The organism is Aureisphaera sp. (genome assembly GCF_059726885.1).
The window spans coordinates 960,246-1,017,916 of sequence record NZ_AP041051.1 but is presented as its reverse complement, the minus strand read 5'-3'; the positions used below and the strand labels follow the sequence as shown (position 1 = coordinate 1,017,916).

General features: G+C 41.3%; 43 protein-coding genes (2 of these 43 cut by a window edge). 31 read left to right on the top strand and 12 right to left on the bottom strand.

The window, feature by feature from the left end; translation table 11 throughout:
* The 4 genes in view from AC6JAD_RS04695 to AC6JAD_RS04680 are tightly spaced (at most 3 nt apart) and all read left to right on the top strand, a layout consistent with a single transcriptional unit that may run on beyond the window.
* Positions 1 to 752, top strand: the 3' portion of a protein-coding gene (locus AC6JAD_RS04695; RefSeq protein WP_461302296.1) for an exodeoxyribonuclease III. 13 nt of this gene lie to the left of the window's left edge; the window shows 752 of its 765 coding nt (coding positions 14-765); its start codon lies beyond the left edge, outside the window; it ends in the stop codon at positions 750 to 752.
* A gap of 2 nt (positions 753 to 754) precedes the next feature.
* Positions 755 to 1,126 (top strand): DUF2255 family protein, encoded by a 372-nt coding sequence (locus AC6JAD_RS04690; protein ID WP_461302297.1) that lies wholly within the window; start codon positions 755 to 757, stop codon positions 1,124 to 1,126.
* A 3-nt stretch (positions 1,127 to 1,129) separates the two neighbouring features.
* Positions 1,130 to 1,663, top strand: coding sequence for a hypothetical protein (locus AC6JAD_RS04685; RefSeq protein ID WP_461302298.1), 534 nt, complete (start codon positions 1,130 to 1,132; stop codon positions 1,661 to 1,663).
* Positions 1,660 to 2,616: an OmpA family protein gene (locus tag AC6JAD_RS04680; protein WP_461302299.1), complete on the top strand. Its 957-nt coding sequence runs from the start codon at positions 1,660 to 1,662 to the stop codon at positions 2,614 to 2,616. The genes AC6JAD_RS04685 and AC6JAD_RS04680 overlap by 4 nt, the downstream gene beginning before the upstream one ends.
* Here AC6JAD_RS04680 and AC6JAD_RS04675 read toward each other — a convergent pair.
* Positions 2,611 to 3,345: a tetratricopeptide repeat protein gene (locus AC6JAD_RS04675; protein ID WP_461302300.1), complete on the bottom strand. Its 735-nt coding sequence runs from the start codon at positions 3,343 to 3,345 to the stop codon at positions 2,611 to 2,613. The genes AC6JAD_RS04680 and AC6JAD_RS04675 overlap by 6 nt on opposite strands.
* Before the next feature lie 6 nt (positions 3,346 to 3,351).
* Positions 3,352 to 3,936: an RNA polymerase sigma factor gene (locus AC6JAD_RS04670; protein ID WP_461302301.1), complete on the bottom strand. Its 585-nt coding sequence runs from the start codon at positions 3,934 to 3,936 to the stop codon at positions 3,352 to 3,354.
* 130 nt (positions 3,937 to 4,066) lie between these two features.
* On the opposite strand from AC6JAD_RS04670, the gene AC6JAD_RS04665 reads away from it, so the two are divergent.
* From AC6JAD_RS04665 to AC6JAD_RS04630, 8 genes are all read left to right on the top strand, one after another.
* Entirely contained in the window at positions 4,067 to 5,956 is a 1,890-nt protein-coding gene (locus AC6JAD_RS04665) for a T9SS type A sorting domain-containing protein (protein WP_461302302.1), read from the top strand.
* Positions 5,957 to 6,092: 136 nt separating this feature from the next.
* Entirely contained in the window at positions 6,093 to 7,832 is a 1,740-nt protein-coding gene (locus AC6JAD_RS04660) for a T9SS type A sorting domain-containing protein (RefSeq protein ID WP_497866064.1), read from the top strand.
* Positions 7,833 to 7,983: 151 nt separating this feature from the next.
* Complete coding sequence (locus AC6JAD_RS04655; protein WP_461302304.1) at positions 7,984 to 9,012, top strand: hypothetical protein; 1,029 nt, start codon at positions 7,984 to 7,986, stop codon at positions 9,010 to 9,012.
* A gap of 114 nt (positions 9,013 to 9,126) precedes the next feature.
* On the top strand, positions 9,127 to 10,122 hold the full coding sequence (locus AC6JAD_RS04650) for a hypothetical protein (RefSeq protein WP_461302305.1): 996 nt from the start codon (positions 9,127 to 9,129) through the stop codon (positions 10,120 to 10,122).
* 28 nt (positions 10,123 to 10,150) lie between these two features.
* A complete protein-coding gene (locus AC6JAD_RS04645) occupies positions 10,151 to 12,121 on the top strand; it encodes a DUF7849 domain-containing protein (protein ID WP_461302847.1) in 1,971 nt (656 codons plus the stop codon).
* The gene (locus AC6JAD_RS04640) at positions 12,109 to 14,694 is read left to right on the top strand and encodes a CHAT domain-containing protein (protein ID WP_461302306.1); all 2,586 of its coding nucleotides are present in this window, start codon (positions 12,109 to 12,111) and stop codon (positions 14,692 to 14,694) included. The genes AC6JAD_RS04645 and AC6JAD_RS04640 overlap by 13 nt, the downstream gene beginning before the upstream one ends.
* An 89-nt stretch (positions 14,695 to 14,783) precedes the next feature.
* A complete protein-coding gene (locus AC6JAD_RS04635; protein ID WP_461302307.1) occupies positions 14,784 to 15,824 on the top strand; it encodes an NADP(H)-dependent aldo-keto reductase in 1,041 nt (346 codons plus the stop codon).
* 112 nt (positions 15,825 to 15,936) lie between these two features.
* Positions 15,937 to 17,376 (top strand): hypothetical protein, encoded by a 1,440-nt coding sequence (locus AC6JAD_RS04630; protein ID WP_461302308.1) that lies wholly within the window; start codon positions 15,937 to 15,939, stop codon positions 17,374 to 17,376.
* Here the strand turns inward: AC6JAD_RS04630 and radA are convergent, their stop codons facing one another.
* Positions 17,377 to 18,741 carry a DNA repair protein RadA gene (gene radA, locus AC6JAD_RS04625; RefSeq protein ID WP_461302309.1) on the bottom strand — a complete coding sequence of 455 codons (1,365 nt, stop codon included), beginning with the start codon at positions 18,739 to 18,741 and terminating at the stop codon, positions 17,377 to 17,379.
* Here radA and AC6JAD_RS04620 point away from each other — a divergent pair.
* The 8 genes from AC6JAD_RS04620 (at position 18,728) to AC6JAD_RS04585 (ending at position 35,230) form a co-directional block, all read left to right on the top strand.
* A complete protein-coding gene (locus AC6JAD_RS04620) occupies positions 18,728 to 21,784 on the top strand; it encodes a sensor histidine kinase (protein WP_497866062.1) in 3,057 nt (1,018 codons plus the stop codon). The two genes, radA and AC6JAD_RS04620, sit on opposite strands and share 14 nt — an antisense overlap.
* Complete coding sequence (locus AC6JAD_RS04615) at positions 21,781 to 22,428, top strand: response regulator (RefSeq protein WP_461302311.1); 648 nt, start codon at positions 21,781 to 21,783, stop codon at positions 22,426 to 22,428. The genes AC6JAD_RS04620 and AC6JAD_RS04615 overlap by 4 nt, the downstream gene beginning before the upstream one ends.
* Positions 22,429 to 22,517: 89 nt before the next feature.
* Positions 22,518 to 26,654 (top strand): HYR domain-containing protein, encoded by a 4,137-nt coding sequence (locus AC6JAD_RS04610; protein ID WP_461302312.1) that lies wholly within the window; start codon positions 22,518 to 22,520, stop codon positions 26,652 to 26,654.
* Between the two features lie 4 nt (positions 26,655 to 26,658).
* Complete coding sequence (locus AC6JAD_RS04605; RefSeq protein WP_461302313.1) at positions 26,659 to 27,156, top strand: T9SS type A sorting domain-containing protein; 498 nt, start codon at positions 26,659 to 26,661, stop codon at positions 27,154 to 27,156.
* 9 nt (positions 27,157 to 27,165) lie between these two features.
* Positions 27,166 to 27,846 (top strand): outer membrane beta-barrel protein, encoded by a 681-nt coding sequence (locus AC6JAD_RS04600; RefSeq protein ID WP_461302314.1) that lies wholly within the window; start codon positions 27,166 to 27,168, stop codon positions 27,844 to 27,846.
* A 5-nt stretch (positions 27,847 to 27,851) separates the two neighbouring features.
* Positions 27,852 to 31,223 (top strand): autotransporter outer membrane beta-barrel domain-containing protein, encoded by a 3,372-nt coding sequence (locus AC6JAD_RS04595; RefSeq protein WP_461302315.1) that lies wholly within the window; start codon positions 27,852 to 27,854, stop codon positions 31,221 to 31,223.
* A 10-nt stretch (positions 31,224 to 31,233) separates the two neighbouring features.
* Positions 31,234 to 34,662, top strand: a complete 3,429-nt coding sequence (locus AC6JAD_RS04590; RefSeq protein ID WP_461302316.1) for a hypothetical protein — start codon at positions 31,234 to 31,236, stop codon at positions 34,660 to 34,662.
* Positions 34,649 to 35,230, top strand: a complete 582-nt coding sequence (locus AC6JAD_RS04585) for a hypothetical protein (RefSeq protein ID WP_461302317.1) — start codon at positions 34,649 to 34,651, stop codon at positions 35,228 to 35,230. Before AC6JAD_RS04590 ends, AC6JAD_RS04585 begins: the two co-directional genes overlap by 14 nt.
* An 83-nt stretch (positions 35,231 to 35,313) precedes the next feature.
* Here AC6JAD_RS04585 and AC6JAD_RS04580 read toward each other — a convergent pair whose 3' ends face one another.
* From AC6JAD_RS04580 to panC, 4 genes are all read right to left on the bottom strand, one after another.
* Positions 35,314 to 36,468, bottom strand: a complete 1,155-nt coding sequence (locus AC6JAD_RS04580; RefSeq protein WP_461302318.1) for an alpha/beta hydrolase — start codon at positions 36,466 to 36,468, stop codon at positions 35,314 to 35,316.
* A gap of 63 nt (positions 36,469 to 36,531) precedes the next feature.
* Complete coding sequence (locus tag AC6JAD_RS04575; protein WP_461302319.1) at positions 36,532 to 37,497, bottom strand: lysylphosphatidylglycerol synthase transmembrane domain-containing protein; 966 nt, start codon at positions 37,495 to 37,497, stop codon at positions 36,532 to 36,534.
* Between the two features lies 1 nt (position 37,498).
* The gene (gene panD / locus AC6JAD_RS04570; protein WP_461302320.1) at positions 37,499 to 37,849 is read right to left on the bottom strand and encodes an aspartate 1-decarboxylase; all 351 of its coding nucleotides are present in this window, start codon (positions 37,847 to 37,849) and stop codon (positions 37,499 to 37,501) included.
* A gap of 44 nt (positions 37,850 to 37,893) precedes the next feature.
* On the bottom strand, positions 37,894 to 38,745 hold the full coding sequence (gene panC, locus AC6JAD_RS04565; RefSeq protein ID WP_461302321.1) for a pantoate--beta-alanine ligase: 852 nt from the start codon (positions 38,743 to 38,745) through the stop codon (positions 37,894 to 37,896).
* 100 nt (positions 38,746 to 38,845) lie between these two features.
* Here panC and AC6JAD_RS04560 point away from each other — a divergent pair, with 100 nt between their 5' ends.
* The 7 genes from AC6JAD_RS04560 (at position 38,846) to nagB (ending at position 48,450) form a co-directional block, all read left to right on the top strand.
* Positions 38,846 to 39,655 (top strand): glycogen/starch synthase, encoded by an 810-nt coding sequence (locus AC6JAD_RS04560; protein ID WP_461302322.1) that lies wholly within the window; start codon positions 38,846 to 38,848, stop codon positions 39,653 to 39,655.
* Positions 39,656 to 39,675: 20 nt separating this feature from the next.
* On the top strand, positions 39,676 to 41,277 hold the full coding sequence (gene bamH / locus AC6JAD_RS04555; protein WP_461302323.1) for a BamH family beta-barrel-assembly machinery protein: 1,602 nt from the start codon (positions 39,676 to 39,678) through the stop codon (positions 41,275 to 41,277).
* A 15-nt stretch (positions 41,278 to 41,292) separates the two neighbouring features.
* Positions 41,293 to 43,140 carry a glutamine--fructose-6-phosphate transaminase (isomerizing) gene (glmS, locus tag AC6JAD_RS04550; RefSeq protein ID WP_461302324.1) on the top strand — a complete coding sequence of 616 codons (1,848 nt, stop codon included), beginning with the start codon at positions 41,293 to 41,295 and terminating at the stop codon, positions 43,138 to 43,140.
* A 129-nt stretch (positions 43,141 to 43,269) separates the two neighbouring features.
* Positions 43,270 to 44,775, top strand: a complete 1,506-nt coding sequence (gene atpD, locus AC6JAD_RS04545; RefSeq protein ID WP_461302325.1) for a F0F1 ATP synthase subunit beta — start codon at positions 43,270 to 43,272, stop codon at positions 44,773 to 44,775.
* Positions 44,776 to 44,853: 78 nt separating this feature from the next.
* On the top strand, positions 44,854 to 45,129 hold the full coding sequence (locus tag AC6JAD_RS04540; RefSeq protein WP_461302326.1) for a FoF1 ATP synthase subunit delta/epsilon: 276 nt from the start codon (positions 44,854 to 44,856) through the stop codon (positions 45,127 to 45,129).
* 119 nt (positions 45,130 to 45,248) lie between these two features.
* Complete coding sequence (locus tag AC6JAD_RS04535) at positions 45,249 to 46,310, top strand: hypothetical protein (protein ID WP_461302327.1); 1,062 nt, start codon at positions 45,249 to 45,251, stop codon at positions 46,308 to 46,310.
* Between the two features lie 223 nt (positions 46,311 to 46,533).
* Complete coding sequence (nagB, locus tag AC6JAD_RS04530; RefSeq protein WP_461302328.1) at positions 46,534 to 48,450, top strand: glucosamine-6-phosphate deaminase; 1,917 nt, start codon at positions 46,534 to 46,536, stop codon at positions 48,448 to 48,450.
* Here nagB and AC6JAD_RS04525 read toward each other — a convergent pair whose 3' ends face one another.
* From AC6JAD_RS04525 to AC6JAD_RS04505, 5 genes are all read right to left on the bottom strand, one after another.
* Positions 48,451 to 48,990 carry a GNAT family N-acetyltransferase gene (locus AC6JAD_RS04525; RefSeq protein WP_461302329.1) on the bottom strand — a complete coding sequence of 180 codons (540 nt, stop codon included), beginning with the start codon at positions 48,988 to 48,990 and terminating at the stop codon, positions 48,451 to 48,453.
* Positions 48,991 to 49,095: 105 nt separating this feature from the next.
* Positions 49,096 to 50,622 (bottom strand): S8 family peptidase, encoded by a 1,527-nt coding sequence (locus tag AC6JAD_RS04520; protein ID WP_461302330.1) that lies wholly within the window; start codon positions 50,620 to 50,622, stop codon positions 49,096 to 49,098.
* A gap of 140 nt (positions 50,623 to 50,762) precedes the next feature.
* Complete coding sequence (locus tag AC6JAD_RS04515; protein ID WP_461302331.1) at positions 50,763 to 51,500, bottom strand: MIP/aquaporin family protein; 738 nt, start codon at positions 51,498 to 51,500, stop codon at positions 50,763 to 50,765.
* A gap of 20 nt (positions 51,501 to 51,520) precedes the next feature.
* Complete coding sequence (gene glpK, locus AC6JAD_RS04510; RefSeq protein ID WP_461302332.1) at positions 51,521 to 53,011, bottom strand: glycerol kinase GlpK; 1,491 nt, start codon at positions 53,009 to 53,011, stop codon at positions 51,521 to 51,523.
* 7 nt (positions 53,012 to 53,018) lie between these two features.
* Positions 53,019 to 54,584: a glycerol-3-phosphate dehydrogenase/oxidase gene (locus tag AC6JAD_RS04505; RefSeq protein ID WP_461302333.1), complete on the bottom strand. Its 1,566-nt coding sequence runs from the start codon at positions 54,582 to 54,584 to the stop codon at positions 53,019 to 53,021.
* Between the two features lie 148 nt (positions 54,585 to 54,732).
* On the opposite strand from AC6JAD_RS04505, the gene AC6JAD_RS04500 reads away from it, so the two are divergent.
* The 4 genes in view from AC6JAD_RS04500 to bioA are tightly spaced (at most 36 nt apart) and all read left to right on the top strand, a layout consistent with a single transcriptional unit that may run on beyond the window.
* Positions 54,733 to 55,887: an aminotransferase class I/II-fold pyridoxal phosphate-dependent enzyme gene (locus AC6JAD_RS04500; protein ID WP_461302334.1), complete on the top strand. Its 1,155-nt coding sequence runs from the start codon at positions 54,733 to 54,735 to the stop codon at positions 55,885 to 55,887.
* Positions 55,884 to 56,291, top strand: coding sequence for a putative signal transducing protein (locus tag AC6JAD_RS04495; RefSeq protein WP_461302335.1), 408 nt, complete (start codon positions 55,884 to 55,886; stop codon positions 56,289 to 56,291). Before AC6JAD_RS04500 ends, AC6JAD_RS04495 begins: the two co-directional genes overlap by 4 nt.
* Before the next feature lie 2 nt (positions 56,292 to 56,293).
* The gene (gene bioD, locus AC6JAD_RS04490) at positions 56,294 to 56,911 is read left to right on the top strand and encodes a dethiobiotin synthase (protein ID WP_461302336.1); all 618 of its coding nucleotides are present in this window, start codon (positions 56,294 to 56,296) and stop codon (positions 56,909 to 56,911) included.
* A gap of 36 nt (positions 56,912 to 56,947) precedes the next feature.
* On the top strand, positions 56,948 to 57,671 hold the 5' portion of the coding sequence (gene bioA / locus AC6JAD_RS04485) for an adenosylmethionine--8-amino-7-oxononanoate transaminase (protein WP_461302337.1). It continues 542 nt past the right edge of the window; only the first 724 of its 1,266 coding nucleotides appear in the window; its start codon is at positions 56,948 to 56,950; its stop codon lies beyond the right edge, outside the window.

Sequence of the window (57,671 nt, the reverse complement as noted above, 5' to 3'; positions counted from 1 at the left end):
CCTATAACGTTAACGGTATTCGGGCGGCCATGAGAAAAGGATTTGTAGAATGGATGCAAAGTGCAGATCCCGATGTTATTTGCATACAGGAAACCAAGGCAAATATGGATCAGGTCGAGGTATCAGAGATTGAAGCTGCAGGTTATCCCTATCACTATTGGTTTAGCGCAGAGAAGAAAGGGTACAGTGGTGTAGCGATTTTTTGCAAACAAGAACCTAAGCATGTGGAATATGGAACGGGAATAGCTTCCATGGATTTTGAAGGAAGAAATATTCGTGTAGATTATGATCATGTTTCCATTATGAGTCTATACCTGCCAAGTGGAACTAATTTGGCCCGATTGGAACACAAATTAGAGTACATGGATCTTTTTCAGGAGTATGTAAATAAACTGAAAACGTCCATTCCTAATCTGGTCATATGTGGTGATTATAACATATGTCATGAGGCGATCGATATTCATGATCCTGTCCGAAACAAAAATGTATCTGGATTCCTACCAGTGGAGCGCGAATGGATTGGTAATTTCATGGATAGTGGATTTATAGACTCTTTTAGGCATTTCAATAAAGAACCGCACAATTATACATGGTGGAGCTATCGGGCCAACTCTAGGGCCAACAACAAAGGGTGGCGTATCGATTATAATATGGTGGCACAGCCTTTGCAAGAAAACCTAAAACGGGCCGTTATACTATCCGAAGCACACCATAGCGACCATTGTCCGCATATGGTGGAATTAGAATGGTAAGGATGCATTTCCCAGAAGAACTATACACCTACCTAGATTCGCATACTTTAATAGAAATTAAAGGAGGGCGGCAACGCGAGACATTTTTGGAAATATGGATGGTAGAGGTACATGGGAGGCTTTTTTCGCGCAGTTGGAACAAAAGTGAGAAAAGCTGGTTTACGGAGTTTGAAAAAAGCGGTATAGGCCAAATTAAATATGGAGATCAAATTATCGATGTAAAGGGCAAAAAAGTATCTCCAATCGATGATGTTCATACGTTAATTAATGAGGCCTACCTTTCGAAGTACAACCAGAGTGTAAACCTTGCGTATGCTGAAGGAATAACAAAAAAGGAATACGTCAATTTCACTATGGAGTTCACACCAAAGTAATGCATGATTAGGATTTTAACTATATCTATAATAGGATTTGGTTTGGCAATGATTGTTGGGTCCCTGATTCTATGGTTTACGAAGAAATCAGGCACTAAGGCTTTTATAGAAGAATGTATGACTATTGGTATGACGATTATCCGTTGGGGTGGTTTGGCATTGGTTGTTTACAGCGCATTTATTTATGTAATTCATCCCGAATATAGCTTTGTAAGTAGAGCAACGGGACCCTATGCTGCCGCCTATTGGATCATGATGATTGGGATTACAATTTTGCCCCATTTATATTGGATTGGAAAAATGCGACGCCCACCTTTCAGGTTGCTAATAGCTATTGGACTACTCCTAACATCAGGGGCATTTATAGAAGAATGGGTAATTGCAGTTACGGGCATTCATAGAGACTATGGTAATTCTGGAATTGTATTCAGCTTCTTACTGAAATCCTTTATACGAATGCTGCTTTTCATAGGTGTAGTAGTGATCATAAGAGATTTAAAAAATAAGATTAATAAAACCCCAAAACCTAAACTATGAGCATAAGAAATATCCTAATGGGAATGGCAGTACTACTTTTGGCCTCTTCCTGTGTGTCTTCCAAATTATATGAAGACCTCAAAACCCAAAATGAAGCCCTCAAAGCAGAAAACAAAGCCCTAATGGCGCAATTAGATGGCCAAGGAGGAAATGGGGAGACCTATTCTATAGCGAAGTTGAAAAAGGAGCTAGAACGTATAAAGGCCGAGAAAATACAGGCAGAAATGGAGTTGGCTGCTGCCAAGAATAACTACGATCGCATGAAAGAATCCTATGACGCGCTAGAAGCCAACAGTTCGTCGGCATTGACCGAAAATTTGGAGCGAAACAGAAAACTTCTGGAAGAATTGGAAGCTAAGGAAAAAGCGCTCATGGCCGAGGAGCAGCGCTTGTCATATATTCAAGGGCAGCTTAAGGAACGATCGGATCGTGTAGATGAATTGGAGTCTATCATTGCGGCCAAAGATGCAAAAATGCGGGCCCTTAAGAATGCCATTTCCGATGCCTTAACGAATTTTGAAGGTAATGGTCTAACAGTAGAACAACGAGACGGTAAGGTGTATGTCTCCATGGAAAACAAGCTGCTTTTTGATAGCGGAAGCTGGGCTGTAAATACGAGAGGAAGTGAGGCCGTAACCGCTTTGGGAAGAGTATTGGCCGAGAATACTGAAATTGCGGTGTTAATAGAGGGGCATACCGATAACGTTCCTTATGGAGGTAGTGGAAATATAAAGGACAACTGGGACTTATCGACCAAAAGAGCCACAGCCATTGTGAACATCCTTACTAAGAACAGCGGAATCCCAAAAGATAACCTAACGGCTGCTGGTCGAGGAGAATTTGCACCAGTGGCATCTAATAGTACCTCCGAAGGACGTTCCAAAAACCGAAGGATAGAAGTAATTCTTACACCAAAGCTCGATGAGATCACTCGCTTACTGAACGAACTATAGTTTCTTCAGGATACGTTGCGCATCCTTGTATTCGGATGTTGTTTCCGGAATCGTTTTAAGAAGGGCTTTAGCTCCTTCTATATTATTCCTTTTCCAAAGACTAATCGCCTTGTAGAAGGCGGCCTTGTGTTGGTATAGGGAAGTGCCCTCATGTAAACGCTCGAATAGGTTATCTGCCTCCGTATATTGAGCCAATGCATCATGTGATAAAGCTTTGTAAAACAAGAGCTCCGAGTTTTCAGGATCACTTTCAAGCAAGCGGCCTAAATGGGAAATAGCTTCATTATAGTTCCCTGAATTAAAGGAGATTTCGGTCTGTTTTAAAACATCGGTATCGCCACTCCGCTCGGTCAATAGTATTTGTTCAGAGAATTGATAATCCCCCGGCGCTATAGACCCTGTATTCTGAATAACGAAAAAGCCAATAAGCAAAGCGATGGATGCGGCAATTCCATATTGCCATGGTTTAAACCGAATAACTTTTGGAGACTTCTCTTCCAAAGTACTTTCTTCGAAATAGGCCGTTCCAATTTCCTCCAGCTGGGTTTTAAAATCTGAGCGTTCCTTTGAGAACTCGTGGGATAAATGGTTTCTTACTTCCTGATAGGTTTTGAATTGACTTGAGAATTCATCGTCTTCTTCAAGCTGTTTTTCAAAAGCAGACCGTTCGGCTTCAGAAAGGAGTCCGTCCAGATAATTTTCAAACAATAAGGTGGTCGCTTCGTCCATGGGGTTCTAAATTTCTTTTAATTGTTTGTACACTTTAGATTCTTGTGCCCATTTTGTTAGCTGACCTATGCAAAGGGATTTTTTCTTGCGGGCATACGCATATGAAATGTTAAGCTGTGTGGCTATTTCTTCCATAGAAAAACTCCCAAAGGACAGTTGTAAAATTTCTTTACAAGTATCTCCTAGTTTTTGAAACAGTTCCTTGAACAGTTGCATCTTGGTGTCGTATTGCTCGGTTTCCGATACCTGTTCTTCCAGGGTTTCAGAACTAAATCCAGCATACGGGTCATTTGTTACCTGTTCCTTTGAGTTTTTTTTCAGACGGGTTAGCCATTTCCGCTTACAAATCATGAAGAAGTACGCGTCGAATGGACAGGTAAGCTTTAGGTTTTTGGTTTTGGCTTGATCGTAAATAATCAACAAGACCTCTTGAATAAGATCTTTAGCGGCAGCTTCATCTCCACTATTCTGCTTTACATATCCTACCACCTTAGGAGCGAATTTGGTATAGATTTCTTGAATGCGTTTGCTGTCGTTATGTAGCAATGCATCAATATATTTTTGGTCATTGTGAACCCCGTTTTGCCCCATAAACACTGAAAAAGATGACTAAAGTTAAAAAATATTTCAACAGCAGGGGTAACAGGAGGTATAAGGGTTGGATATAGGGTTGTAAAAACAGTGATGTACACTGTACACGTAAACCTTAATTTTTTAGATTATGAAAACCAAAAATTATTTTTTCTTACTCTTATGTCTCTTCAGCATTGCTTTTGCAACTGCTCAGGATGAGATATGTACCGATTTTGAAAGTGGTTCGACCGAAGGATGGACCAACTTATTTTCAGTCCTAAGCATTTCCAGTCCAGCATTGGACGGAACCAACTACCTGAGGGTTAGGGATGATTCGGGAGCCTCTTGGACTTACAATGACTCTTCGTATCCCACAAATTTCGAACAACATCTGGGGAGTTGTTTGTGTTTTGATTACAAGGTATTTAACGATGCCACCTCTGGTACGCCAACCTTAAACCCTAAGATTACTATCTATCAGGGCGCGAATCCAAATTCATACAGTTTAAGGGCCACATTTATATCTACCATCACCATTACTGAAGACAGTGATTGGGTCCATGTATGTGCTCCAATAGAAATGGCTACTGGAGGCGTTATGCCTAGCAATGCCGATGGAGCATGGGTAATGAGTGGCGGAGCCACCCCGGCAGATTGGAATACATTATTAGGGAATGTGTCTGGCTTGTCTTTTTGGGTAGACGTGGCAGGGTCTGGCGCCCAAAGCGAAGTAATTGGTGTAGATAACATTTGCATTCAAGAGTGTGATAATGACGAGCCACCAACAAACGAAGGCGCGTATTGTTGTGATGATGAGAACCTCGTAATGAATGGAAATTTTGAAGCAGGCGATACAGGATTTTCAAGTGGGTACGTGCAGAACGCTGCAACCTATCCAGGCGAATATGATGTGACAAATTCTGCTGCAAACTTTGGAGCCACCGTTACCGATCACTCTTTTTGTGAGGACCCAATTTCGTACCCATCAAATGATCTGTATATGACAGTTAATGGACGTACGCAACAAACAAGTACAGCTATTGTTTGGGAACAAACCATAAATGGTTTGGAAGAAGGAGAACGCTATAAATTTTGCGCTAACTTTAAGAACATGCCACAATGTACTTTCGATATTTTACCTGTGGTATTCATGAATGCAGGAACGACTTCTTCGGGCCCGCAAACTATTAATACCGTGACAAGCGATCCCTGTAATTGGCAGAATGTTGAAATAACATTTACCGCAACGGGCCCTTCCCAAAGTGTTAGGATCTTGTTGGATGAAGGGGGAAATGGCGACGGAAATGACGTGGCTATAGACGATATCTATGTAGGAAAGCTAACAGACCCAAATCTGCAGATTACAGTACAACATGACGGTACAACCAACCAGATTACGGGCTCTTTGAATACTATAAGTACCACCGATGACAATCTTCATGGAGCAGAATGCGAATACTACTGGTTCGTTGCCGAAAGCTCAGGGTTCCCTGTAAGTGTTGTGTGGAGCACATTTGCCTATGGCAATGGAAGTGGGAGCCAATTGCCCCCATTTGCATCGACCCCAGGACCTAGCTGGGGCTTAACTACCATGTTCCCTGGATATGTGTTTGCTGATGAAACACTATATGTGGTTGGAATGTATACACCCGAATGTGGATGTTACGATGAAGGATTTACCTATCAGCTCACCTATAATGGAAGGGGAGGAATGAGCGAAGAAACCAAACAGGATATTATCGATGCTATTCTGAATGGTTTGGAAGGAGACTTGCAGGACAGTCCAATTGAATTACAATCTACTACGTTGATGTTGTTTCCTAACCCAGTTGGTGATGAGTTCCAGATTAAATTAACCGGGGCAGGTATCGAAGAAGTTGAGGTACTGGATTTAAGTGGAAAAATGGTCTTGAATGAAAGATTAATGGGGAATACGACAGAAACGATTCAGGCAGCCTCATTGCCTACTGGAATCTATTTTGTACGCGTAAAAGACTCAAATAATATAGTTCATAAGACTAAATTGATAAAGCGTTAAGTATTGATTTTACTGCGATAGAACCCTTCGGAATGTATTTCTGAAGGGTTTTTTTGCTTTTTTTCTGAATCAAGGGGTAACAAAATTGAAAGGGGAAGATATAAGGTTGAATATTAAAAACTAAAATCTTTCAATTATGAAAACTAAATTACTTCTTTCAATCCTTACATTTTTAACGACCCTTTACATGGCGGCACAATACCAAACCAATGTGAGTGCTCCCAACGAACATTACCATGACCTTAATCAAACCATTATCAACGATGGATCCGATGACATTATGGTAGCTTCCAATCTTTTCGATCCTACAATGACTACACAAGTAATTTCATTAAAGCGAATTAATCAAAATGGATTAGTAGTGTGGGCAAGAAAATACGATGCCCTTCCACTAGTAAATGCCAGGATTTTTGATATCGAAAATCGATTCGACCTAGTATACATTACAGGTTCTGTAGATGTTTCTGGAATAAAAAGAGTCTTCATTGCCGAAATTGAGGCCGCCACCGGTGTTGTGCTGAATACACAATACTACGATATCGTGTCCCCAAATTTTAATTCAAGAGGACTACATATTGCGTACACTGAAAGTGATGCCGATGGTGATGGAACAGCAGATCCAGGATTTGTCGTATCAGGATTCTTTAGCGATTGTTATAATCTGGATACTACATGTAATGCCAATATTGGCTTTGTGCTTCGCACAGATGCAGGTTTAAACTTCATTTGGGCTACCGAGGTGGATACAGGAGTTCCTGCCACGGCAGATTACGACTTTGTAAATCGAGTAACTGAGACTTCTGATGGCTACTTCCTTACTGGAAGTGCTACCGGGCTTAATGCAGCGGGTTTTACCCAACAAGGGGTGTTGGCTCACAAGATCGATTTTATGGGCACCCAAGTTTGGGATAATAGCTACATTTTTGGGAATTCTCAAGATGTAAGTGTAGATGCCTATTATGATGCTGGTACAAATGAGATCTATGCATTGGTGAACTATTCTGTTTCCCACTATTTTGGGATAACCGTTTTTAATAATACTACAGGGGTAATAGACTTTACAAAGTCTTGGTATGGTAGTGCAAGTGATCTAGATCGCTATGGTTTCAGTATTATGGAATCCCTAACTAGTCCTAATAACTTCGTTATTGCGGGTTATGATCGCGATGAAAACTGGACCGCAGGAGGCACCTCCTTTTTCGGACAAAGCAATGTGTTTGTCTATGAGTTTGACAAGGCCACGGGCAACCCAGTTGGATTGAACTATCAGTATTTGGTGCCGCATACAGAACCTATCGGAGACGAGTTCAATTTTTGGAACGGACAAATGCCATTGATCTACTATCCCGAGATGAGTTTCGTACACCGCAATGCCACCGGTACTGTAAGCGATTACTTCCATGTGGGTTACAGAAGAAATACAAGTGCGAGCTTTACTGCTGCCGAACTATATAAAACCGACTTCAATAAGCGGAATCAATGTCAGGACCTTTTATTGAACATTACACCCGTTGGGATAAGCACTTTTACCATCCAGGTAAGTTCTGCGGTAGTTCCCGTATTTACTTCGCCATTGGCCCTCAACATGAACGGGTATAACTATAATGAAGACCTTTGCGATCCCACCCTGTCATCGGGGAACCAGGAAGTTGAAATGGGAGTTATTTTCCCTAACCCCGTAAGCGATACATTATTTACAACGTTCCAAGGAGCGAATAACTATGTCATCTTTGATGCCCTAGGAAGAAAGGTAGTTCAAGGAACCATCGATGCCTCTAAGGCAATTCCAGTGGAAAGCCTTAATTCGGGTATGTATTTCGTCTCGATTTCCAATGATAGTAGGCAGGATCAGACCTTCAAGTTTATTAAGAATTAGCCGTTAAAATCAGCTGGCTAACCTAGGTTCCGTATCACTTTTGTAAGTGTGCGGGACCTTCTTTTTTTCAGGAAGACTAACTTTTTTCACAAAAGGGGGTAACAATTTGTTTTCTGTTAGATATAAAGGTGTAAACACTAAAACAAGAATTATGAAAACCTTACAAATGAACCACACAGCCCCAACCAATTTATTAAAAAGAACAATGATGAGTGCCCTTGCTGTAAGTGCATTATGTCTTACACTGCTTAGTTGCGATATTTCGGATGACAGTGATACCGGAAATGTAAATATTCCACTTGAGATAGATGGAACCGAGCACATGGACGATATCCAAAACAATCGTGAGGAAGCACTGCAAGATTTTACAATCGATGGTGCTTTAGGAGGGACAGTTGTCGGTGTCAAAGGAACCAATGTAATTTTTGGTCCAAATGCCTTTCAGGATGCCAATGGAAGTCCTATATCCGGTAATGTAAATGTCGAATTGTTGGAAGTCTATGGTAAAGGGGATATGGCTCTAAAACGCGTGGCGACCAATGGCAAGAATGATAATGGCGATATCGAAGCACTTCTTTCTGGTGGTGAATTCTTTGTGCGTGCCGACCAGAATGGCGAGGAAGTATTTCCCGCAACTCCATTTCAGGTGTTCGTGCCAAGTAATGATTTTGATCCCAACATGAAATTATTCTCGGCCGAAGGAGGATGTGATACCTTAGATTGTGATGTTGTATGGGAAGAAGACGAGGATCAATTAATGCAGGGAGAAGGAATGGGGCCAGACGGCACCTATGTGGTTGGATATTCAGGATTTCGTGAGGAATTCGGCTGGACCAATCTTGACAAATGGTATTCGTATGCAGGGCCAAAAACCATGATGTACGTTGAGGCTCCAGAAGGATACAATGAAACCAATTGCAGTGTATTTCTCTCCTATGATGGAGAACCGGGTCTCGCCCTGTTGGATATTTATGATGCAGAACAAGGACTATTTACCGAGCACTATGGTCAAATCCCCGTAGGATTGGAAGTACATATTATTTTCATGTCCAAGCAAAATGGGGCATATGTATATGCCATTCAATCTGCAGTAATTGGAGAAGACCACATTGAAGTAATTGGAACGACACAAACAGCTACCGAAGCAGAACTTTTTGCCCTAATCGATGCACTTCCCTAGGATGTTGTTGGTTTGTTGATGGAGAGTCCCGGTGAGATCCTTTCTCACTGGGATGCCTCCATTTTAAACTGTCAATTCATTTTTTAGTAACTTTAAACAACTAAACTAACCGCCATGAAAACCAGTAACTTCACACGAATTCTTCTGGCATGCCTTATTCTGTTGTCTTGTTCCAGCGAAGGTGACGATAATTGTAATGTTGGGGCCATTCAAACTCCCAATGCTCAAGGACCTATAGATGGAGCAGCGTACCAGGCAAGCTTAATGGAATGTCGCTTGCCCAGGGTGCAAAATTTTAGGGCCTCAAATCTGTCAGGGGCTGAAATTCAAGCAGAACAAGGCACCCGTATTTTTGTAAATCCACAGACTTTTGAGCAAAACGGAATCTTTATAGATGGCGATGTGGATATAGCACTTATAGAAATGTATGAACCCGGGGAAATCATCGCCTGCCAGTTATCCACTAATGGGATAAATCTCAGTGGTACTATTGAACCCCTTTTTAGTGAAAGCATGTTCTATATCGATATTACTTATCAAGGAGCACCCGTTTCTTTTCTTCAACCTATCCGGGTATTTGTACCTTCCAACAACTTGGGGGAACAACAATTTCTATTTTATTCACCAACCTGTCCAGAATTGAATTGTACCGTTCTTTGGGAAGAGGAGATCACGACAGTGCCTGTATTTGAAAAACCTTATATAGATCCTTCCGGGGTCAAGATTTTTGGATACCAAACCATATTGCAAACCCTCGGATGGAAAAACATTGGTAGGTATAATTCGGATACTTCCCCCAGAACAATAGCCTATAACAAGGCACCCAATGGTTATAACAAAACCAACGGCAATGTTTTTTTGTGCTATAATACGGCAAGCACGGCAATAGGTTTATTCGATGCGTACGATGCTACTTTGGATGTATTCTCGGAGTCGTATGCCCAAATCCCTGTGGGAATTGCTACAGATGCGGTTTTTGTTACCGTTCAGAATAATGAATATGTGTATGCCACAAAAAGAGGAACAGTCACAACTGATTTTCTGATTACTACCTTGAATACCCAAACTGCGGACGAAACAGGATTTATTAACGCCATAAACGGTTTGTAGGATGAAAGCGAAACTTTGGATAATTGTCATGTGCGCTTGGGTACTGGTTTGGGGCGAAAAACTACAATCGCAAGAAGTACAGCAGGATACCCTAACCCGGAGTGCTCCCGTATTTTACGATGTGTTAGGTAATAGGGTAAATTTTAGGGCAGATATGCCACCCTTGAACCAAATAGCAGGAGCGCCAAAGGCATTTTATACCTACTATTGGGAGTTTGGTGATGGTGACTATAGCTTTAAGGAAAAACCCGAACATGCGTATAAAAAACCTGGTAATTACTCCGTAAAGTTATGGAGTACCAATAACTACGACAACGGAAAACCACCAGAAAGCAGGCCCGAGAAAGTATCGGTAAATTTTAATGTCGATGAACAGACGGATGTGGCCAGTACAGAGGATGGTTCGCCATTTACGGGGGAAGAAGATTTGTGGGTAAAGACCAATAGGGAGGCTCTTCCTGACCAAGAAGTCGTACTCATAACAAGTTATAAGAACACGAAGGATTATGTGACCAATGGAAAGCTATACCTTTTTTATAATGATACCCAGTTCAAGGATAACAACTTCGTTTTAGAGGATACCCGTATGCATCACGGAGAACAGATTTCCAATGAAATTTTGTTTGCCCATGCAAAAGAGCCAAACGATTCCAAAAGTTATTGGGCATCGGACGGAGATGAACTGGTGATTAAAAAAATGGCATTGCAGGATACTACAAAACGTACCATATTACCGGCCACCTTAGAAGAATCAAAGGAGAATTATCGAGAGTATCAAGTAATTGAATTTCAAGATATGCAGCCAGGAGAAGAACGCAATCTTTTCAGGACCCTGAAGACTACTCCGGAGATGTTGAAGGATACCAGTGCCATTGTAACATTGCGAAGTATTTATGTTCCAGATGAGAATTACGGAAATCATACGGTAAAGGATACAGAGTTGGAAATTGTGACCTCCCATGATCCCAATAAAATGTCGTCCAGCGGAACGATCATGAATTATCGTTGGATTCGAAACAAAAAAGTGAAATTTAAAGTTCGTTTTCAGAATGATGGGGAGGGCCCAGCCAATACCATTAGGTTAGAAGTGGATACGCCGGAAATGTTCGATAAATCCACATTGGAGGTGCTCGATATGTACCCCAAATGCCGAATTTGTCCAAAACAGGAAGTCAATTACTCCTGTTTGGATACCATTTTGGAAAAGGATAAAATCATTTTTACCTTTAAGAAAATATACCTCCCTGGAACGGCTCAAAAGGGAGTTACCGAAAAGGATTCTACCAAGGGATTTGTGCGTTACCGCATGAAATTTGGGAAAGACTTTCACAAAAAGAAAACACGCAGTAGAACCGCGATTTATTTTGACAAGAATGAACCCATTTTAACCAATTACAGTACCACACGATTTCTTCCCGGTATTTCCATTGGGGCCAAAGCAGGATATATTTTTAATCCCGATTTGGATAACAGCAAAGAGTATTTTGTAGGGGCCACTATTTCACCTTTCAAAAGTTATCGTGGCTATTTACAAGCCGAACTGATGTTTTCGGCCAAGTCATTCGATGATTTCAAGAATTTTGAAACCATCAACACCAATGATATTGGGATATCCGAAATTGTTCGATTCACAGAAGCCAATGAAGAGAAGGGGATTACTACCTATCTAGTGCCTATTTCCTATAGGTATAATTTGAATAATTTCCTGGCTGTTGGAGCTGGGGTTCAACTAAAATTAGATCTAAGCACCAACTGTATCTCCGAGACTACGGGGGAATTCTCGTTGAACATTCCGGGTGAAGGCGAAATACGTGATGAAACTAGGGATACCTTTCAACGGATAGAATGCGATGAAAGTTTCACCAATTTTCAAAGTGGGGTATTTGTTGGAGCAAATATAGGAGGTGCGCGTATTGGGCCAAGTGTGGGTGCCCGATATGTATTCAACTTCAATGAGCCTACTTCACAAGTTCAAGTCTACGGAATTTGGAAATTTTAAGGACCATAATTCTATATGTGGCGATAGGTCTCATTCCTTTTGTAGGATGCTCCCAAATTACTTCCGCTCAAGAGGCCTATAAACAATTAGATGCATTCTTGGAAACACCTTCCGAAGCAAATACCCTGGCATTTTTAGAGGTTGTTCGGGCATGGAATCCAACCAACAATGAAGATCGTTTGGCCAAGGTCGTTTCCCTTTGCAATTTGGGTTATAATCAGCAGCGGTATTTTCAATTTAAGGAAGCCATATATAGTTATGAGGAGGCAAAACGGTTGTTTCAACAGTATTCTTTGAAGGGGTTCAATATGATTGAATTCTGTTACAAGCCATTGGGCAATTTGTACACCAAGACCAATGCACTGTCCGAAGCCGAAAATATCATACGTGAATATATTTTGGAAGCACAGAGACAGGAGCGAAAAGAAGATGAGGCGTCTGGCTTGTTGAATCTATCCGTCGTTTTTCAGAATAAGGGAAATTACCATCAGGCAATTCAGATATTGAAACAAGGGATATTACTGGCACCTAATAATGATAAACTCGTATTGAATCTAGCCAACAATTACCTCAGTTTAGACGATATAACGACAGCCGAAAACATCATGAAGCCGGTAATGTTATCTAATGAAGTTCATGTGAATGCACTACAGTTATGGGCAAGTATTCAGTTGAAGAAAGGAGAACCCTTGAGGGCATTAGAAGTGCTGAAACAATGCGAACAGTATTATCAAAACTGGGTTGGATTATCCTTAAGGGAGTGGTTAAAGCTGAAATTGGCATTGGCTCAAACACAATGGATGCTGAAGAACGCCGAGGAAGCAAAAAAAAATCTGTTTCAACTGTATCGTGGACTCATCCCAGATTATTCCAGTAGTGATGGATTACCTTCAGAAAACAGGTTGTTTCCAGATAATACTTTGATTGATGCATTGGATCTTCATGCCGCCATATTTGCCTTTCAAAATCAGGAGCAACAGGCTTTGAAAGCGTATGACCTGGCTTTCAAAGTAACTGATATGATGGATGAGCCTTCGATGTTGCAACACACCAAATTATGGAAACAAAACGAGAATAAAATACGAACAGAGCGATGTTTGGATCTGTTGTATGGGCTCTATCAAAAGGATAAAAAAGCGACATGGTTAGAACGTGCCTTTTCCTTGGAACAGGGCACAAAGAGTCCAGTACTTCAGGAGGCAAGAAGGATACAGGAATTACTATTCGATAAAGAGGATTCCCTTGTGAACGCGTTACAAAGAAGCAAGCGAGCTTTGACGGAGCTAGAACTGAAATTAGAACAAATACGAAAGTTGGGGGTTCATGAGGCATCTACTTTTCAAAAAACACAGGAAGAATATAATAGCATTTTGCTTGAACAAAGAAGGGTATACACCGCCCTGAATTCTGTCTATCCCTTTTTAGGAAAAGGCAGCACCCTTACCGTAAAACAATTGATGGATCATTGCCGAAACAGGGAGGAAACTATAGTGAGCTATTTTATGGGGAAAGAGACACTCTATCAATTCATAGTGAATGAGAAGGGGATTGAAATGAATCGATTGAATTCAATTACTATAAATGTAATATTGCAATATATAAATAATTATATACTATACTTTGAAAATTCGAATCGAATAGCCAACGATCCTCAAGGCTTTGCCCAAGCGTCTTATGCGCTTTACAAGGCTATTCAATTACCCAGAACAGAGCGATTGGTAGTCATTCCGGATGGTTTACTTTCATTTGTGCCACTGGCAGCACTGCTCACCCAAGAAGTAGTTGGTTCTGAATTTGAAGGGATGCCTTGGCTACTAAATGAGACTCAGGTTACGTATGCTTTGTCCGTAGACAATTATTTGAATGCCGGAAACGAAATGAGGGAATCCAAGGTATTGGGTCTATTTCCGGTTTTCGCCGATACGCCAAGAGCGTTAGATTTTTCCCTGGAAGAGGCCAAGGGCATTCAAAAAAATTCGGATGCCACTATACTTATCAAGGAAGAGGCTACCGCAACTTCCTTTTTTGAGCAATCACCGGATTATTCGATATTGCATATTTCCACTCATGCAAGTGGAGGGTCATTTACCAATCCTGCCGTAATTGAATTGGCAGATAGGACGGTTAGTGTGGAAGAGTTGTATGGGTTCGAGTTTCGGAAGGATTTGGTCGTGCTTAGCGCATGTGAAACTGGAGTTGGTAAGGTAATTCGAGGAGAAGGGGTGCAAAATATGGCAAGGGCTTTTCAATATACCGGAACGGATAATGTGCTTTTTTCATTATGGAATGTAAATGATTATAGTACCGCACACATCATGCAGGATTTTTATAGGGAATTCGAAAATACAGGGTTGAAAGGACCGTCTTTGCATAGATCACAACTATCCTATTTAAAGGAATCCAATCTCGACAATACAAAGAAGTCACCCTATTATTGGGCTGCATTTGTGCATTATGGTGTTGTCGAAACCCCTAAAAGTAGAATGGGTTACTTGCTTTGGTTCCTTTTTGGTGCTATGGCGATAACAGCATTACTTTTTGTTTCCCGAAAATATGTCAAGAATAAACCGTAACGCTTAAAATGAGCCAAAATCCGTAACTTGCACCGAGTAGTTTTAATCCCTTTAAATGTAGCCCCAAATAGTATTCTAGGGGTCTTTTTATGAAATATTCCCAATTACCCAATACCGATATAAACGTTAGTAAAATATGCCTCGGCACCATGACCTTTGGACGTCAGAACACCGAAACGGAAGGACACGCACAATTGGATTATGCACTTGATAAAGGAATCAATTTTATTGATACTGCCGAAATGTATGCCGTTCCCTTTACTATGGAAACCCAAGGGCTAACAGAACAGTATATCGGAACCTGGTTGGCGAAAACGGGAAATAGGGATAAGGTGGTTTTGGCCACCAAGATAACAGGGCCCGGAAGGGGAATTTTCAAGGATATTCGCCCTAGTTTGGATTTTAGCAAGGAATCATTGGATGACGCCCTTCATAAAAGCCTGAAACGTTTACAAACAGATTATATAGATCTCTACCAACTGCATTGGCCAGAAAGAGCCGTAAATATATTTGGTGTTCGAGATTACAGCCACGCACCCAATACGGAATGGCAAGATAATATTGGTGAAATATTAGAACGGTTGGAGGGCTACGTAAAACAGGGTAAGATTAGGCATATTGGACTTTCTAATGAAACTCCTTATGGGATTATGCGCTATATGGAAGAACATAGAAAGGGGAAAATGAAAATGGTGTCCACCCAAAATGCGTATAATCTATTACAGCGGCGGGATGAAATAGGCCTGACGGAAGTTTTGCACATGGAAAACGTGGGATACTTGGTCTATTCTCCATTAGCGTTTGGAGTGCTTACGGGAAAATACCTAGATGGTCAAAAACCAGAAGGGGCTAGGATAACGCGCTTTCCGAATTATAGTAGGTACAGCAGTAATTCTTCATTGGCGGCCACCAAGAAATACAATGCCATTGCGAAGAAGTATGGAATGAGTCTTTCGCAAATGGCCCTTGCCTTCGTGAATGAACGTCCTTTTGTTACTTCCAACATCATTGGAGCCACCTCGCTAGATCAGCTTTCGGAAAATATTGATAGTATACATATTTCCCTTTCCGAAGAGGTATTGCGTGATATAGGAAAAGTACATACGGAAATGCCGAATCCGGCACCCTAATTACTTGGCACCCTATCTCAAAAGGAGCGTTCCCTCAACCAAATAGGTTCTTGACGAATTTTATGGAACAGGAGTTGGTTTTCCTCGGTATATTTAGGGAAAACCATTAATTATGAGAATTCTATTTGTCCTATTGTTTTCTGTGGCTGCAACCCTTGTTACAGCACAAAATGAATTTACCACACACGAAAATGGGCTTATTTATTCGCCCGAAGCCATGTCCAAACTCTCGGAAATTGTGGCAATGGAAAACCAACAATTCCGGGTTTGCGATCTTAGCAAGGATTTCAAATCCAATTATCAAACAACTGGATATATTTTTTCACTTCCCAAAAAGCAAAGAAAGAATCTTTTGAAGGACATTAAGGGTTCAATTTCATTAGAGGAATTCCTTAAAAAATACAAGGTTGCCCCAGATAGAAAAGAACTCGTTGTACAAAGTCAGTATGAGGATTATGAGGGTAATACGGTTGTTGAGATAAATACGTATCCAAGTGAGTATTCATTTTATAAGGAAAACCTACGGAAAGGCGTTGCCAAAGAAAGTCCCTGGACAGTAAACAAGGTCTATGATGGCGAGTTCGATGTATTGTATTTGGACGGACCACTTACATCATCCAAAATACCATATAAATATGCCAGGATGATTCAGTACTCCGAATGTCTGGTAGATACCACTGCAACAATTCACCCCAAAGATGCGAATAGATCGTATTTGTTTTTTTCTGAGGAAGCTAAAAAGTTAAAGCAACTCCAACTAATTGAAAAAATAGATGCTGAGTATGCAGGAGTGGAACCAGAACCTAGTTATTCAGATTATGAAGAGTATCATGCATATCAGAAGGAATTTCGGAAATATGAAAACAGAAAGCTGTCTCATATAAAAGAGGTGCTTGTCGAAGAACCTACTTTTGATAAACTGTTGAAGGAATCCTACGAAGAAGCACTGAAACGTAAAATATCCAGTGACACCTTCGAAAGATACGTTGCTTTATTGCTTTCAAAAAAAGAGGCATTGGCTTTAAAGCGAAATAGAATTGTAATTGGAAGTTGTAGCCAAGATTCAAGCCCTAGGTACCATGCCATGAATATCGCCCAATTATCGGCAGAAAGCTATAGCTGGGAAGTATTCGTGAGGGCACATTTAGATATCATGAACGATAATTTTCAACGAGTCTCAGATGGCAGCTATGCCTGGGGACAGAGAAATACGTATATCAAGGAACTGGAAGAATTGGATATAAACGTTCCAGATCTTCTTTTGGGAATTACATTAAGAACTTCTAACCCTTCCCAAAATCATTATTATGGAAGTATACGAAGGGTAGGAAGGGCGATTGCAGAGAGTGAGCAGTTACCCCTTTTTAAAACCGAAATTTTAGAAGCTATTGCAAATGAGGAGTTAGATGCCTACAATAGGCTGATGTTCTTCTATACCTATGCCAATCTTCAGTATAATTTAGATATGATGGAAGAGAAGGGGTTCAACAAGGCAAAAGTGGAAGAAGTACGCAATTTACTACCGAAATACCTAAGGACAATAGATTATTAATTACCCAAATAAATATTTTACCACATCATGGACCTTGGCCAGCTTAATCACTTGTATGCCATAGGTTTCTTTGGGAAGCTTACAGTATTTAGAGATGATAATGCTTTCAAAACCTAGTTTTTCTGCTTCAGAAATTCGTTGATCCACTCGTGTCACGGGACGCACCTCACCAGCCAATCCAATTTCCGCTGCGAAGCACATGCGTTTGTCTATGGCAATATCTATATTGGAGGATAGTACGGCAGCTACTACGGCGAGATCGATGGCAGGATCGTCTACGGAGATTCCACCCGTTACATTTAAGAAAACATCTTTCGCACCTAATTTAAACCCAGCACGTTTTTCCAATACCGCTAGGAGCATGTTCAATCGCTTTACATTATAACCCGTCGTGCTACGTTGGGGGGTTCCATAAACAGCGGTACTTACCAGTGCTTGGATTTCTATCATTAATGGGCGCATTCCTTCCAAAGTAGCCGCAATGGCTGTTCCACTCAGGTCTTCCTCATTTTTTGAAATCAATATTTCACTGGGATTGGATACTTCCCTTAAGCCATTTCCTTGCATTTCATAAATACCCAGTTCATGGGTGCTTCCAAATCGGTTTTTATGGGCCCGAAGAATGCGGTACACATGATTTCGGTCTCCTTCGAATTGTAAGACTGTATCTACCATATGCTCTAGGATCTTGGGTCCAGCAATGTGACCATCCTTTGTAATATGGCCTATCAAAATGACGGGAGTAGCTGTCTCTTTTGCAAATTTAATAAGCTCTGCGGTGCATTCCCGTATTTGTGACACACTCCCTGCACTACTTTCAATATGATTGGTTTGTAGGGTTTGTATGGAATCTATTACCACAATATCAGGTTGCATTTCACTTATATTCCTGAAAATTTGTTGTGTATTGGTTTCAGTAAGTATGAAGCAATGCTCAGAATTTGGATGAATTCGTTCTGCCCGCATTTTAATTTGTTGCGCACTTTCCTCACCAGAAACATAAAGCGTCTTGTAGGGGAGTTGCAAAGCTACTTGCAACATAAGTGTACTTTTTCCTATACCGGGTTCACCTCCTAGAAGAGATAAGGACCCTGGGACCAGTCCTCCGCCCATGACACGATTGAGCTCCTGGTTTTGCGTATTCAAGCGAGTTTCAACCCTGGTGTCAATTTCAGAAATGCGAACGGGTTTGGCGGCTCTTTTGGCACTGGGTTGAGAGGAAGCATCCCATCCCGGTTTTTGAGCTTTCTGAACCACTTCTTCTGCAATGGTATTCCATTCCTTGCATGAGGTGCATTGCCCCTGCCATTTAGAATATTGGGAGCCGCAGTTTTGGCAGAAAAAAGTAGTCTTGGTTTTAGCCATAATCGTTTCAGCTAAAATAGATATATTTACGATCGTGGTAAAAAAAATACTCCCCTTCTTTTTTTATTTTCTGGTGATTACTGCCCATGCTCAAATGGGAACTGTGTACCATAAGTCTTTTTCGAAACAAGATGGACTCGACCTTGATTACATAAATGCCATGGAGTTTGATAATGATGGGTTTTTGTGGCTTGGAGGAGCTCAATTAGATGTCAGGAAATTGGTCGTAAACGATAAAGAATTATCCCTGTTACGGTTTAATGGAACGTCCTTTCACAGTATTACGTTCCCTGAAAGCGATCGCAAGGTGCTAAGTGTGCACGAATTGTTTAAAAGGGACGATGGCAAGTTTTATGTAGGAGCACGTTCGTCCGAAGGAGATTGTATCTTTCTTTTCGATCCTTTTACCACTCAGTTTACAGAAGTAAACCTGCCTAATTCGGAGAACTTCGATATTGCGGTTTCAAGGGTGTTCAGATATGACAATAAAGAATATTTTCTAACTCAGGTACATAGGGAAATAACTCTCAATATTCTAAATAATGACCTTACGCTAACCCCTTTGTTCAATTTTAGTAGTGAGGAGAACAAATTTAGGTTGGATTCTGCTACGATTTTTATTCCTTACGAAGATTATTGCATTATTGGAGATGACAACTTCCCCTTAGTGTATTTGGACTGGAATGGAAATGTATTGAAAAGATATTCCCAGGAGTCATTTTTAAGGGATCGGGGTGCTATGGTGAGTAAATTCTGGTTAGATGAGGTTTTTGATGTACAGGACAAAAAGTACGCTTTTGTGCATTCTAAGGGACAATTGCATGAATTGATTCATGGAGAAAAGAAAATAGTACCCATAGAAGCAGAGGGGTTTAACCTGTCATCGAAAGTTTTAAGGGTATATAACGATCCCTTGGGGAATCATATGGTTGCTAAAAGAGACGATGGCCCCCTTGAGTTTTATTCTTTAATGGATGATGGGTTCAAATTGATGTTTCAAAATGACTCGTTCGAAAATTCATCGGCCATTAACCTGATTTCGCAAGACCTGACCAAGGATCTTTGGCTGGCTACCGATAGTGGGGAGCTACATTATTTTCGATTTCCCGAAAAAAAGATTGATGTCTACCTTCCATATATGCAGTTAAGGTCCTTAATGGCGCTCGGGAATAACCGCTACATGGTAGCAACTGAAAGAAATGGATGGCATGTTCTAGATTTGAATTCGAAAACCACAACGCCTTTCCCACTTAAGGAAAATGATATAGAATTACTTCCTGTGTCATCTCGGGCAATACTTAGGGAAGGGAATTTTATTTGGAGTACTAGTTTCGGGAATATCTTGAAGGTAAATATTGAAAACGGTGAAACGATCTCATACCGACACTATCCAGTAACCTCCTTGGTAATGCCAACAGATTCCACCTTTATATATTCGACCAATGGATATCATTTAATGGAATTTAATAAGAATACCACAAAACACAACAAGTTGGTGCTCACAGATTCGTTAACCATGTTGGATCTCGAATTTCGCAATGAAGGGGCTGTGGTTGTGGGAACGAATAATGGAGTGCTAACCTATGATTTGCAAAGTAAGGAGCATCAATTGATCAATGATTCTTTGCAGCTGGATGACCCATTTATTTTGATGACCGACTACCATCCCGATTATGGCTACTTATTGGGAACTCGATCGGGAAAATTGGTAGCATTCAATTTGCAAGAACGATCCTTTACCACTTTATATGAGGACGACCTTAATGCGGGAATAGCTACAGTGCTTTTTGAAGGGGATACGTGGTGGATAAACACATTTAATGGTATTGTTGCATTTAATATAAAGACAAAATCTAAAGTACGTTATTCCGAAAAAGATGGTTTAAGTCACAAAGAGGCAAACAGATATAGTGCATTGGACACCGGAAACGGTTTTTTGGTAGGATGTATTAGGGGGCTCAATTACTTTAAACCTTCAGAGCTAAAACCTAAGCAATTCGATTCACAGATTAGCCTTTTAAAGGTGAGGAGCTATGATAAGGAGCAAGGAAAAATCGTGGACGTTCACAATAGAGAGTTATTGGAGCATCAATCTGAGATTATTTTGCCAGCAGAATTCAAGGAACTGAAAGTAGATTTTTCCCTAACGAACAATGTAGAAAACAGGGAACATCGATTTAAATACAGAATGAACAATCAAGATTGGATTGATCTTGGGCAAGAACAATCCATTCGATTTCCAAATTTAGGTGCTGGCAAATATCGCTTGGAAATTGAAGCGTCAGATTACTCCGGGGATAAAATAGGTGAGTCGCTTTTACTTTCAATACACTCCAAAAACTTCTTTTATAAGACTTGGTGGTTTTATTTGTTGCTTTCCCTAAGTTTTGCCGGACTGGTTATATATTTTCTGAAACAAGCCGAGGATAAACGGCGCCTTCAAGAGGATTTTTCAGAAAATCTATTGCTATCACAGGAATCTGAACGCAACAAAATAGCCAAAGAATTGCATGATAGTGTAGGCCAGCAGCTCACACTAATTAAACGCAAGGCCCAGGATCTATCTCAAAACGAACTTTCCAGTATGACACACGGTGCTTTAGAAGAAATACGCAGTATCTCTAGAGGGTTATACCCAACCGTTTTGAAGCAACTTGGACTGTCGGAAAGTATAGAGCAACTTGTGTATGATCTCGATGAACAAACAGATTTATTCTGTACTTCGGAAATAGATGAAATTGATACTTACTTTTCTGAGGAAGATAGCCTAAATTTTTATAGATTTATTCAAGAAAGTATGACCAATATATTGAAGCATGCTGAGGCAACCTCACTTGTGGTGACCGTTAAAAAGCAAGATGCTAAAATAAGGGTTCGTATTAAGGATAACGGCAAGGGGTTTTTGGTCACTGAAGGTATAAAAAACTCAAGCCTAGGATTAAAAACTCTAGCTGAGAGGATACGAATTTTGAAAGGAACACTTCAAATTAATAGTAAAGAAGGAGAAGGCACTTCCATTATAGCGGAAATACCCATTTCATGAACAAGCAGGATATCTCCATATTGCCAGCAGACGATCACCCTATGTTATTAAAAGGGTTATCAGATCAACTAAAAGAGGCCGGGTTTTTGGTGTTCGAAGGTGCGCTTAACGGTGCACAGGCATTGGATAGTATTGTAAAAGAGCATCCAAGGATTGCTGTGCTCGATATTGAAATGCCATTGCTGTCGGGCTTCGAAGTGATCAAAAAGTGCAAAGAAAAAGGAGTGGCCACGAAATTCATTATTCTTACTTCCCATAAAGAGAAAGCATTCGTACTAAAAGCCAAAAAACTGGAAATTTCTGGGTATCTATTAAAGGACGAGCCTTTCTCAGAGATTGAAGCTTGTATCCTAGCTGTCGCAGATGGGAAGAGTTATTTCAGCGGTGCATTCGACGATATTTTCAATCGTGAAATAAGCCCACAATTAGAAAAAATAAAATACTTATCGCCATCGGAACGAACCATTGTCCGATTAATAGCCCAAGAGAAAACCAGTAAGGAAATTAGTGATTTGCTCAGTATTTCCCATCGGACTGTTCAAAAGCACAGGGCCAATATCATTGCTAAATTAGACCTTCCAAAAAGTGTAGATTCCTTATCTGTTTGGACATCAGAAAATAAAGAGATTATCCTCTCCCTTTAACTACGTACCCCTACGTATTTTTTATCAGGCCGTACGTATTTTCTTGCGTTGGCCTAGCCATTACATTTACGACAACTAAACTCTCGACAATGAAAAAGGTGATACCCCTAATCTTTTTTCTCATTCCTTTTTTGGCTTTTGGGCAAGATACCAATCCTCCCACGGCTGTGTGTTCTAATATAAACGTGCTGCTAGATTCATCGGGTATGGTAACCATTGTAGCCAGCGATGTGGACGGAGGTTCCAGTGATGGGGAAGGAGCTGTTACCCTATCTATAAACATAGACACTTTTACTTGTGCAGATGCGGGTCCAAATACAGTAATACTAACAGTTACCGATGGCGGTGGGAATACAGACTCGTGTATGGCAACGGTAACAGTAACCGATATGATGTCCCCTACGGTGAACTGTCAAGATGCGACTATTACACTGGACGCCACTGGCAATGCAACATTGCTTACGAGTCAGGTAGATAATGGTTCTTCTGATAATTGCGGATCGGTTTTCTTCGCGCTTTCTCAAACGGATTTTACATGTGCCGACTTAGGTCCACAAATGGTAACGCTTACGGTTACCGATAGTTTTGGTAATTCAGATAGTTGCATGGCTACCATAACGGTCCTGGAATTAACCGAGCCTGTACAAGCCAATTGTCAGGATATCACTGTCACTTTGGGCCCTACAGGGTCAGTAACCATTATACCCGAAGATTTAGACGATCCTTCAAACCCTTCCACCGGAAACAGTTCTTGTAATACCCTATCGTTTAGTGCAAGTCAGACAACTTTCGATTGTGACGATGTGTTCAATCCTCTACCGGACCGTGAACTTCTTTTAACAGGAGTCATTGGTGATACTGCAACTACAGGAAGACCACGTGCTATCGAATTGTATGCAATTAAAGATATCGCAGTAGGGGATTTAGGTCTCTATGGCTTGGGTTCTGCAAACCCTATAGAAGGAAACTCTGTTCCCTTGGAATATACATTTCCGAATAATACTTCGGTCATCGCAGCAGGAACCCATCTTACCATTACCCACGATCAAACTTCATTCACAAGTTTCTTTGGGGTGCCGGCCGATTATGTGGCCACCAATGAAGCCGCCAATATTGATGGAAACGATGTAGTTTCCCTGTTCTACAATGGTAACCCCATCGATACATTTGGAGATATAAATGCTGTAGAAATTGAACCCGATACCGAATTGGGGAGATTGGACCAGTGGGCATATACCAATGGTTGGGCTTATAGAATTAATAATACGGAACAAAACGGGGGTGTTTTCGATTTCGACGATGGTACTTGGGCTTATAGTAGTCCGGGTGCTCTGGGGACACTAACTACCAATCCTCCTCTGCCAACACCACCAGCACCGCCCATAAGTGGATTGGGTTTTCCTATTAACACCTTTGTATTCACCCCATTTGGGGTTCAAAGTCCTTTAACGGTTACCTTAACAGTCGATGACGGCAATGGCAATACCTCAAGTTGCAGTGCTAATGTTACCGTTTTGGACAATATCGCGCCTACTTTTAGTGTCATGAACATTACCAAGACGCTAAACAGTATGGGAAGTGCCTTTGTAGTCGCTGATGAATTATATACAGCCCCGGCAGTAGATAATTGTAATGGTGGTCAAGTACTAAGGTATAGGGTAGAACCCAGTCAATTTAGTTGTGAAGATATTCTTACCAATCCGAATCCCGTAGAGGTTACCGCAATCGATATTTATGGAAACACTACAAGCCAGACTGCTTTTGTCACTGTTGAAGATACCACGGCACCTTCAAATAGCTGTGCAGATATTACAGTTGCTTTAGATGCAAGCGGCATGGCGACCATTACCCCTGCCGATATTTTGGGGGATAGTGACGATCCTTGTGGTATTGCTGTGCAAAGCATAGATGTCTCTTCATTCGACTGCACCAATATTGGAGTGAACAATGTAATGCTTACCCTTACCGACCCTTATGGAAATACATCCACATGTACCGCCCAGGTTACGGTAGAAGATACAACACCTCCAGTGGCCGTTTGTCAGAACATTACCGTTCAGTTAGATGCAGCTGGCAATGGAAGCATCACGGCCTCACAATTGGATAATGGAAGTAGTGATGCCTGCGGAATTGCTTCCTTCAGTTCGTCTACGACAAACTTCGATTGTTCCAACCTTGGGGTGAATATGGTAGAATTAACCGTGGCCGATGCTAGTGGAAATACGGCAACATGTATGGCTCAGGTTACTGTTAGTGAAATGATAAACCCTATTGCCGTTGCAGGTGATATCTCAGTAATTTTAAACACAAGTGGTGAAGCCTTTATTACGGGGAGTGATGTGGATAACGGCTCTACGGATAATTGTAACATAGCGTCCTTAACGGTACTACCCAATATGTTTACCTGTGCAGATACGGGAGGCCCTGTTCCAGTTACCTTAACCGTAACGGATAGCTCAGGGAATTCGGACACTGCTACAGCTAATGTAACCGTGGTTGATACCAGCGCACCTGTGGCCAATTGCCAGAACATCACGATTCAATTAGATGCAACGGGGAATGCCTCTATAACTGCTGCAGATGTGGACGCAGGAAGTACCGTTTCCTGTGGTACGGCTACAACCAGTATAGACGTTACTTCGTTTAATTGCTCTAACATTGGTCTAAACAATGTGGTGCTAAGTGTAACCAATGCCAGTGGTTTAACTACCCAATGTACAGCTGTGGTCACTGTGGAAGATACCATTCCACCAGCAGTAAGTTGTCAGGACATAACGGTAATTCTCGATGCCTCTGGGAATGGGTCGATACTGCCAAGTGATATCGATGGAGGTAGTTCGGATAATTGTGGCATTACCTCTTCAAGTTTGGATATAAGCAGTTTTACCTGTGCCGATGTGGGAAACAATGTGGTAACCCTTTCTGTGACCGATGTAAACGGAAATACGGGTACCTGTACTGCTAACGTAACTGTTTTGGATGATTTAAATCCCACGGCCGTGTGTCAAAATATCACTTTATCATTGGACGGTAACGGACTTGCCACCTTAGAGGCTTCGCAGATAGATGGAGGCAGTTCCGATTTTTGTGGAATTGCATCCATGAGTGTTTCTCCGAATACCTTTGATTGCAGTAATCTAGGAGCCAATACCGTAACCCTTACAGTTACCGATACAAGTGGTAATACAGACACTTGCAGCGCAATAGTTACTATAGAAGATGACACCGACCCTACTGCAGTTTGCCAGAACATCACCATTCAATTAGATGCCAGTGGGAATGCTTTTATTGATCCTTCAGATATTGATGGAGGCAGTACAGATGCCTGCGGAATAGCAAGTATTTCTGCAAGCAATACATTGTTCAATTGTAGTAATGTGGGAGCGAATTCCGTGTTGCTTACAGTTTTGGATACCAGTGGAAATATAGATAATTGTAGTGCAATTGTTACCGTAGAGGATAATGTGCCCCCTACTGTAATATGTCAGGACATTGCTATACAACTCGATATCTCAGGAACTGCATTTATTACGGTTACCGATATAGATGGAGGAACTAATGATGCCTGCGGAATATCTGCCATAACTATAGATACAAATACATTCGATTGTGATGATCTAGGCACCAATAATGTGACCCTAACAGCAACTGATATTTATGGAAATACGGCCAGTTGTATTGCGGTCGTTACAGTTACCGACACTATAGATCCCACAGTGGTGTGTCCGTCAAACCAAACAGAGGTTATTCTTATTGGGACACAATTCACGGTACCGGATTATTTTGCCTTGGGATTGGCAACTGCCGATGATAATTGTACCGATCCAATTACCATAGTTTCCCAAAACCCAGCCGTCGGAACCCAACTTACCGAAGGTACCTATACCGTCTCAATTACGGTCGAGGATGAAAGCGGTAATAATGAAAGCTGCAATTTTCAATTGATCGTAGATGAGGTTTTGGGTGTAAATGATCTAGATGCAAACAAAGTAGTAAAACTAGTGCCAAACCCCACAACGGGGAGTGTGGCCATTTTAAATTCGGGAGCCGTTCAAATTAACAAAATCGTCATTTATGATCTCATGGGAAGGGTTCTAATGGTGAAAGAAGAAGATCTTTTGAGCGCAGAGATTGTATTGGATGTGTCCAATTTGCCATCGGCCCAATACATAGTACAGCTGGAGACGGACAAAGGCGCTTGGATTCAACAACTCATTAAAGAATAAGGATATGTATTTAAAATATGTCATAATTGTATTGTTCTTCCTAGGAACTTATGCTACCCAATCACAACAAGTGGTGAGGACATCCATAAGTGCTTCTGGAAGCTCGGAGACGGTTTCCAATGGAGAACAGGAGTACATTCTTCAACAAAGTGTAGGACAGCAAAGTGCAATTGGTAGTTTCTCTTCGGAAACTATAACAGCAAGACAGGGATTTATTCAGCCACCCATTCGGGTTCGCAGTATTGTTGAGGAGGATACAGATCTCGATGCGGTGGTATATCCCAATCCTTTTCAAAGTTCCATTCGTATAAAATTCAATGAAGAAGTTAAAGGCCAACTTTCCATAATTCTATATGATATGCAAGGAAGGTTGGTATATGACAAACCCTTTGAAGCAGCCCAGGAAATTGAAGTGAATTTAGACTTTCTTTCAAAAGCCGCTTATGTGCTTTTGGTTACCTCAGAAGAAAAACAACTTAAGGCCAACTTATTAAAAAACTAACCCATCGATATGAAAAAGCTTTTACTCATTATTCTTTTATGTTCTGGTACCCTGGCTTACGCACAACAGGTTTATGTGGAGACAGGAAGGAACACCTCTCATTTTAAGTTTCAGAATAACCAAGGGGAGGAGTTGGAAAACCTTCAGTCCAAAACCAAAAGTTATGTTGGTGCTGGTTATAAACATTCATTATATAAGGGATTGTCCCTAACAACCGGGCTTTCCTATAACAGCTATGGAGCTATCGGCAGTGATGATGTCGTCGGCAATTTCTTCGAATGGGATATCGATTATTTAGGGTTTAATCTTGGTTTGGATTATGACTTTTCGATTACCGAAGATGTGTCTTTCTATGTAATTGCCACGGTAAATGCGGAGTGGATGGTAGATGGGGTACAAACTATTAACGATCAGGTATTCAATGTAAAGGATATTGAAGAATTTAACGATATCGCGATGTTTTTTAGGAGCGGAGGGGGAGTCCGTTTCAATATATCTGAAAAAGCCCAAATCTACGCTCAATATCTCTACGGCTCTGGACTGGCGCTGGATGATGAAAACAATTCAGCTACTACCGAATTGCGAATTAATGTTCATTCGTTGGGCGTGGGGGTTATTGTAGATATCCCTTGCCGTAAAAAAGAAGAAACTCCGGTGGAAGGAACCACCACTAACGAAACACAAAACTAGAAGTCATGAAAAAACCACTTCTTTTATTTATCATATCTATGATTTCCTTGGCTACCTATGCCCAAACAGATGGTCTACATTACCAAGCAGTCATCATAGATCCAAATGTGCAGGAATTGCCCGGGAATAATGCTACAGGAAATATATTGCCCAATACCGATGTCACCTTACGATTTACCATTTTCAATGCTGCCGGCAGTCGCGAGTATACAGAAATTCAGAACACGCGTACCGATGCATATGGTTTAGTAAATGTAATCATTGGCCAAGGGCAACCCCAAGGAGCGAATTTGTTTACGGAAATCTTCTGGGATGGCACCCGCAAAGACCTGAAGGTCGAAATTCAATTCGATGGTCGCTTTACCGACCTGAGTAGCCAGTCATTAACGTTTATACCGTACGCCTTTCATAGGGATATTATTGCTACGGGGACGATGAATGTAGATGGCAACGTATTCTTTGGAGGCAACTTGGTGGTCGAAGGTACTACAGATTTGAACGATCGCCTATCTGTAAATAATGAAAGTCCCACACAACTGTCTGGATCACTTACTGTAGATGGAGCTACTAATCTAAATAATACACTTGACGTAAATAATGAAAGCCCAACGCATCTTACAGGGATATTAAATGTTGACTTGGAAACACAGTTAAGAAGCACTTTGGAAGTAGACGGTGCTACGGTTTTGAATGATAATTTAAGAGTAGAAGGTGCTACAGATTTGAACAGCACCTTGGATGTTGATGGTGCGACCAATTTGAACAGTACCCTCGAAGTAGATGGTGCCACTCGACTTAATAGTACACTAGCGGTGCAGGATGCTACGGAACTAAATAGCACATTAGACGTTGATGGTGCCACCACCATTAACAATACACTGGATGTCACCAATGCAAGCCCAACTCGGCTTACCGGGACACTTACCGTAGACGGGGTAACTAATTTAAATGACGACGTAAACATTAATAACAATAGTTCCTTGAACGTGTCAGGAGATTTGGTGGTGCAAGGAACCACCTTATTTGAAGATGATCTTACGGTAGATGGGGATACCAATTTGAATGGAATCCTTAATGTGAATAATAACAGTCCCACAAACCTATCCGGAACATTGAACGTTACCGATGCCACTACATTGGGAAGTTCATTGGCTGTAGACGGGCCGACCAATTTGGAAAGCGAACTTAATGTAAATAACCAAAGCCCAACAAATCTATCGGGAAGTCTTACGGTAGACTTGGGGACAGAACTAAATAGTAGTCTTTCAGTAAATAATGGGAGCCCTACTTTCCTTTCGGGAACATTGGATGTGGATGGAGCAATGAACTTGAATAACAACCTTACCGTTAACGGGGTAACCAACCTAAACAGCTTTGTCTTCGTCAATAACGGCGCACCTACCAATTTGTCCGGACGTTTAAATGTAAGCGGTGACACCGATATGGACGGCACTTTAATTGTTGACGGAACAACCACATTAAATGAAGGCTTAACCGTTGCCAATGGAAGGGAAACCTATTTAACAGGAACCATGGTAGTAGATGGAGAATCTACACTCAATAATTCCCTTGAAGTAACCAATCAAAGTCCTACCAATCTTACAGGGACACTTACTGTTGATGAAGCGACCGCACTTAACAATAGTCTGGATGTTACAAATGCTTCCCCCACAAACCTTACAGGCACTTTAAATGTTGATGGGGTGACCACCTTGAACAATAATTTGGATGTCCTAAATGGATCCGATACAAAATTAACCGGAGCTTTAACCGTGGATGGAACCACCGATTTAAATAATAATCTATCCGTGCTTAACGGGAGTGAGACTAATTTAAGTGGTGTTTTAAATGTCACTGGAGAAACCACCTTGGGGAATACCTTAACGGTTGCCGGAGCTACAACTGTAAATAATGACCTCACTGTTACAGGAAATACATTTTTAGGAAACCTTAATACAGAAACCATAAACATTGTTAGCGATAACCCTGGAGCCATTGCAACCTTTAACAACACTAATACGGGGAATGGAGACGGAATCATAATTAAGTTAGGAAAGTTTCACGGAGCCTACCGAGAGGATACAAATACCATAGTGAACGACTTTCCAAACCCTATCATAAACACTTCCCAAGCATCGGGAAGTATATACAAAGATGGGTTCGACTTTATCCAAGGTAAACTGCAGAATGGTGGAACGATAGACGTGAATAGTGTATTGGCAGAGCTGCCAGGTTTTGCCAAAACGGCTGCCATTAATTACATATCCAATTTTGTGTTTCAGCGCATGAATGCACCGACCAATCAGGGCGGGATGGGATTACCAATACCATTTCCAAACCTCACAGTACCGTCTACCAATATAATTCCAGACTCTCCACCTGTTTTTGGGGGATACGACATTCCTTTTGTTGGGGTGAGTATTCCTGAATGGGATATTCCAAGGGTAGATTTACCCAACATACCTATCCCCATACCACTGCCGGATTTGTCAAATTATTTACCTGCATTAAGTCCTACGCTCCCGGTTAGTGGTTTTGCAAACATCGCTGTTCCCGATGTTCCATTCACCACAGACTCTGGATATCCATTTCAAAACACACTTACCAAGGAAAATGAGTATGTCACCTTCTTGGATGTAGACGACAGAAAAACGGGAACCATCCGCGCCCAATCCATGGAGGATTTTGTAAACAACACTGTCCTAGACAATTTGTATGTGCTCAATGTACTTTCCGGTTTTGTGGGGGTAGATCCAGCAGATGTGGCAGCAACAGGAGGTGTTTATATCACCAACTTCATTGATGAATTGAACAAAGTTGGGGTAGAATATTCCTCTGGGAATGGAGATTATGCGGAATGGCTGGAACGTAAAGACCCAATGGAATACCTTACCACTGGAGATATCGTAGCAGTAGAAGGAGGGAAAATCACCAAAGACCTTTCTAACGTAGAACAGATCATGGTGGTTTCACATAGACCCATTGTACTCGGTAACATTCCCGAAGAAGGAAAAGAACACTTAGGAAACAATATTGCATTCATGGGGCAAGTCCCCGTGAAAGTTATGGGGCCTGTAAACACAGGAGATTATATAGTTGCCCACCCTACATTGCCCGGATACGGACAAGCAAAGTCCCAAGCTGAAATGACCGCAGAGGATTTTAAACTATCCGTAGGTCGCTCTTGGGAACAAAACTTAAATGAGGGTCCAAAAATGGTAAATACCGTAGTAGGGGTCCACAATGGAGACTGGGTTTCCATTATGAAAAAGATGCAGCAAAAGCAAAGAGCATACGAAGAACAGTTCAAGGCCATAGAAGCCAAGGTGAATGCCTTAGACAAAAAAGCCAACGATTTACTAGAAAACAATCGCTAATCTACCAATTATGAAACATCTTTTATACATATGGATTTTTCTTTTGGGGATGGGAGCATATGCCCAGACGGACGGTCTAACCTATCAGGCGATTATTCTAGATCCCAATATTCAGGAATTGCCAGGGGTTAACGCCTCTGGAAATATATTGCCCAATGCCCAGGTAACCCTGAGGTTTACGATATTTTCCCAGGATGGTAGTGTAGCTTATAAAGAGCAACATCAAACCCAAACAGATGCAGATGGGATGATCAACTTGGTCATAGGTCAAGGAGAACAGATAAGCCAAAATGCCTTCACAAATATTCGATGGGTAGGCACGCGCAAGGATCTTATGGTAGAAATTAATTTGGGAGATCGATTCAATGAGCTAAGTACTCAAACCCTGACCTTTGTGCCTTTTGCTTTTCACCGTGATATTATTGCCACGGGTAATCTTAATGCCGAAGGCGACATTCTTTTTGGAGAAAATTTGGTGGTGAACGGAACCGCCAATCTTAATAGCTCCCTAAATGTAAATAATGAAAGCGCTACCCAACTTTCCGGAAGTCTAAGCGTAACTGGAGCCACACAATTAAATAATTCCTTGGATGTCAACAATCAACAAAGAACCCGTTTTACGGGAACCTTAGAGGTAGATGGGGACACTCATTTTGGCGATCGCTTGGGTGTTGCAGATGCTACCCAATTAAATAGCACACTGCAAGTAGAAGGAAGTACCCGATTAAGAAGCACATTGGATGTGGAAGGGACGACTCGTCTAAGGGATCGACTTATCGTAGATGAAGCGGTTCTGCTTAATAGTACACTAACTGTAGAAGATGCCACGATTTTAAGAAGAACATTAGATGTAGACGGCGCAACAACCCTAAATAATGCACTTAGGGTAGATAATCAGAGGGCTACTACATTATCCGGTGATTTGACTGTAGATGGTGTATCCGATTTCAATTCGAATGTACTGGTAAATAATGCGAGCAACGTAAATGTTTCTGGCGATATGACCATTGGTGGGGATACGGTTTTACAACAAGACGTAACTGTAGAAGGAGATACAAACCTTAATAGTTCACTTTCGGTAAATAATGGGAACCCTACTTCGTTAAGTGGAATACTTGCGGTTGAAGGTCAGACTTCTATGGGAAGTGAACTTTTAACCCAAGGCACTTCCGATTTAAACAACTTACTTCGCGTCAACAATGGAAGCGATACTTATCTATCGGGAACGCTATCGGTAGGCTTGGCCACCCAGCTCAACGGAAGACTCATGGTGTTAAATGGAAGCCCCACCTATCTTTCGGGATCCTTAAATGTGAATGGGGAAATTGAATTTGGCGACAATCTAACGGTTGAAGGAATCACTAACTTTAACGATGAGCTTAATGTGTTGAATGGTGCTTTGGTAACCTTATCGGGGGACTTGGATGTAGAAGGGAATACTGCTTTAGGTGGTAATTTAGATGTTTTTAATGCAACCACGTTAAATGATAACCTTACCGTTACCAATTCGGAACCTACATCGTTCACAGGTCCGCTCGAAATAGATGGAGCCACCACTTTGAACAATGCCCTTGAGGTAACAGGACAATCTCCATCTTCCTTAAACGGAACCTTATCGGTAGATGAGGCAACAGTGTTGAACGCGTCATTGGATGTTTTGAATGGGAGCCCTTCTGCCTTAACGGGAACGTTGACCGTAGATGAAAGTACTTCGTTGCAGGCCAATCTTGATGTTACCAATGGAAGCAGCACCTTCCTTTCTGGAAATGTAGCGGTAGAGGAAGCAACAGATCTTAATGCCTTGAATGTAAACAACAGCGCCGAAACGGAACTGACTGGAATACTCACTGTTGCCGAAGCAACTACCCTTAACGATATTCTCACCGTAAACAATGCAACAACGCTTAATAATGATTTAACCGTTACAGGGTCTACTAGCCTGACTAACTTAACCTCATCGGGGATTTCGGTCTCCAGTGACAACCCTAATGCTGTTGCCACATTCGTGAACACGAACACCCAGAACGGAAAGGGAATCACGATTAAGTTGGGCAAAAATCATGGAGCTTGGGATGGGAGTACCATAGTACAAGTACCCAACCCAACACTGGCAGATCTCGATGACCCACAAGGTACTTACTACACAGAATTTCAGTTCCTGAAGGCAAAGCTTCAAAACCCAGGACCAATTACGTTCAACGAGGCCATTTCTTTGGCACCCGATGTAATTGACCAGATGGCTAGGAATAACATTCAGAACCAAACGTTTACCTTAATCAATAACAATTTAGGACTGCCAAAGGCATTTCCAGACCTTAATATGCCAGGAAGGCTTTTGTCTAATGAGATACAATTCTATGGAGGAAATGATCCTCAATGTTCTGGGCAATACTGCTATAGTGTCTGCTTTCCCTTTGCTGGTTGTATTAGGGTTTGTATTCCACCAATCAATATATGTATTCCTAGAATTCCAAGAATTGCCTTTCCCGGGATAACAGTCCCAACCATACCATTAAGCAGAAACTTGCCCTCGGGTCCACCCATACCTAATCCGGCCAATTATTTTCCAGCGTTGGGAATTAATTTTCCAACGGGGAATGTACCTCAATTCAATATCCCGAATATTCCAAACCTTTTCAATGATCCCTTAACCAAAGAAAACGAGTATATGAAATTTGTCGATAAGGATGATCGAATGACGGGGGTAATAAGGGCACAATCTACGTCGGACTTTATAGATAATACGGCACTAGATAACCTATACGTGCTCAATGTGCTGTCTAATTTTATAGGCGTAGATATAGTCGAAGGTGAGGTGGCAGGAACAGTTGCCCTTGTAAATTATATTGACGAATTTAATAAGTTAGGGGTAGAGTATTCCTCGGGCAATGGAGATTATGCAGAGTGGTTGGAGCGAATAGATCATAAAGAGCGAATCACCTTCGGAGATATTGTGGCAGTTAAAGGAGGAAAAATAACAAAAGACTTACAGGATGCGGAGCAGGTAATGGTGGCTTCCCATCACCCCATTATTCAAGGGAACGCTGCAGAAGCAGGTCAAGAGCATTTAGGGAATAATGTGGCCTTTGTCGGTCAAGTACCCGTAAAAGTCATGGGACCTGTCCGTTCTGGCGATTATATAGTTGCCTCCTTCGATATAAGTGGCTATGGAGTCGCAAAATCTGAAGATGAAATGAAACTGGACGATTATACCTTTGCCGTGGGTCGTTCGTGGGAAAACAACCTGAGTGAAGGGCCTAAATTGATTAATGTAGTGGTTGGGGTGAAGAATGGAGATTTCAGCACAGCCATGAAAGAACTTGAAAAAGATCAAAAGCAGTTGGAGGCCAAAGTGGAAGGCCTTGAAGCACGGTTGCTTCGAATAACTCAAAAACTTAAGACTGTTGAACAAAAGGAAGAGACCTATGCGAGCCATTAAAAACAGCATTACACAGGTATTTGCAATACTAATAGTTTCTGGTTTAATAGCCCAAGAATCTCAAGGTGTGCCCGTTTACACCAAAGAGCAAGTTGAAAAGATAGTGTCGCAAAAGGACTCCTATGCCGACTGGATTGAATCGCTACAAGAACCCGGAGTAAAGGTAGAAGGGGATAAAATGATTTTTAGTAAGGAGGCCCAAAAATTAATGAATGATGAGTCTTATCGTGCAAGCGTATACAAGTCGTATACCTTCGAAGATGTAAGGGAGAGTATTGCTAAAAATGAAATACAGAAATCGTTTTGGCAAATGATTTACCTGTACCCGGATCATAAAGAAGCCGTGTTACAGTATATCTACGCCTATGATAAAGCTGTTCCATCAGACAAAATTGTTTCGGCAGCTTTTTATACCTATGCTTTTTTCGACCCCTCCATAACGAACATAAAGGAAGGTAAGCCAGAGGTGATGCGCCCAGATATTTTTGAAGAGTACCTGAGAAGAACTCAAGAAATCATTAAGTATATAGAGTATTTCCGGACGGAGCAAAAGAAGATTAAATCCTAAGGTTTCATTTTCAACTATCAACCAAGGAAAAAGCCCTCACTTTTAGTTAAGTAGAGGGCTTGTTTTTTAAAAGGGATGACAACTTAATATCCAAAATCCTCTTTAATTTTATCTGCCTTATCCAACATAAGGTCGGTGGTTATGAAGTCTACTTCTTCCTTGTCGAAAGCCCCTTGAAAAATACGCATCGCCTTTTTGGGTTCCCCTACCTCTTCATAATATCGCCCAAGGTAATAATCGCCTAAATTGGTGTCTGGGTATTGTTTTTTGGCCATAGATGCAATTTCGCGAAGAGAGTCCCACTGTTTTCTTTTTTCGCTAGCCTTGGCAGTAGCTAAGAAATCATTGACACGAATGGGGTTCGTAAGGCCAAAAAGGTCTTCAATCGTTTTGTATTTATCGATAAGGTACTGATGAATTGGCATTTCAGTTGTCATCAAAATATCTTTGTAGTCCTGTTTGGAAATAGGGCGGTAGACCGAAAAAATCTTTTCCATAGCAGAGGGTATGGCCCTTGCCACTAAGGAATAGTGTGTAGCCCCTTCGAAATTATCGAAGTAGTACGAAAACTTTTCGGACTTTAAGGGGCTTAATTTTTTGTTGAGGTCTTCGGTTATTTCCATTAAATCCTGAATATCATCTGTGCCTGTGGCCAGATAATAGAACAACTTAGATTCAATATTTGGGATACGTTGTGGAAGTCGCTCATCTAGCATGGGAGCTAAATCAGGACTTAGGTTTATATAACCATTGAACAATGGTGGGTCTTTGAATAAATAATAATTGATGAAGTTAGCCGTGAAGTCATGGCCTACGGCTATCGTAAATTTCGCAGTACGGTAACTACTGTCTATATAAGGAATTAACTCCAATCCAATGAACTCAAAAAAGTCCGCACCAGTTTCTGCCGGCATAAAATTAGTGTCGTCGTAGTTGCAATCGTCATAACGTTTATCCCCTTGCATAATACCCACTACGATCGCCTCAGGCATATCTTCCCAATAACCGAAATAATCTACATTTCCCGCAACGGGTTCGAATAGGTAATTCGCATCCAATACGAGAACAATGGGGTAGGACTTGTCTAGGTTTTCTTCATAATCCCTTGGCAATTGAATTTTCAATCTACGCGGTTCCTCCAATTTAAGTGAGGTGAATTCTTCATAGATGATTTTAGATTGGGACAGTCCTGAAAAAGTAAGTAGTAAGCCAATTACAGGTAGTAGGATTCGTTTCATGTTCGGTAATGATTTAGGAGGGTAAGATAGTAAATTTTGAAAAGTGACGGTGAGAGAGAAACCCTAAAGCTTATCCCTATTGTAAATGGGAAGGAATATAAAAGAAAGTACTCCAAAAAGCAGTATAGCGGCAATATTGGAAGTCCATACGATCCATCCAAAAGCGGTTCCGAGTGTTTCCGGGATGCCAAATACCAAAAGAATACCCATAATAGCAGCAGGATAAGTGCCAAATCCACTATTCGTAAAGGCGAAGGCAAAACTTCCGACCACAAACGTAATGATCACAGTACCTAAGCTTATTTCCGAAGTATCTGGTAGTGCTTGGGTAGCCGTATAGAATGAAAGGATATAAAGCCCCCAAATAAACAAACTATGCAGTATAAATGGACCTTTTTTTCTCATGGTAGCTACACTAAGGACCCCATCTTTAAGGCCTGAGATCAATTTCTTAATCTTCAAACTTAATGGGCTCTTCGAATATTTCATGAAAAGCAAAAAGAGAATGCCCAAGACAGCCAATACCAAAAGTAGTAGGCCAATTTTACGGACAGGAACAATTTCCTTGAGATAGGCAAACAAAGTGTCAAATTCCAACAAAAGGGCGATCAACGTGAATAGGAACAACAGGAGAAGATCTACAATCCGTTCCGATATTATGGTGCCAAAACCCTTGTCGAAGGGGACCTTTTCATATTTACTAAGTACTACTGCCCTCGAAACTTCACCACTTTTAGGAATAAAGATGTTCATAAGGTAAGCAATGGAAACGGCCATGAAATTATTCAACAATTTCGGTTTAAAGCCCAAAGGCTCCAACATAAAATTCCAACGATAGGCACGCACTAAATGACTGAATACGCTCAAGAATACAGCAAGGGCTACAATCCAGTAATTGGCATTTTTAAAATGAAATAACACCTGTTCTTTCTGTTCTGGAGTAAACTTTCCAAAAATGAACCAAATAAGGAATATCCCAAGGGCCAATGGGATTGAAATCTGAAGGAATTTAGAAAGGGATTTATTCAAACTAAATGAGTAAGTTATTTTCCTCATTAGGGAATACCAGTGCAGGCTTAAATTCCTTTGCCTCCTCTACACTCATAATCGCATATGTAATAAGGATAAGAATGTCTCCTGGGGCAACTTTGCGCGCAGCGGCACCATTTAAAGTGATTTCACCACTATTCCTTGGGCCCGGAATGGCATAGGTCTCTAGGCGTTCACCATTATTGTTATTTACAATTTGCACTTTTTCGCCCTCCACAATATTGGCGGCGTCCATAAGATCCTCATCTATGGTAATACTGCCAATATAATTGAGATCGGCACCTGTTACCTTTACCCTGTGAATCTTAGATTTTACTACATGAATTTGCATGGTGCAAAGATACGATTATGATTTTAGTTTTTTAAAAGCGCGAATTATATTTTGGCAAGTTGCATATTATCAATAAGTCTTATTTCCCCTGCATATGCGGCCACAAAAGCACGGTACTCATTTCCCTTTCTCTTGCGTACCGCAGTCTTTAAGGTTTCAATGTTGGCAATCTCAAAATATTCCAACTCCAGGTGCGGACTTTCAGCAAATGCTTTCTCGGCCATTAGTTGAAGTGTAGGAATACTTTCCTGTGCGAACAATGATTGTATTTTTTTAAGGGTATGGTAAATAAGATCTGCTTTCTCAAATTGTTTTGGCGTTAACCTTTGGTTGCGCGAGCTCATCGCCAATCCATGGGATTCCCTCAAGATGGGGCACCCTACAATGGTCAAAGGGAGTGTTTCAATTTCGACAAGACGGCGAACAATTTGTAGTTGTTGAAAGTCTTTTTCCCCAAAATAGGCCCTATCTGGCCCTATGGCCCTAAATAATAGATTCAATACGGTTCCAACACCATCAAAATGCCCGCTTCGGTATTTTCCTTCCATGGCATGTTCCAAACCACCGAAACGGTAGTTCTTTGATTCGACCTTACTACCATAGAGGTCTTCCACATCTGGAGCGTAGATTACTATATTGCCTTTTAATCCTGAAAGCAATTGGGCATCTGCTTCGAGCGTACGGGGATATTTTTTGAGATCTGAAGGGTTATCGAACTGCGTTGGATTCACAAAAATGCTAACAACCACAATGGCGTTTTCTGAAAGTGCTTTTTCCACTAGGGAAAGATGTCCCTTGTGAAGCGCTCCCATGGTAGGAACAAACCCTATGGACTGTTTTTTTTGAGTGTAAGAATCAAGTTCTTGACGTAACGTCTTTTTGTGATGATAGATCATAATGGAATGAAATCGAGCAAAATTAAGATATAAAGCGCAATCTGCATAAATTTTCGTAATTTTGCACATTCTATAAATAAGCCTATAAATAATAGAATTTATGAAAGATAAAAGAGTCTTGTATGTGTCTTCAGAAGTAATTCCATATCTTCCAGAGACCGAGATTTCTTCCATGTCGTTTGAAGCACCAAGGATGGTTAATGGCAATGGTGGCCAAATCCGAATTTTCATGCCTCGATATGGTAATATTAATGAACGTCGCCATCAACTTCATGAGGTAATTCGACTTTCTGGAATGAATTTGGTCATAAATGACCTAGACATGCCCTTAATCATTAAGGTGGCTTCCATTCCAAAAGAGCGCATGCAGGTATATTTTATAGACAATGAAGATTACTTTAAGCGTAAGGCTACTTATGCAGATGAAGACGGAAACTTCTATAAGGATAATGATGAGCGAGCCATCTTTTTTGCCAAAGGGGTTATTGAAACCGTTAAAAAGCTTAACTGGTCTCCAGATATTATCCACGTGCATGGTTGGCTAGCTTCTTTCTTGCCTTTGTACCTAAGGACCTATTACGGTAACGAACCACTCTTTGAGAATAGTAAAATTGTTACTTCATTATACAATCAAGGCTTTGCCGATTCGTTAAATAAGGAACTGATCAACAAAATTAAGTTTGATGAAATCTCGGAGGATAAGATTGCACATCTTTCAAACCCGGATTACTTCAACGTGATGAAAACGGCCATGGATAATAGCGATGCTGTAATTGTAGCATCCAATGATATTTCTCCAGATTTCGAAGCGTATCTTAAAAATCTCGAAAAACCAGTGTTAAAATATCATAATAAAGAAGAAGTTGAACAGGCTTATTTAGATTTTTACCAGACAAAAGTTCTGGATTAATACCATTTCGAAGTATGAATATGAAGAACCTATTACTCAAGTTTGGAGTAATTTTCACCCTAATCGTTGCCCTAGCATCTTGCGAAGAAGATTTTAGTACGGTAGATACAGATATTATTGGACAAAACTTTACAACACCAGATACGGTGATGGATGTGGTGTCCTATAGTACTGCGCTCAACGGAGTGCAAACCAATGGTCTAATTGCTTATCAACTTGGAATATACAATGACCCAGTGTATGGGCAGTCCAAGGCGGACTTCTTAGGGCAGGTGCGAATGGTCTCACCAGATCCTAACTTTCCCCATGATACATTGTCCCCAACCATAGAAAAGGTAGTGCTGTACATTCCTTACTTTTCAAGTTCTACCACTTCAGATGATGTCACGACTTTCACTTTAGATTCCATTTATGGGGAAACACCCATGAGGGTATCGGTATACGAGTCTAATTATCTATTAAGGAACTTAGATCCAGATTCTGGTTTTGAAGAGGCACAACAATATTTTTCAGATCAGGCGAACGATTTCGATCCTGAATTGGGAGAGTTATTGGTGCAGATGGATGATTTTGTGCCTTCAGATCAGGCACACGAATTGATTTTTGAAAGTACCGAAGACACCCTAACATTAGATCCTGGGTTGCTAATGGAATTACCAACTACCTTCTTTCAAGAAAAAATATTCGATAGGGAAGGGCAGCCGGAGTTATTAACCAATAATAATTTCACCGAGTTTTTCCGAGGGTTATATATAAAGGTAGAAGAAATGCAATCTGGGGATAACCTGTTTATTTTCAATGATCAGGAAATGGCCCTTACCATGCATTACACTTCGGAGACAACCACTCTGGACGAAAATGGAAATCAGGAAACAGATGATGACGGGGAGATTATTCGTGTGCGCAGTGAGTTTGAAATGAATTTCAGTGGGATTAATGTTAATGTATTCGACACGAATGTGCCACCCGGAATTATGGCCCAATTAACAAGTCCAGATACCCAGAACGGGGAAGAAAAACTGTACGTTAGGGGAGGCGACGGAATTGTTACCATGATCAATCTATTTGGAGGTGATGAAGATGGCAATGGAGTTGAAGATCTGGAAGACCTGAGAAATGAAGATTGGATCATTAATGAAGCCAACCTTATCTTTTATGTCGATCAGTCTCTAATTCCAGGTGGATCGAAGGAACCTGAAAGACTTATTATCTATGAAACCAAGAACCAGAGGGTTTTGGCAGATTATACAATAGACCTTACTTCGGGTAATTCGCCGGTAAATGCTTATACCTCGCATTTGGGGCGTTTGGAACGAGGCTCGGACAATATTGGGGATTTCTACAAAGTAAGAATCACAACGCATTTGAGCAATCTTATAAATAGGGACTCAATAAATGTTCCTTTGGCGCTTATGGTTTCGCAAAATGTAAGTCAGTTAGACTTTCAAGATTTGCGCAATCCCATCGAATTGGATGCATCGGACCCTGAAAATATAATTTCCCTAGAGAGTTTACCGAACACTTCAATTTCTTCGCAGGAAGGAACCGTGTTGCATGGAAATAGATCCCCAAATCAAGAAAAAAGACTTAGACTTCAGATTTTTTACACCGTACCCGAATAACCTAACAACAAATTTATGTGTGGAATCGTAGGATATATAGGAGAAAGAGAAGCTTACCCTATTATTTTAAATGGGCTCAAGCGCCTAGAATATAGGGGCTATGATAGTGCTGGTGTAGCATTGTACGATGGTACACACATTCAGGTTTCCAAAACCAAAGGTAAGGTAGCCGATTTGGAGTCGAGGGTACATTCTGAAATTTCAACTACCGGAAAACTGGGAATCGGTCACACCCGTTGGGCAACGCATGGAGTTCCTAACGACATCAACTCACATCCACATTATTCCAATAGTGGAGATCTGGTAATTATTCACAATGGTATTATCGAAAATTATGCTTCCATAAAGCAAGCTTTGATAAACCGTGGATATACGTTTACCAGTGATACCGACACAGAGGTTTTGGTAAACCTTATCGAGGAGATAAAGAAACAGGAAAACGTAAAATTAGGAAAAGCGGTACAAATAGCTTTAAACCAAGTGGTTGGAGCTTATGCTATAGCTCTTTTCGATAGAAATAAGCCCAATGAAATTGTAGTGGCCAAATTGGGAAGTCCCTTGGCTATCGGTATAGGAGATGATGAATTCTTCGTGGCAAGTGATGCCACTCCCTTTATAGAATTTACGAATAATGCGATCTACCTTGAAGACGAGGAGATGGCGATAATTAGCAAGAAAAAAGGGGTAAAGGTTCGAAAAATTAAGGATGATAGTCTCGTAGACCCATATATTCATGAACTTCAATTGAATTTGGAGCAAATTGAAAAGGGTGGGTACGATCACTTTATGTTGAAAGAGATCAACGAACAACCTACCGTAATTAAGGATACCTATAGAGGTCGTTTGTTAGCAGACCAAGGAATTATTAAGTTGGGCGGACTTGAAGATCACATCCAAAAATTCCTGAATGCGGACCGTATTATTATCGTTGCCTGCGGAACCTCTTGGCATGCCGGTTTGGTTGCCGAGTATATTTTTGAAGATTGGGCCCGAATTCCGGTTGAAGTAGAGTATGCTTCAGAATTTAGGTATCGAAACCCAGTCATTGGTGAGAAAGATGTGGTCATTGCCATTTCCCAAAGTGGGGAAACAGCAGATACCTTGGCCGCCATAAAACTGGCTAAACAACGAGGTGCATTTGTATACGGGGTGTGCAATGTGGTTGGATCCTCAATTTCAAGGGAAACGCACAGCGGAACCTATACGCATGCTGGACCGGAAATTGGAGTGGCATCTACTAAGGCATTTACTACGCAGATAACCGTATTAACAATGATCGCACTGCGATTGGCGAACGAAAAGGGAACGATCTCCAAAAGGGATTATATGAACCACCTTCGCGAATTGGAGATGATCCCATCGCACGTGGCAGGAGCCCTAAAGAGTGAACCGAAGATTAAGGAAATTGCCGAGGTGTTCATGGGAGCGGCCAACTTCTTGTATTTGGGAAGGGGTTACAATTTCCCCGTAGCATTAGAAGGAGCCTTAAAGCTTAAAGAAATATCCTATATCCATGCAGAGGGGTATCCAGCTGCCGAAATGAAACACGGTCCCATTGCCCTGATCGATGAGCAGATGCCCGTTGTAGTTATTGCCGTAAATAGTAACCACTACGAAAAGGTGGTGAGCAATATTGAGGAAATAAAGGCTAGAAAAGGGAAAATTATTGCGGTGGTCACCGAAGGGGATACTGTGGTAAAAGGCTTGGCAGACTTTGTTATGGAAGTTCCTAAAACCCCTGAAACCCTTAGCCCGTTAGTAACGACCATTCCGTTACAGCTGTTGTCTTATCATATTGCCGTAATGTTGGGCAAAAATGTGGATCAGCCACGTAATTTAGCCAAGAGCGTTACGGTAGAGTAATTCCAAAAATTACATTCAAAATTTTACTTCATTCCGTTGCATTTTTGCAACAGAAAAACCTATCTTTGCACCGATTTTTAGGAGTGGCATTTTCCATTCCTAACAGTACTAAAAAATAAACACTTAGAAATGTCACAAGTTACAGGAAAAGTTGCACAGATTATTGGACCGGTAGTAGACGTTGCGTTTGCCACAGGAACAGAACTTCCGAAAATTTACGATTCACTAGAAGTACAAAACAATGGAGTAACATTGGTACTGGAGGTACAATCACACATTGGTGAGAATACCGTACGTACTATTTCCATGGACTCTACAGATGGTTTAAGCCGTGGTGTAGATGCTGTTGCAACAGGAGCGCCTATCCAAATGCCAATTGGTGAGGATATTTATGGGCGTCTTTTCAATGTAATCGGAGATGCGATCGATGGTATTGGAAACCTTCCGAAAGCCGGAAATGATGGTCTTCCAATTCACCGTGAAGCACCTAAGTTTGAAGATCTATCAACTTCTACTGAAGTTTTATTTACAGGGATCAAAGTAATCGACCTTATCGAGCCTTATGCAAAGGGAGGTAAGATTGGATTGTTTGGTGGTGCCGGGGTAGGTAAAACGGTATTGATTCAGGAGTTGATTAACAATATTGCAAAGGGACACGGTGGTTTGTCTGTATTTGCTGGAGTAGGAGAACGAACTCGTGAAGGAAACGATTTGCTTCGTGAGATGTTGGAATCCGGAATTATTAAGTATGGAGACGACTTCTTGCACTCTATGGAAGAAGGAGGATGGGATTTATCCAAGGTGGATAAAGCCGTAATGAAAGAATCGAAAGCAACATTCGTATTCGGACAGATGAACGAACCTCCTGGAGCCCGTGCACGTGTGGCACTATCTGGATTGACCATTGCTGAGTATTTCCGTGATGGAGCCGGAGATGGACAAGGGAAAGATGTGCTTTTCTTCGTAGATAATATCTTCCGATTTACACAAGCTGGTTCTGAGGTGTCTGCACTTCTAGGACGTATGCCATCTGCGGTAGGATATCAGCCAACATTGGCAACAGAGATGGGAACCATGCAGGAGCGTATTACTTCTACAAAGAAAGGATCCATTACTTCGGTACAAGCGGTTTACGTACCTGCGGATGATTTAACTGACCCTGCACCGGCGACAACGTTTGCTCACTTAGATGCAACTACTGTATTATCCCGTAAGATTGCTGAGCTTGGTATCTATCCTGCGGTAGACCCATTGGATTCTACCTCTCGAATCTTGACAGCAGATATCCTAGGAAATGAGCACTATGATTGTGCGCAGCGAGTAAAAGAGCTTTTACAGCGTTATAAGGAATTACAGGACATCATCGCGATTTTAGGGATGGAAGAATTGTCCGAAGAAGATAAATTGGCGGTAGGACGTGCACGTCGTGTACAACGTTTCCTTTCCCAACCTTTCCACGTAGCAGAGCAGTTTACGGGAATCCCAGGATGTTTGGTAGATATTAAAGATACCATCAAAGGATTTAATATGATCATGGACGGTGAGTTAGATCACCTTCCAGAAGCTGCCTTCAACTTGAAAGGAACCATCGAAGAAGCGATGGAAGCTGGTGAGAAAATGCTTGCAGAAGCATAAAATAGATTTGAGATATGAGTATTAAGGCTCACCTTAATTACACTCATTACTCAAAACTCATTACTTAATACGAACAATATGTACTTAGAAATAGTAACTCCTGAAGCATCCCTAGTGAGCGGTGACGTAGAAAGCGTAACAGTTCCAGGTATGAATGGGGAATTCCAAATGTTGAATGGTCACGCACCAGTGGTTTCCTTGTTAGGAGAGGGAAAAGTGAAATTTGCAGGAAATCCGACTATAGCTGAAGGTTTCGAAAACAAATTCACTCAGGCAGACGGAAAATGGATATTGGAAATCAACAGTGGTACTGTTCAAATGAGTGACAACAAAGTGATTGTATTGGCCGATTAGGTCGGTGGCCGAGTGGTCGTGTCGAAGACACGGATGTATCGAGGCCACAAAAGCACATCATTTCAATATACGAATCCCGAATTCCGAAAGGAGTTCGGGATTTTTGTATTATTGTCATAATGGTAAAATCAACGGGCTACATTCATAAAATAAAAGGCAGTATATCCTACGGCAGACGATTTCTATCCTTTTTATTCTTAATGCTCGCCTTTTTTCTAATCGTTTATGGTTTTGCCGTGCCTTACATATTCGAGGATTATGACCCAACAGCCTACAATCCTATCGCAGGTTTCTTTGTCGCCACAATTCCCTTTTTTGCAGGTTTTGTAATAGGAACCAAAATAAGCGTACATGTAAATGTTTCACAAAAACACATTAGTATAATTAAAAGTGTAGCTGGGGTTGTTTTTGAAAGATCAATTATCAAGTATGAGCGGCTGGAGTATGTTTCAGTATTCCGCAATTATACCGAGTACTATGAAGGCCGATTATTTTATGATGACAATAACTACATTAACCTATTCGAAATAAGAAAGGAACAAAAGGCATTGGCCAAGGTAAATGGAATAAGTGATGCTCTTTCCATTCCTGTGCATAATTTGATTATCGATGAATATTGGAAGGATAAGAAAGCACCACACGTATCTCCAGAAAATCGTCAGATAAGCGCTTATTTTAGTGAAGGACAACGACCCTTTTGGCAAAATATGTTGGCTCTACTATTATTTGGAGCGGCATTGTTAGGGGTGTTCCTTCTCGTCGATCTTTGGGTAAAAAACGATTATGAGCTGGAAAAAGGATTGCTATTAATGGGATATACTGTCTGTATGTTGGCTGGATTGGCGGCGATGCTTTTTTTGGTAAGGGATTACCTGATCGACTTTAAAAATGGACAGTATAAAGTAACTTATAGAATAGGACCTATAGAATATGGCCGCTGGATGCTTATTAGAAATTACGAATATGTTTCATTACATGAAAATACCGACGGCATGTATAGAATACATTTTGGATATAACAAAGACAAATTTTTCAAATTAGGAAAGTATGGAGCGTATACACAGGCTTTGAAAATGGGGAAGAGACTTGCCTTAAAATTTAATGTTGACCTTATAGATACCACTGCTCCCATTGGACATAGAAGAATAAAAAAGGAAACCATCGATCTTTCCTCTATATGAATGAATAACCTTATGTATTAAGCTTTTCTTTAAATTTTCAATTGATTTTCGCAACCATGCAACCCATCATTTATGAAATGTCTTTAACCATGTAAACGCTAAAAGACAAACTATATACAGAGTGCAAATAGTACTAAAGTGTACCAAATTGAGTCCGCCATTCCAATTCTTAATCAGCAATTTGGTAACTTAGTAGGCTTAACCTCCTAAGCCGTAATATTGTATGTCTAATACTCTGTCTATTGCCCATAAAGAGCCGGGGATGTTTGAGGAAACCCGATTCGAAAAAATCCACAATGTTATTTTCAATTCTTCGTTGGAAGCTTCCATATTGGTAGCTCAAGAAATAGCTCAGCTCATACGTGAAAAACAACAAAATGGAGAACCTTGTGTTCTCGGCTTGGCTACAGGGTCCTCTCCTATAAAGGTATACGAAGAATTAGTTCGTATGCATCGTGAGGAAGGCTTGAGCTTCTCCAATGTATTTACGTTCAATCTAGATGAATATTATGGGATGGAAAGAACGAACATTCAGAGTTATTACTATTTCATGCACGAACACCTGTTCGATCATATCGATATTCCTCCGGAAAATGTTCATATCCCGGATGGCAAAGTGGCACTAGAAAACCTACGGCAGTATTGTTTGGACTACGAAGCCAAAATAAAGGCTTTGGGGGGATTGGATTTTCAATTACTCGGAATAGGAAGAACGGGTCATATTGGTTTCAATGAGCCAGGTTCTCATAAAAATTCCGGGACCCGTATCATTACGTTACATCACGTAACACGATTGGATGCTGCTCCTGCTTTTTTGGGAATAGACAATGTTCCAAGAAAGGCAATTACCATGGGGATAGGAACCACCAAAAGTGCAAAGCGTATCGTGTTATTGGCCTGGGGTAGCAATAAGGCCGAAATAATAAAGGAAACAATAGAAGGAGAGATTACTTCCCATGTTCCCGCAACTTATCTTCAGGATCATAGGAATACCTCTTTTGTAATGGATACGGCAGCTTCTTCGGAACTAACAAGGATAAAAACCCCTTGGGTAGTAACTTCCTGCCAATGGGATAAGGCCATGCAATTAAAGGCTGTTGTATGGCTAAGTGAATTGCTAGATAAATCCATATTAACGCTTACCAATAAGGATTATGCCGATCATGGTCTTGCTGATTTATTGACGGAGATAGGCTCAGCGTACGACCTCAATATTGAAATGTTCAATAGACTACAGCACACCATTACCGGTTGGCCCGGTGGAAAGCCTAAGGCCGATGACACTTCTCGGCCCGAAAGAGCCAGGCCTGCGAAGAAAAAGGTTCTTATTTTTAGCCCACACCCAGATGACGATGTAATCTCTATGGGCGGTACCCTTGATCGATTAATTGAACAAGGACATGATGTCCATATAGCTTATCAGACCTCTGGAAATATTGCTGTTTCTGATGATGAGGCGTTGAAATTTGCGAAAATTGCGCAAGACTTGAATTCAACATCTGATACGATATACAGCATCATACAATTTTTGACGAATAAAGAAGAAAATGCTGTAGATAGTTTAGAGGTTCGAAAATTGAAAGGACTTATTAGGAGAAACGAATGTTACCTAGCGGCTAAATATTTGGGCCTTGGGGAGGAAAAACTTCATTTCATGGATTTACCATTTTACGAAACAGGTACCATAAAGAAGAATAACCTTTCCGAGGATGATATCGACCTCATGTGCCAACTTATTGATGAAGTGAAACCACATCAGATCTATGCTGCGGGAGATTTAGCAGATCCACACGGCACCCATAAAGTATGTTTGGATGCCTTATTTGAAGCCTTAGACCGTCTTAGGACCAATGAGTATATGAAAGACTGTTGGGTATGGCTTTATAGGGGCGCATGGCAAGAATGGGAGCCTTATGAAATTGAAATGGCGGTTCCAATGAGTCCAGATCAAGTATTAAAAAAGCGGCATGCTATATTTTACCATCAATCGCAGAAGGATGGAGTCATGTTTCAAGGAAATGATACTCGGGAGTTCTGGGTTCGGGTGGAGGACCGCAATCGTCTTACCGCGTCCAAATACAATCAATTAGGTCTGGCAGATTATGCCGCCATTGAAGCATTTAAAAGATATCATTTCTAATTAGGAAAATGCAATCAACTCCCAATCTCGGCCATCGAAATGATAGGAGTATATCGTTTCGAAGCCAATGGCAAGGTGCGCATTTAATGAGCGTTCGTTTTTACGATCCACTTCAGTAATGATACAAGAAAATGGTGGCACCACGAATTCTTTCATGGATTCGTATAACTTTCGGAAAATTCCACGTTTTCTGTAGGCTCTATCTATGCATACTTGTCCCATAACCATGTAGTTGGCATAGTCTTTTTTTTGTGAAATGGCTTTGTCAATTTCGGTAAACATAGGAACAAGGACTTCTATTTCTTTTCCAAATTTGGGATGCATAGAAAGGGCATAGCCCACGACTTTATCCCCATCTTTGGCAATGGTATGTGGGCAGGCATCATTCATGCGCTTTAAGAGATCGAAATCATGATGAACGGTGACAAAACCTTCATTTAATCGTTCTTTTTCTGAAAGGGATTGTGGCAAATTCTGTTGTTGCAATGCTAAAATTTGCTCCAATTCAGAAGTTTCGGTACAACGGCAATAGGTGATCATTGTTAGCAGATTGTTCTGTCAATATACGGTAACAATTCATATTATTCAATACAAAAAGCGTATTCCAGGGAATACGCTTTTCTTATAGTTGATGGTTGTAAAAGTTTATTGAACGGCTTGAAGTGCGTCTATGTTTCCGTAGCCATAATTATTGCTCGGGTTGTTGTATAATTCTGCAGATTGTCTCAGCTTTTGAAGAACTTGTGCTCGGCTCCAACCAGGATTTCTGGCCCAAACCAAGGCAGCTATACCAGCCGTTGTGGCTGTGGCAACCGAAGATCCTCCTACATAATCATCATCACCCGCATAAAAACCTAAGGTCACACCAGTACGACTCGTGCTGTTTTGTCGCTCCATAACAACAGTAAATTCAATTTGGGAGCCGTCGTGGCAATTGTCGCATTGCTGATAGACTCCAGCACCCAAATCCCTGATTCCGGTAACGGCAACGCACTCGCTCATATTGGCGGGAAAAATAACGGGATACCAGTTGGTCCATGAGGTCGAAGTTCCTCCAGCGGCAAATAGCAGTTTGCCTCTGTTGTGGGCATAGCGAACAGCATCTCGAACATTCCCGATACTCCAGGGATAGCCAATGGACATGGAAATTATTTTTACATCGCTTCTGTTTGCCAAGGCTTTTAAAGCATTAGATACTCCCTTTCGCTCATGATAATCGTTAAGCACTACATCTGCCGTTCCACGATAGGAAACAAGATTACAGTTGTAGGCTACACCCAATGCTTGCTGATCGTTATTCCTTGGTGCCGATAGGGTAGCTGCCATGGATGTTCCATGTCCGCATTTGTCATCTGGACCATCTACATTATTGCTCCACCACCATGGGGAGTCTATATACGTTCCATATTTTTCAACAGTTCGGCTCGATACGGAGCCATCGGTATTGAATTGATTTCCCAGCTTGGGTTGATGGGGAGAAAGTCCCGTATCAATTACGCCAACGGTGATTCCCTGCCCGGTACTTTGTGCCCAGGCTTGTGGAATATTGTGGCGATCGAAAGTCCAGGAAACATAAGCTCCTGGGGATACTACTGAATAATCACCGGAGTTTAAATTTGAACCAGACATATCACACCCTGCACTCCTTTGGGCAGGCCCTTCTTTGGTTTTCATTTCGTAAAAGGAATATGCATTGGGCTCGAGATAACGGATATAATCCATGTTTCTCAATGCTTCAACAGTAGCATAGGACATAATTTCAACGTCCATATAATTAAAGGTATCATCTTCCAGGACCTTTAAGGCTTTTCTATTCGTTCCGGAGGTTGCGGTAATGACATCTAGGATGTTGTTCTTAATGTCTGAAAATTGATCACTGCCTTTCTCCCGAAAACTCATGCCTTGGGGTCCATAGCCGATGGTCAACATTTCTTCTCCGTGTACAGCGGCACTCCAAAGAACTTGGGTTGTGGCATTTTGCCAATCGAAATATCCTTGGGTCTCAAAAGATCGGTCAATAAATTCGTTAATCTCCTCAATACTAAGAAGGCGCATTTCGTCATTTGTGTTGGCTGTTAAATCTGAAGAAGAGTCTAAAACTGCCGGATCTTCTTGGCTACAGGATCCTAACAAAAGTAAGGCACAGGCCCATAGAGGTACTAATTTTTTCATGTTGATGGTTTTTAGGTTTATTGATTGTTATGCATGCATAACATATCTATTAAATTTACTAAAAAATTGAGAATGTGATAATTTTTCATTCATAAATTTTTCAAATTCTCAATAGAAACCTTAAAACCTGATTTTTTATGCTAAGAACTAAGAATCATATATAAGCCCGCGGCCAAAGCGCCTCCCAAAATAGGGGCGATAATGGGTATCCAAGAATAACCCCAGTCGGATTGTTTGTTTTTAAATGGTAGAATGGAGTAAACGATTCTTGGACCTAAATCCCGTGCAGGATTTATAGCATATCCCGTGGTTCCTCCCAGCGAAAGGCCAATAGCCCAAACAATGAGAGCCACTGGAAGCGCTCCTAAAGAACCTAAACCAATAATGGCAGTTTCTCCCGAAGCTGATGTGAACTCAGGTCCGGCAATATAAAATACGGCAAGTAATAGCACAAAAGTCCCAATGACCTCCGAAAAGAAGTTAGAAGCAGTATTCCTGATGGCAGGAGCTGTGCAAAAGGTAGCGGCAATACCACCGGCATCCTCTGTTGCATCGTAGTGTTTTTTGTGGAAAAGCCATACACAAAAGGCACCGAGCATGGCCCCGATCAATTGTCCCAAGATATACATGGGGACCAAGGCCCAATCAAAACTTCCGGCAATCGCCACAGAGATAGTTACGGCTGGATTAATATGCGCACCACTAACGGGACCTGCAATAAGTACAGCTACATAAACAGCCAAGGCCCACCCTGTGGTAATTACAATCCATCCAGAGTTATTTCCCTTGGTTCCTTTCAATACAACGTTGGCAACCACTCCGTTACCCAATAATATAAGAATAAATGTTCCAAGGATTTCTGCTATAAAAGGAGTCATATCATTATGTTTTTATGGTATTATTCAATCCAATTTTTACTTCTTCCTACGGCTTTATGCCATTGGGTAATAAGCGTCGCAACATGTTCGGAGTCTGCAGTTGGTTCAAAGGTTCGATCCTTTGCCCATTGGGCTTGAAGACTTTCTTGGTTCTCCCAATACCCGACGGCCAATCCAGCCAAATAAGCGGCACCCAGTGCTGTACTTTCCAATTGTTTGGGTCGCACCACAGGAAATCCAAATAGATCACTTTGAAACTGTAGCAAAAAATTGTTGGCAGTTGCACCGCCATCTACCCGCAATTCACTTCCCTCTGTGTTGGCATCGGCTTCCATTGCTTTAACAATATCGTATACTTGATAGGCAATACCTTCGAGCGTGGCCCTGGCAATATGTGCATGCGTGGTTCCTCTCGTTAATCCTACAATGGCACCCCGGGCATAACTATCCCAATAGGGTGCTCCTAACCCGGCAAGGGCAGGTACAAAGTAAACACCGCCATTATCCGCTACACTTGTCGCCAGTACTTCAATTTCCGAAGCATCCTTAATTAATTGTAATCCATCCCGGATCCATTGCACAGCGGCCCCTCCCACAAAAACACTTCCTTCCAGGGCATAATGTACTGTGTCTCCAATTTTCCACGCTATTGTGGTGAGTAAATTGTTCTCCGAGTATACTGGTGATTCACCAGTGTTCATTAGGAGGAAACAACCTGTTCCATAGGTATTCTTAACCATGCCTTTTTGGGTGCATTGCTGACCAAAAAGTGCAGCTTGCTGATCTCCAGCAATCCCTGAAATCGGAATTCTTTTTGAAAATAATCCTTCGTGTGTTTTACCTACTATTTCACTACTGCCCTTAACTTCGGGCAGGATAGCCTTAGGAATATCCAATAATTCAAGCAGTTGGTCATCCCATTCCAATGTATGGATATTGAATAGTAGTGTTCTACTGGCATTACTGGCATCGGTCACATGCACTGTGCCATGGGTCAACTTCCAGATTAACCAACTATCTATGGTTCCAAAACAAAGCTGCCCATTTTTTGCTTTTTCCCTTGCGCCATCTACATGATCCAATATCCATTTCAATTTAGTGCCGGAGAAATAAGCATCTATGACCAAGCCGGTTTTCTTTTTGAAGGTCTCCACATGCCCTGCCTCCCGCAACGAATCACAAAACTTTGCAGTTCTTCTATCTTGCCAAACTATGGCATTGTGGATAGGTTCTCCCGTTTGTCGATCCCAGACTAAGGTGGTTTCCCGCTGATTGGTAATCCCAATTGCTGCAATGTGATCCCCGGTTGTTCCACTTGAAGTGAGTGCCTGCTGAATGGCATTCCATTGCGAATCCCAAATTTCATTGGCATCGTGTTCTACCCATCCCGGCTTCGGGAAAATCTGTTCAAAATCTTGTTGTCCCGTTCCCTTATTTTCACCTTCCTTATTGAAAAGAATGGCTCTAGATGAGGTGGTTCCTTGATCGATAGATAGAATATAAGTGCTCATGCTTCAATTAATTTAGAATATATTTTTTGGCAAGTTCTTCGAATTGATGAATTTGCTCTTCCTGCCAAGATTGGGATTGCTGGAGCTCTGTAGCCATAAGTTCAGCTACTTTTGGAGCTATTTCTACCGCGGCCTTGGCGTCTAATAATAGCAATCTGATTCGACGCGAAAGAAAATCCTCTACGGTTCGGGCCATTTCATTGCGGACAGCCCATACCACTTGTCCGTAAGTGTATGGATACTTACTATGCAATGGCTGTTTATATCTGGAATCCTGGTCTTCTAGTGTTTTATACAATTCGAAATCGGTTCCATAAAAACTGAAAGGATAGGGATTGTAAGTATCATCCAAAGGGTTTCCGTGTATGGCGATACCTTTCGTTTTACAGGGGACAGAGGGTAAATCGAAATTATTGATTGCCGTATCCAGTACATCTTCGGCCATTTTCCTGTAGGTGGTCCATTTTCCTCCCACAATGCTAATAAGATTGTCGTCTAAGATAATCTTATGGCTTCTAGAAACCTCTTTGGTGTTGGTTTCGTCTTTTTTCGGTTTAGCTAACGGACGTAATCCACTAAAAACAGAAAGCACATCGCTTCTTGTGGCTTTTTTGGATAGGTAGGTGTTGATGGTTTCCAAAATAAAGTCGACTTCGGTTTCTAATGGAATGGGCTCTACTTTGGGTTTCTTAATTAGGGTATCGGTCGTTCCAGCAATTACCTTGTCATGCCAAGGAATAATGAAGAGCACCCTTCCGTCTGAAGTCTTCGGAATCATGAGCGCTGTATCGCTATTTAGAAAAGACCGTTCCAACATTAAATGAATACCCTGGCTCGGAATTACCGTTTTCTTATGGCTGGGGTCTTTCATCTTCAGTATTTTATCCGTAAAAATCCCTGTGGCATTAATGACCACCTTTGCCTTTACTTCATAGATTTCCTGGGTTTCAGAATCTGTAACCGATAGACTGCCAATAGTATGTTCAGAAGTGTTATTAAGGGCAGAGACAGGGAAGTAATTGAGCACCGTGGCTCCATGTTCTGCAGCCGTTTGCGCAAGGTTAAGGGCCAATCGTGCATCATCGAACTGACCGTCATAATAGGAAACCCCACTAGTCAGATTCTCCGTGATTAAGGTAGGCAGGGCATTGATAACCGTGTCCTTTTTCAACAGTTTAGAACTTCCTAAGCTGAACTTTTTTGACAGCACATCATATACCTTTAATCCCAAAGTATAGTAAGGTCCTCCCCACCATTTGTAATTAGGGATTATGAATTCCTGTTTTTTGAATAAATGCCCAGCATTTTGTGCCAAAAGGCCACGTTCTTCGAGTGCTTCAGAAACCAATTTCACATTTCCCTGAGCTAGATATCGAACGCCTCCATGTACTAGTTTGGTACTTTTACTACTCGTTCCCTTTGCGAAGTCGTATTTCTCGAAAAGAACTGTTTTTAAACCCCTGGAGGCTGCATCTACAGCGATGCCCAGGCCACTTGCTCCACCACCAATGATCGCAATGTCCCAAGTTTCGGTAGTGGAAAGGTTTCGAATAAATTCCGAACGTGTTGTCAAATTTTTGGTTGGAAAAAATTAGTATAAGTTATAAATCTAGTGAAAAAGTAGGGGATTGCTGAAAATGTTGAAGATCAAAAGTTGGGGCCTGGGGATTCCTGATAAAAATTTTGCCGCATAAATGAATTGTAGATTGTATTTTTGAAGTATGACAGGACTTCCCAGTAAGCTTCAGGACAAAATATTGGAACGTACCAATAATGGGTCGTTACGCCAATTGAATGGTCCAAATGAAAACATTGATTTTTCATCGAATGACTACCTTGGGTTTTCCAAGTCGGAAAGTATTTTTGATCGGGCTGGTGAAATCCTAGTATCTCAAAAGCTTAAACAAAATGGGGCGACAGGATCGCGTTTGCTTTCGGGAAATCATCAACTGTATCAAATCGCTGAAAATCAGATTGCCCATTTTCACAAGTCCGATGCCGCTCTAATTTTTAATAGTGGCTACGATGCCAATGTGGGGGTATTTAGTAGTATACCCCAGCGTGGAGATGTGATACTATTCGATGAGTTGTGTCACGCTTCAATAAGGGATGGAATTCGAATGAGTCATGCAAAGGCCTATAAATATGCACATAATGACTATAAATCCTTGGAATCACTTTGCCAAACAGTTGTGAAGAACCGACTAGGGGGAGGAGAAATCTATATTGTAACGGAATCGGTTTTTTCTATGGATGGAGATTCCCCTGATTTACAAGTTATGGTAGAGCTAGCTAAAAAGTACGGGGCACGTTGTATTGTGGACGAGGCACACGCCCTTGGTATTCTGGGGGAGAAAGGAGAAGGAATGGTGCAAGAGCTCAATTTACAGGACGCATTCTTTGCAAGGATTATAACTTTTGGAAAGGCATTAGGGTGTCATGGTGCCGTAGTCTTGGGAAAACGGGAAGTAATTGATTATCTCATAAATTTTGCGAGGAGTTTTGTGTATACGACGGGTCTTCCCCCTCACACTATTGCAACCGTAAGTGCCGGATATGAACAACTGGCAACAGATAGTAAGATGGTAAAAGAGTTGCATCATAATATTGCAATATTACGTAATGAAATCAAGATGAATAATCTTGACAATCGTTTTATCGCTAGCAATTCGGCCATTCATTCCATGGTGATACCAAGTAACCGAGCTGTAAAGGAATTCGCCGATTTTTTGTGTGGAAAAGGGTTTGATGTAAAACCTATTTTGTCTCCCACCGTGCCAATTGGGGAGGAACGCCTAAGGATTTGTTTGCATAGTTTCAATTCCGAAAATGATATTCGGAAACTTGTACAACATTTGGCTATTTTTGCGGCATGAAAAAAACCTTTGAAACAATAGCAAGATTTACCTATACTTCGGAAGCCCAAGTTATGAGAGGGAGATTGGAGTCGGAAGGGATCCCTGCATTTTTGGTAGATAGCGTTACCATAGATGCCGACCCCTTGGTCAGCAATGCTATTGGAGGGGTAAAGCTGAATGTGTACGTAGGGGATGTAGACAGGGCAATGGAGATTTTGGAAAGCATAAGTGAGTTTTCGACAGATGATGAAGGCAAAGCCATTACCTGCCCTAATTGTGGAAGTAAGAAAGTTCATTTTTTTTCTAATGCCATGGATGCTCCATCCAGTATCCCTTCATTACTTCGTTATTTGTTTACAAAACGATCCAGAAAGGATAGATACGATTATCGTTGCAGCCAGTGCGAACATAAATTTATGTAATCTTGAGACCATCTTATTTTATAACCGGGATCTCTACCGATGTCGGAAAAACGGTAATTTCAGCCATTCTTACAGAAGCCCTGGAAGCCGATTATTGGAAACCCGTGCAAGCGGGAGAACTAGATCGTTCAGATTTGTGTAAAATAAAACGATGGGTTGCCAATACCAAGAGCGTTTTCCATGATAGCGCGTACAACCTAAATACTCCCATGAGTCCTCATGCTGCGGCAGAGATTGATGGTGTAGGGATTTCTATAGCGGATATGCTGCGCCCCAATACCAAAAATACTTTGGTAATTGAAGGGGCAGGAGGTTTGTTGGTTCCGCTCAACGACACGGAAACAGTAGCCGATCTTATATTACCCAGTGATAGGGTAATTGTTGTTTCAAGACATTATTTGGGCAGTATAAACCATACACTTACGACCATTGAATGCCTTAAAGCCAGAAATTTAACGATTGAAGGTATTATTTTTAGTGGGGCAGAACATCCAACCACAGAAGGTATCATTGAAAAATTGGGCGGCGTGCCTATTTTGGGACGAATCGATGAAGAGCCGTATATAGATCGTAATGTTATTAAAGAGTATGCCGAAATGTTTAGGGAAATACTATCCTAATGTAAAAGTCGTTTGAACCAAGAACAAACCACCCTTATGAGCTTATCCCAACGTGACCAAAAACATATTTGGCATCCATTAACACAACACCATAATGCTCCCCAACCCATAGGAATCGTGAAGGCCAAAGGAGTCCATTTTTGGGATGAGGCGGGTAATTCCTATATAGATGGGATTGCCTCATGGTATACTGCCATGTACGGTCATTGCAATGATCATATTATTGCTGCCGTAAGTGAGCAGATGCGGCAGCTGGATTTGGTAGTTTTTACTGGCTTTACCCATGAACCTGCGGTTCAACTTTCCGAAAAATTGATGGCCATTCTGCCTTCCAATCAACAAAAGATCTTTTTCAATGATAATGGTTCTACGGCGGTAGAGGCAGGAATAAAAATGGCCTTGCAATACCATTTCAATAAAGGGCAAAAAAGGGATACCCTAATCGCTTTCGAAAATGGTTTTCACGGTGATACGTTTGGGGCCATGAGTGCTTCCGGGCTTTCTGTTTACAATGGCCCTTTCGAGGATTTCTTTCTGAAAGTTGAGCGTATCCCAACACCGCAGGAGGACAATCTGGACAGTGTTGTGTCACAGTTAAAAAGGCTCATTTCCGAAAATGAATGTGCTGCTTTTGTATATGAGCCATTGGTGCAAGGTGCCGCCGGCATGAAGTTTCATTTGGCAGAAGGATTGGAGAGAATTCTTAGAGTATGTCAGGAACATGATATCCTTTGTGTTGCCGATGAGGTTATGACGGGTT

Bases quoted from the DNA above. Each gene is read 5' to 3' on its own strand.
- AC6JAD_RS04595 (WP_461302315.1), top strand. From the start codon at position 27,852: ATGAAAAAACCACTTCTTTTATTTATCATATCTATGATTTCCTTGGCT.
- AC6JAD_RS04500 (WP_461302334.1), top strand. From the start codon at position 54,733: ATGACAGGACTTCCCAGTAAGCTTCAGGACAAAATATTGGAACGTACC.
- AC6JAD_RS04690 (WP_461302297.1), top strand. From the start codon at position 755: ATGCATTTCCCAGAAGAACTATACACCTACCTAGATTCGCATACTTTA.
- AC6JAD_RS04675 (WP_461302300.1), bottom strand. From the start codon at position 3,345: ATGGACGAAGCGACCACCTTATTGTTTGAAAATTATCTGGACGGACTC.
- AC6JAD_RS04610 (WP_461302312.1), top strand. From the start codon at position 22,518: ATGAAAAAGGTGATACCCCTAATCTTTTTTCTCATTCCTTTTTTGGCT.
- AC6JAD_RS04600 (WP_461302314.1), top strand. From the start codon at position 27,166: ATGAAAAAGCTTTTACTCATTATTCTTTTATGTTCTGGTACCCTGGCT.
- AC6JAD_RS04665 (WP_461302302.1), top strand. From the start codon at position 4,067: ATGAAAACCAAAAATTATTTTTTCTTACTCTTATGTCTCTTCAGCATT.
- AC6JAD_RS04580 (WP_461302318.1), bottom strand. From the start codon at position 36,468: ATGAAACGAATCCTACTACCTGTAATTGGCTTACTACTTACTTTTTCA.
- AC6JAD_RS04630 (WP_461302308.1), top strand. From the start codon at position 15,937: ATGAGAATTCTATTTGTCCTATTGTTTTCTGTGGCTGCAACCCTTGTT.
- AC6JAD_RS04650 (WP_461302305.1), top strand. From the start codon at position 9,127: ATGAAAACCAGTAACTTCACACGAATTCTTCTGGCATGCCTTATTCTG.
- AC6JAD_RS04660 (WP_497866064.1), top strand. From the start codon at position 6,093: ATGAAAACTAAATTACTTCTTTCAATCCTTACATTTTTAACGACCCTT.
- AC6JAD_RS04605 (WP_461302313.1), top strand. From the start codon at position 26,659: ATGTATTTAAAATATGTCATAATTGTATTGTTCTTCCTAGGAACTTAT.
- AC6JAD_RS04585 (WP_461302317.1), top strand. From the start codon at position 34,649: ATGCGAGCCATTAAAAACAGCATTACACAGGTATTTGCAATACTAATA.
- radA (WP_461302309.1), bottom strand. From the start codon at position 18,741: ATGGCTAAAACCAAGACTACTTTTTTCTGCCAAAACTGCGGCTCCCAA.
- AC6JAD_RS04635 (WP_461302307.1), top strand. From the start codon at position 14,784: ATGAAATATTCCCAATTACCCAATACCGATATAAACGTTAGTAAAATA.
- AC6JAD_RS04520 (WP_461302330.1), bottom strand. From the start codon at position 50,622: ATGAAAAAATTAGTACCTCTATGGGCCTGTGCCTTACTTTTGTTAGGA.
- glmS (WP_461302324.1), top strand. From the start codon at position 41,293: ATGTGTGGAATCGTAGGATATATAGGAGAAAGAGAAGCTTACCCTATT.
- AC6JAD_RS04645 (WP_461302847.1), top strand. From the start codon at position 10,151: ATGTGCGCTTGGGTACTGGTTTGGGGCGAAAAACTACAATCGCAAGAA.
- AC6JAD_RS04685 (WP_461302298.1), top strand. From the start codon at position 1,130: ATGATTAGGATTTTAACTATATCTATAATAGGATTTGGTTTGGCAATG.
- nagB (WP_461302328.1), top strand. From the start codon at position 46,534: ATGTCTAATACTCTGTCTATTGCCCATAAAGAGCCGGGGATGTTTGAG.
- AC6JAD_RS04540 (WP_461302326.1), top strand. From the start codon at position 44,854: ATGTACTTAGAAATAGTAACTCCTGAAGCATCCCTAGTGAGCGGTGAC.
- AC6JAD_RS04590 (WP_461302316.1), top strand. From the start codon at position 31,234: ATGAAACATCTTTTATACATATGGATTTTTCTTTTGGGGATGGGAGCA.
- AC6JAD_RS04535 (WP_461302327.1), top strand. From the start codon at position 45,249: ATGGTAAAATCAACGGGCTACATTCATAAAATAAAAGGCAGTATATCC.
- AC6JAD_RS04680 (WP_461302299.1), top strand. From the start codon at position 1,660: ATGAGCATAAGAAATATCCTAATGGGAATGGCAGTACTACTTTTGGCC.
- panC (WP_461302321.1), bottom strand. From the start codon at position 38,745: ATGATCTATCATCACAAAAAGACGTTACGTCAAGAACTTGATTCTTAC.
- AC6JAD_RS04525 (WP_461302329.1), bottom strand. From the start codon at position 48,990: ATGATCACCTATTGCCGTTGTACCGAAACTTCTGAATTGGAGCAAATT.
- AC6JAD_RS04615 (WP_461302311.1), top strand. From the start codon at position 21,781: ATGAACAAGCAGGATATCTCCATATTGCCAGCAGACGATCACCCTATG.
- AC6JAD_RS04670 (WP_461302301.1), bottom strand. From the start codon at position 3,936: ATGGGGCAAAACGGGGTTCACAATGACCAAAAATATATTGATGCATTG.
- panD (WP_461302320.1), bottom strand. From the start codon at position 37,849: ATGCAAATTCATGTAGTAAAATCTAAGATTCACAGGGTAAAGGTAACA.
- AC6JAD_RS04655 (WP_461302304.1), top strand. From the start codon at position 7,984: ATGAAAACCTTACAAATGAACCACACAGCCCCAACCAATTTATTAAAA.
- AC6JAD_RS04560 (WP_461302322.1), top strand. From the start codon at position 38,846: ATGAAAGATAAAAGAGTCTTGTATGTGTCTTCAGAAGTAATTCCATAT.
- glpK (WP_461302332.1), bottom strand. From the start codon at position 53,011: ATGAGCACTTATATTCTATCTATCGATCAAGGAACCACCTCATCTAGA.
- AC6JAD_RS04515 (WP_461302331.1), bottom strand. From the start codon at position 51,500: ATGACTCCTTTTATAGCAGAAATCCTTGGAACATTTATTCTTATATTA.
- bamH (WP_461302323.1), top strand. From the start codon at position 39,676: ATGAAGAACCTATTACTCAAGTTTGGAGTAATTTTCACCCTAATCGTT.
- AC6JAD_RS04495 (WP_461302335.1), top strand. From the start codon at position 55,884: ATGAAAAAAACCTTTGAAACAATAGCAAGATTTACCTATACTTCGGAA.
- atpD (WP_461302325.1), top strand. From the start codon at position 43,270: ATGTCACAAGTTACAGGAAAAGTTGCACAGATTATTGGACCGGTAGTA.